This is a genomic window from Nocardiopsis potens DSM 45234 (assembly GCF_000341105.1).
Taxonomy (GTDB): domain Bacteria; phylum Actinomycetota; class Actinomycetes; order Streptosporangiales; family Streptosporangiaceae; genus Nocardiopsis_A; species Nocardiopsis_A potens.
On record NZ_ANBB01000070.1, the window covers coordinates 1 to 48,245 of the forward strand.

41 protein-coding genes and 1 pseudogene are annotated in these 48,245 nt (G+C 74.4%); 20 read left to right on the plus strand and 22 right to left on the minus strand.

The window, feature by feature from the left end; translation table 11 throughout:
* Positions 1-105: 105 nt before the first annotated feature.
* Complete coding sequence (locus D459_RS32985) at positions 106-1,281, minus strand: DUF4349 domain-containing protein (RefSeq protein WP_017596079.1); 1,176 nt, start codon at positions 1,279-1,281, stop codon at positions 106-108.
* 155 nt (positions 1,282-1,436) lie between these two features.
* On the opposite strand from D459_RS32985, the gene hemG reads away from it, so the two are divergent.
* Positions 1,437-2,897: a protoporphyrinogen oxidase gene (gene hemG / locus D459_RS32990; RefSeq protein ID WP_017596080.1), complete on the plus strand. Its 1,461-nt coding sequence runs from the start codon at positions 1,437-1,439 to the stop codon at positions 2,895-2,897.
* A 169-nt stretch (positions 2,898-3,066) separates the two neighbouring features.
* A complete protein-coding gene (hemQ, locus tag D459_RS0126805) occupies positions 3,067-3,708 on the plus strand; it encodes a hydrogen peroxide-dependent heme synthase (protein WP_152523126.1) in 642 nt (213 codons plus the stop codon).
* A gap of 75 nt (positions 3,709-3,783) precedes the next feature.
* Here the strand turns inward: hemQ and pssA are convergent, their stop codons facing one another.
* The 3 genes from pssA to msrB form a co-directional block, all read right to left on the minus strand.
* Positions 3,784-4,620: a CDP-diacylglycerol--serine O-phosphatidyltransferase gene (gene pssA / locus D459_RS0126810; RefSeq protein WP_017596082.1), complete on the minus strand. Its 837-nt coding sequence runs from the start codon at positions 4,618-4,620 to the stop codon at positions 3,784-3,786.
* Positions 4,607-5,266: a phosphatidylserine decarboxylase gene (locus D459_RS0126815; RefSeq protein WP_017596083.1), complete on the minus strand. Its 660-nt coding sequence runs from the start codon at positions 5,264-5,266 to the stop codon at positions 4,607-4,609. Before D459_RS0126815 ends, pssA begins: the two co-directional genes overlap by 14 nt.
* A gap of 138 nt (positions 5,267-5,404) precedes the next feature.
* Entirely contained in the window at positions 5,405-5,839 is a 435-nt protein-coding gene (gene msrB / locus D459_RS0126820; protein ID WP_020380349.1) for a peptide-methionine (R)-S-oxide reductase MsrB, read from the minus strand.
* A gap of 181 nt (positions 5,840-6,020) precedes the next feature.
* On the opposite strand from msrB, the gene D459_RS32995 reads away from it, so the two are divergent.
* A complete protein-coding gene (locus D459_RS32995; RefSeq protein WP_020380350.1) occupies positions 6,021-6,449 on the plus strand; it encodes a hypothetical protein in 429 nt (142 codons plus the stop codon).
* Between the two features lie 309 nt (positions 6,450-6,758).
* Here the strand turns inward: D459_RS32995 and D459_RS0126830 are convergent, their stop codons facing one another.
* From D459_RS0126830 to glgX, 3 genes are all read right to left on the minus strand, one after another.
* Positions 6,759-7,517 (minus strand): GntR family transcriptional regulator, encoded by a 759-nt coding sequence (locus D459_RS0126830; RefSeq protein ID WP_017596086.1) that lies wholly within the window; start codon positions 7,515-7,517, stop codon positions 6,759-6,761.
* 270 nt (positions 7,518-7,787) lie between these two features.
* Positions 7,788-8,537 (minus strand): pyrimidine reductase family protein, encoded by a 750-nt coding sequence (locus D459_RS0126840; RefSeq protein WP_017596088.1) that lies wholly within the window; start codon positions 8,535-8,537, stop codon positions 7,788-7,790.
* 10 nt (positions 8,538-8,547) lie between these two features.
* Complete coding sequence (gene glgX / locus D459_RS0126845; protein WP_017596089.1) at positions 8,548-10,671, minus strand: glycogen debranching protein GlgX; 2,124 nt, start codon at positions 10,669-10,671, stop codon at positions 8,548-8,550.
* 218 nt (positions 10,672-10,889) lie between these two features.
* Between glgX and D459_RS33000 the strand changes: the two genes are divergently transcribed.
* Complete coding sequence (locus D459_RS33000) at positions 10,890-11,546, plus strand: class I SAM-dependent methyltransferase (RefSeq protein ID WP_017596090.1); 657 nt, start codon at positions 10,890-10,892, stop codon at positions 11,544-11,546.
* Positions 11,547-11,711: 165 nt separating this feature from the next.
* Here D459_RS33000 and D459_RS0126855 read toward each other — a convergent pair whose 3' ends face one another.
* The 7 genes from D459_RS0126855 to D459_RS37515 form a co-directional block, all read right to left on the minus strand.
* Positions 11,712-13,343 (minus strand): acyl-CoA dehydrogenase family protein, encoded by a 1,632-nt coding sequence (locus tag D459_RS0126855; protein WP_026120788.1) that lies wholly within the window; start codon positions 13,341-13,343, stop codon positions 11,712-11,714.
* A gap of 107 nt (positions 13,344-13,450) precedes the next feature.
* Positions 13,451-14,062: a Uma2 family endonuclease gene (locus D459_RS33005; RefSeq protein WP_017596092.1), complete on the minus strand. Its 612-nt coding sequence runs from the start codon at positions 14,060-14,062 to the stop codon at positions 13,451-13,453.
* A 185-nt stretch (positions 14,063-14,247) separates the two neighbouring features.
* Positions 14,248-15,036, minus strand: coding sequence for a sirohydrochlorin chelatase (locus tag D459_RS0126865; RefSeq protein ID WP_017596093.1), 789 nt, complete (start codon positions 15,034-15,036; stop codon positions 14,248-14,250).
* Entirely contained in the window at positions 15,033-15,764 is a 732-nt protein-coding gene (locus tag D459_RS0126870; protein ID WP_017596094.1) for a phosphoadenylyl-sulfate reductase, read from the minus strand. The genes D459_RS0126865 and D459_RS0126870 overlap by 4 nt, the downstream gene beginning before the upstream one ends.
* Complete coding sequence (locus D459_RS0126875) at positions 15,761-15,967, minus strand: hypothetical protein (protein ID WP_017596095.1); 207 nt, start codon at positions 15,965-15,967, stop codon at positions 15,761-15,763. Before D459_RS0126875 ends, D459_RS0126870 begins: the two co-directional genes overlap by 4 nt.
* Positions 15,968-15,995: 28 nt before the next feature.
* A complete protein-coding gene (locus D459_RS0126880) occupies positions 15,996-17,672 on the minus strand; it encodes a nitrite/sulfite reductase (RefSeq protein WP_017596096.1) in 1,677 nt (558 codons plus the stop codon).
* 211 nt (positions 17,673-17,883) lie between these two features.
* Positions 17,884-17,973 carry a putative leader peptide gene (locus D459_RS37515; RefSeq protein ID WP_017596097.1) on the minus strand — a complete coding sequence of 30 codons (90 nt, stop codon included), beginning with the start codon at positions 17,971-17,973 and terminating at the stop codon, positions 17,884-17,886.
* Between the two features lie 204 nt (positions 17,974-18,177).
* On the opposite strand from D459_RS37515, the gene D459_RS33010 reads away from it, so the two are divergent.
* From D459_RS33010 to D459_RS0126905, 4 genes are all read left to right on the plus strand, one after another.
* Positions 18,178-19,650, plus strand: a complete 1,473-nt coding sequence (locus tag D459_RS33010; RefSeq protein WP_017596098.1) for a YhjD/YihY/BrkB family envelope integrity protein — start codon at positions 18,178-18,180, stop codon at positions 19,648-19,650.
* Positions 19,651-19,842: 192 nt separating this feature from the next.
* Positions 19,843-20,589, plus strand: a complete 747-nt coding sequence (locus D459_RS0126895; RefSeq protein WP_017596099.1) for an HNH endonuclease family protein — start codon at positions 19,843-19,845, stop codon at positions 20,587-20,589.
* A gap of 2,342 nt (positions 20,590-22,931) precedes the next feature.
* A complete protein-coding gene (locus D459_RS0126900; RefSeq protein WP_017596100.1) occupies positions 22,932-24,362 on the plus strand; it encodes a flagellar basal body-associated FliL family protein in 1,431 nt (476 codons plus the stop codon).
* A gap of 27 nt (positions 24,363-24,389) precedes the next feature.
* Positions 24,390-25,160: an LPXTG cell wall anchor domain-containing protein gene (locus D459_RS0126905; protein ID WP_017596101.1), complete on the plus strand. Its 771-nt coding sequence runs from the start codon at positions 24,390-24,392 to the stop codon at positions 25,158-25,160.
* A 197-nt stretch (positions 25,161-25,357) separates the two neighbouring features.
* Here the strand turns inward: D459_RS0126905 and D459_RS0126910 are convergent, their stop codons facing one another.
* Positions 25,358-26,605: an MFS transporter gene (locus tag D459_RS0126910; protein ID WP_017596102.1), complete on the minus strand. Its 1,248-nt coding sequence runs from the start codon at positions 26,603-26,605 to the stop codon at positions 25,358-25,360.
* A 325-nt stretch (positions 26,606-26,930) separates the two neighbouring features.
* Between D459_RS0126910 and D459_RS0126915 the strand changes: the two genes are divergently transcribed.
* Entirely contained in the window at positions 26,931-27,500 is a 570-nt protein-coding gene (locus D459_RS0126915; RefSeq protein ID WP_017596103.1) for a GNAT family N-acetyltransferase, read from the plus strand.
* A 147-nt stretch (positions 27,501-27,647) separates the two neighbouring features.
* Positions 27,648-28,952, plus strand: coding sequence for a phosphoribosyltransferase (locus D459_RS0126920; protein ID WP_017596104.1), 1,305 nt, complete (start codon positions 27,648-27,650; stop codon positions 28,950-28,952).
* A 153-nt stretch (positions 28,953-29,105) separates the two neighbouring features.
* On the opposite strand, the gene D459_RS0126925 is transcribed toward D459_RS0126920, so the two are convergent.
* Positions 29,106-29,408: a WhiB family transcriptional regulator gene (locus D459_RS0126925; RefSeq protein WP_275041868.1), complete on the minus strand. Its 303-nt coding sequence runs from the start codon at positions 29,406-29,408 to the stop codon at positions 29,106-29,108.
* A gap of 563 nt (positions 29,409-29,971) precedes the next feature.
* On the minus strand, positions 29,972-30,619 hold the full coding sequence (locus tag D459_RS0126930; protein ID WP_020380353.1) for an MBL fold metallo-hydrolase: 648 nt from the start codon (positions 30,617-30,619) through the stop codon (positions 29,972-29,974).
* A 431-nt stretch (positions 30,620-31,050) separates the two neighbouring features.
* Between D459_RS0126930 and D459_RS0126935 the strand changes: the two genes are divergently transcribed.
* The 9 genes from D459_RS0126935 to D459_RS0126975 all read left to right on the plus strand — a co-directional run bounded on the left by D459_RS0126935 (position 31,051) and on the right by D459_RS0126975 (position 41,855).
* The gene (locus tag D459_RS0126935) at positions 31,051-31,458 is read left to right on the plus strand and encodes a YccF domain-containing protein (protein WP_017596106.1); all 408 of its coding nucleotides are present in this window, start codon (positions 31,051-31,053) and stop codon (positions 31,456-31,458) included.
* A gap of 66 nt (positions 31,459-31,524) precedes the next feature.
* The gene (locus D459_RS0126940) at positions 31,525-32,838 is read left to right on the plus strand and encodes an AI-2E family transporter (RefSeq protein ID WP_017596107.1); all 1,314 of its coding nucleotides are present in this window, start codon (positions 31,525-31,527) and stop codon (positions 32,836-32,838) included.
* Between the two features lie 158 nt (positions 32,839-32,996).
* Positions 32,997-34,595 (plus strand): ABC-F family ATP-binding cassette domain-containing protein, encoded by a 1,599-nt coding sequence (locus D459_RS0126945; protein WP_026120791.1) that lies wholly within the window; start codon positions 32,997-32,999, stop codon positions 34,593-34,595.
* 264 nt (positions 34,596-34,859) lie between these two features.
* Positions 34,860-35,066, plus strand: coding sequence for a helix-turn-helix domain-containing protein (locus tag D459_RS36305; RefSeq protein ID WP_152523125.1), 207 nt, complete (start codon positions 34,860-34,862; stop codon positions 35,064-35,066).
* 117 nt (positions 35,067-35,183) lie between these two features.
* On the plus strand, positions 35,184-36,023 hold the full coding sequence (locus D459_RS0126955; RefSeq protein ID WP_017596110.1) for an enoyl-CoA hydratase/isomerase family protein: 840 nt from the start codon (positions 35,184-35,186) through the stop codon (positions 36,021-36,023).
* 434 nt (positions 36,024-36,457) lie between these two features.
* Positions 36,458-37,900 carry a DEAD/DEAH box helicase gene (locus D459_RS33015; protein ID WP_169558478.1) on the plus strand — a complete coding sequence of 481 codons (1,443 nt, stop codon included), beginning with the start codon at positions 36,458-36,460 and terminating at the stop codon, positions 37,898-37,900.
* 562 nt (positions 37,901-38,462) lie between these two features.
* Positions 38,463-39,920: an alanine/glycine:cation symporter family protein gene (locus D459_RS0126965; protein ID WP_026120792.1), complete on the plus strand. Its 1,458-nt coding sequence runs from the start codon at positions 38,463-38,465 to the stop codon at positions 39,918-39,920.
* A 130-nt stretch (positions 39,921-40,050) separates the two neighbouring features.
* Positions 40,051-41,103, plus strand: a complete 1,053-nt coding sequence (locus D459_RS0126970; RefSeq protein WP_017596112.1) for a permease — start codon at positions 40,051-40,053, stop codon at positions 41,101-41,103.
* Complete coding sequence (locus D459_RS0126975; RefSeq protein WP_017596113.1) at positions 41,100-41,855, plus strand: TIGR03943 family putative permease subunit; 756 nt, start codon at positions 41,100-41,102, stop codon at positions 41,853-41,855. Before D459_RS0126970 ends, D459_RS0126975 begins: the two co-directional genes overlap by 4 nt.
* On the opposite strand, the gene D459_RS0126980 is transcribed toward D459_RS0126975, so the two are convergent.
* A complete protein-coding gene (locus D459_RS0126980; RefSeq protein WP_017596114.1) occupies positions 41,846-42,679 on the minus strand; it encodes an IclR family transcriptional regulator in 834 nt (277 codons plus the stop codon). The genes D459_RS0126975 and D459_RS0126980 overlap by 10 nt on opposite strands.
* 158 nt (positions 42,680-42,837) lie before the next feature.
* On the opposite strand from D459_RS0126980, the pseudogene D459_RS33020 reads away from it, so the two are divergent.
* Positions 42,838-44,058, plus strand: a pseudogene (locus D459_RS33020) (RNA-guided endonuclease InsQ/TnpB family protein).
* A gap of 38 nt (positions 44,059-44,096) precedes the next feature.
* Here the strand turns inward: D459_RS33020 and D459_RS0126990 are convergent.
* The 4 genes from D459_RS0126990 to D459_RS0127005 form a co-directional block, all read right to left on the minus strand.
* Positions 44,097-44,933, minus strand: a complete 837-nt coding sequence (locus tag D459_RS0126990) for a carbohydrate ABC transporter permease (RefSeq protein ID WP_017596115.1) — start codon at positions 44,931-44,933, stop codon at positions 44,097-44,099.
* Complete coding sequence (locus tag D459_RS0126995; protein ID WP_206540808.1) at positions 44,934-45,803, minus strand: carbohydrate ABC transporter permease; 870 nt, start codon at positions 45,801-45,803, stop codon at positions 44,934-44,936.
* Positions 45,804-45,885: 82 nt separating this feature from the next.
* On the minus strand, positions 45,886-47,274 hold the full coding sequence (locus tag D459_RS0127000; RefSeq protein ID WP_017596117.1) for an extracellular solute-binding protein: 1,389 nt from the start codon (positions 47,272-47,274) through the stop codon (positions 45,886-45,888).
* A gap of 296 nt (positions 47,275-47,570) precedes the next feature.
* Positions 47,571-47,975, minus strand: coding sequence for an SSI family serine proteinase inhibitor (locus tag D459_RS0127005; RefSeq protein WP_017596118.1), 405 nt, complete (start codon positions 47,973-47,975; stop codon positions 47,571-47,573).
* Between the last annotated feature and the right edge of the window lie 270 nt (positions 47,976-48,245).

Consider the following 48,245-nt stretch of genomic DNA (forward strand, 5'->3'; position numbering starts at 1 on the left):
GAGGGAAAGAGCAACAGCCCTGGGCTCAACAAGGTGGGCGCGGGGCCGGGGACCTTGGGGAGAGAGCGGTGGCCCTGGGCTCGGCAGGGTGGGGGCGGGGCCGGGTCAGTGCCGGTCCGGGCCGGACGGAGCGTCCCCTTCGGGGCCCGCGGCCTGATCTGCGGCCTGCTCCGCCCCCCGGGCCTCTTCGGCGGGGGTCTCGGCGGGCTCGGGCGCGGCGCTCTCGCTCTCGCCGCCGTCCTCGCCCCCGCTTCCGGCCGGGCCGCGGGACGCGGCCGCCCGGCGGCGCCGGAGGAGCAGGCCGGTCAGCGGGACCGCGGGGCGGATCCCGCGGCGGTGCCGCCACCAGGCGACCGGGGCGAGCAGCACGGCGGCCACCGCGGCGAACGGCAGCAGCCAGCCCAGCGCCACCGAGAGCGCCTGGGCCAGGCCGACCAGCGCGCGCCAGCCGTAGGCCAGCCCGCCGGTGAAGCCGAGCGAGTCGCCGGGCTCCTCGGCGACCCGGCTCTCCGGGACGGACAGGGACAGCTCGATCGTGCTGTAGGAGGTCCGGTTCTCCAGCGACGCCCGCCGGGCCTGGAGCGCCTCCAGGTCGGCCTGGCGGGTGGAGATCTCCCCCTCGACGGCGAGCACCTCGTCCACGCCCTCCGCGTCCTCCAGCAGGTCGCGCAGTCGGTCCAGGGAGGCCTCCGCCGACTCCACCCGGCTCTCCACGTCGGCGACCTCCTCGGTGACGTCGAGGACCTCCTGCTCCAGGCTGAGGCGGGTGCCCAGCCCGGCCAGCTCCTCCAGTGCCTTCTCGTAGCGCTTCTCGGGGACCCGCAGCACGAGGGTGCCGGACGGCGCCCCGCCGTCCTGCATGCTCTCCCGCTCCACGTAGCCGTCCCGGTCGGCGATCAGCTCCTTGGCCTCCTCGGCGGCGTCCGCGACGTCCTCGGTCTCCACGGACAGCGCCGCGGTGTGCACCTGCTCCCGCGGGGCCGCGTCGACGTCGGTCCCGGTGCCTCCGGTGTCCCCGGAGCCCTGCTCGGCGCCGCCCTCCGCGCCCTCCTCCCGAGGGGCGTCCGCGGGGGCCTCCGCGGCCCGGCCGCCGGCCCCGCCGCCTTCGGGGGCGGTGTCCAGCGAGGCCTGATCGGCGCCCCCGCCGCATCCGGCGAGCAGCAGCAGGGCCAGCACGGCGGCCGGTGCGGCGGCGGCGCGCACCGCGTTCCGCGGGGCGGCAGGGGAGACGGCGGGGAAGACGGCGGGGTAGACGGCGGTCCGGTTGCCCTCAGCGCTCATGCCGGCTTGGACGTGGCCGGGATCACCCCCGGTTGCCGGAGCGGGGTCACATGTCGGTCACGCCGCCCGGAACCGGCCGGGACGTGCGGGAACGTGAGGAACGAGATGCCCGGGTCGGGCGCGGCCCCGCCGGAGCATCTGGAAAGCTGGCGGATATGCAGAGCACACCCCATGTCGCGGTCGTCGGCGCCGGCCTGTCCGGGCTCACCGCGGCCTACCGGCTCGCCGAGCGGGGGGCGGCCGTCACCGTGCTGGAGGCCGGCCCGGACCTCGGCGGCAAGCTGCACGTCTCCGAGGTCGCCGGGGTGCCGGTGGACGCCGGCGCCGAATCGGTGCTGGCCCGCCGCCCCGAGGCGCTCCGGCTCTTCTCCGAGCTCGGCCTGGACGACCGGGTCGTGCACCCCGCGCCGGGGCCGGCCCGGATCTACAGCCGGGGCCGGCTGCGCCCGCTGCCCGAGGGCCACGTCATGGGGGTCCCCGGCGACCCGGTCGCGCTGGCCCGCAGCGGCGTGCTGTCCTGGGCGGGCACCCTGCGCGCCGCCCTCGACCTGGTCTGGCCGCGCACCCCGGTCCGCGGCGACGTCCCGGTCGCCCGCTACATCGGGGTGCGGATGGGCGCCGAGGTGGTGGACCGGCTGGTCGAGCCGATGCTCGGCGGGGTGTACGCCGGCCGCACCGAGCGCCTCTCGCTGGACGAGGCGATGCCGCAGATCGCCCCGATCGCGCGCGGCGAGCGCTCGCTGATGCGCGGAGTGCGCGCGCTCAAGCGGCGCCAGGCCGCGGCCGCGGGGTCCGGCCCGCCCGCCCCCGTCTTCGCCACCCTCCGCGGCGGCCTGGGCGTGCTGATCGACGCGCTGGCCGAGCGGAGCGGGGCCGAGGTGCGCACGCTCAGCCCGGTCACCGCCCTGGCCCCGGAGGACGGCGGCGGGTGGGCGCTGGAGGTCACCGCGCCCGGCGCGGCCGAGCCCGAGCGGCTGCAGGCCGACGCCGTGGTGCTGGCCTGCCCGGCCCCCGCCGCCGCGCGGCTGCTGCGCCCGGTGGCCGGGCCCGCCGCCGGCGAACTGGACGGCATCGGCTACGCCGGGATGGCCATCGTCACGCTGGCCTTCCGCGCCGGGGACCTGCCGGTCCGCCCGGAGGGCAGCGGCTTCCTGGTCTCCCCCCGGGAGGGGCTGACCATCAAGGCCGCCACCTTCAGCAGCGTGAAGTGGCCCTGGCTCGCCGAGGAGCTGCGCGCCGCGCACCCCGGCGAGGAACGGGTGGTGGTGCGCTGCTCCATCGGCCGGGCCGGGGAGGAGCGGGCGCTGCGCCGCTCCGACGAGGAGCTGGCCGCCGCGGCCCTCGCCGACCTGGCGACGGTGTGCGGCGGACCGGTCGGCGCCCCGCTGGAGAGGCGGGTCACCCGCTGGGAGGCCGGCCTCCCGCAGTACGACACCGGGCACGGGGCGCGCGTCGCCCGCGCCCGGAAGGCCCTGGCGGCCCACCCGTCGCTGGCGCTGTGCGGCGCCGCCTACGACGGCGTGGGGATCCCGGCGTGCATCGCCGGGGCGACCCGGGCGGTGGAAGGGCTCGCGGTGGAGCCGGCGGCCGGCGGCCGCCCGGGCACCGCGCGATGACCCCCGCGCCGCGCGGCCGGAGGCGGCCGCGCGGGCACGGTGAGCAGGACGCGCCGCGACGAGGCGGCGCGAGGACGACAAGGAGCCGAACGTGAGCACCGGTAGCAGCACAGAGCAGGCCGCGCGGCAGAGCGACCCCGAGGACCTGAACAAGCTCATCCGCTACACCATGTGGTCGGTCTTCAAGGCCGGGGACCTGTCCGGGCTGGACCGGGCCGCCGCCGGGACCGAGCTGGCGGCGCTGATCGAGGACGCCGAGAAGAAGGGCGTCACCACCCGGGGCAGCTACGACGTGCAGGGCTTCCGGGCCGACGCGGACCTGATGTTCTGGTGGGTCGCCGAGACCTCCGAGCAGCTCCAGGAGGTCTACGCGGCGTTCCGCCGGACCGCCCTGGGCCGGCTCTGCGAGCCGGTCTGGTCGGTCATGGCCCTGCACCGCCCGGCCGAGTTCAACCGCGGCCACGTGCCGGCCTTCCTGGCCGGCGAGGAGCCGCGGGACCACGTCTGCGTCTACCCCTTCGTCCGCTCCTACGAGTGGTACCTGCTCCCGGACGAGGAGCGGCGCGCGATGCTGGCCGAGCACGGCCGGATGGCCGCCCCCTACCCCGACGTGCGGGCCAACACCGTCTCCACCTTCGCGCTCAGCGACTACGAGTGGATGCTCGCCTTCGAGGCCGACGAGCTGCACCGCATCGTCGACCTCATGCGCCACCTGCGCGCCGCCGAGGCGCGCCGGCACACCCGGCTGGAGGTGCCGTTCTACACCGGCCGCCGGAAGAGCGCGGCCGAGCTGGTCGAAGCGCTGGCCTGACCGCCCCCGACGCGAAGGGGCGCCCGCGGACCCGATCCGCGGGCGCCCCTTCGCGCATTCCGGCCCTGCCCGGGCTCAGCCCTCCCGGGGGGCGGGCAGCTGCTCCTCGGAGCCGCCGCGGCCGCCCTGCCGGCGCGTGGCGAACACGTAGAACGGGATCGCCAGGATCAGCACCAGCACCAGGCTCGACCCGGAGTACAGCAGGGTGTCGCCGGCCGGGGCGTTCATCGCCCAGGCGGCCAGGCAGCCCACGCTGCCCAGGATCCAGGCCAGCACGGCGAAGGCGATCCGGCCGCGCGGCTTGGGGTAGACGATCCGGCTCACCATCAGCCAGGCCACGAAGAACACCGCGGCGGTGCCGAGCAGCACCGGCGGGTTCAGCAGCACGATGGTGATCACCGCCATCGCGCCGAACGGGCTGGGCAGCCCGGTGAACGACGTGGTCCCGGGCGTCTCGCAGGAGAACCGGGCCAGCCGCACCACGACCGCGAGCAGCACCGCGGCGGCCGCGGCGATCGGCAGCGGGCCGCCGTCGGCGGCGAAGGTGCCCCAGGCGACCACGAAGAACGCCGGGGCGAAGCCGAAGCTGATCACGTCGGCCAGGTTGTCCAGCTCGGCGCCCATCCCGCTGCCGCCCAGCTTGCGGGCGACCCGGCCGTCGAACAGGTCGCAGGCGGCGGCCGCGAGCAGCAGCACCACCGCGGTCGCGACCGCGCCCCGGTCCAGCGGGCCCGGGGTGCCCGCGGAGACCTGCGCCGCCTGGGCCGAGGCCAGCTGCCAGACCGCCATGAACCCGCACAGGGCGTTGCCCAGCGTCAGGTAGTCGGCGACGGCCAGGCGGACGCGGGGGGCGTCCTGGTCCTCCGCCGCCGGCGCGGCCCCGGAGAGGGCGGCCGCGCTAGTCGCGGTCAAGGCGAGTTTCTCCGGCTCGGACCTTCTGCCCGACCTCCACCGCCGGGGCGATACCGGGCGGGAGGTAGACATCGACGCGGGACCCGAAGCGGATGAGGCCGATCCTCTGTCCCTTCTCCGCCTTCTGCCCCTCAGCGAGATACGGGACGATACGCCGGACCATCGCGCCGGCGATTTGGACGACCGTGATCTCACCGATCTCGGTTTCGAAGGTCCAGATGACGCGTTCATTACGCTCGCTGTCCTTGTCGAATGCGGGGCGGAAGCCTCCGGAGCGGTGCTCGCGCCGGACGACGGTCCCCGCCGTAGGGGCACGGTTGACGTGCACGTTCAGGGGGTTCATGAAGACGGCGATCCGGGTCCGGCCGTCCGCCTGGGTGTCGATGCTCTGCACCACCCCGTCGGCGGAGGAGACCACCCTGCCGTCCGCGGGGACCCGCTCGGGGTCGCGGAAGAACCAGGCCATCCCGGCCGCCAGGCCGACGGTGGGGACGGCGATCGCCTTGCCGGCCCGGGATCGGCGTGCGGCCAGGAGCGCGGCGCCGGCGGCCGCGCACGCGGGCACCAGCCAGGGCGCGGAGCCCTTGGCCATGCGCACGCCGAGGAGGGGGGCGCTCGATCGAGCGGGATGGGAGTGGTCGGTCATGTGGTGCTTTCGTCGTGGAGCCTGGCGTCCGCTCCCGGGGAGCAAGGGGGCGGGCACATGCGTGGGCCCGTCGCTGGACGGGAGGGCGGCCGGAGGCGGACCCGCACGGCCGGCCGCCGGAACCCATGAAGGAGGATGCTATTGCACTGAGTCGTCCGTCTCCAGCGTGAGAGCCACCGAGTTGATGCAGTAACGGTCATCGGTGGGGGTGTCGTAGCCCTCACCGTGGAACACGTGGCCGAGGTGGGAATCGCATCGTGCGCAGCGCACCTCCGTACGTATGATGCCAAGCGAGCCGTCCTCGTGCAGTGTCACGGCGGCGCTGTCCGAAGGATCATAGAAACTCGGCCAGCCGCAGTGCGACTCGAACTTCTCGGTGGAGCGGAACAGCTCGGCGCCGCAGGCCCGGCAGCGGTAGACGCCGGCGGTGCGGGTGGACACGTACTCGCCGGTCCAGGCGCGCTCGGTGGCGCCCTGGCGCAGTACCGCGTACGCCTCCGGGCCGAGCTCGGCCAGCCACTCCTCCTCGGTCCTGCCTGCGGCCCCGGTGACCGGCCGCGATGAATCGTCCATGGTGACGACGCTACCCGTTCGCATCCGTCCGTGCTCGCCGGGTAGGGGCGGGACTTGTCCGAGAACGGCCGCTCTTTCCCTGGTTTCAGCCGCTCCGGCCATGTTCGCACCGGATCGCCCAGGGTAGGGAGAAAAGAGGGTCTCACCGGGCACGGTTTCGACCAGGCGGGAGCGTTCGGCCATGCTCGTCTCGCGGCAAAGAGGGGTCTACCAGGAGCACGGCGGGGTCTACCGGGGAGGGGCCGCCCGGCCATGGGCGGCGGGGGCGGCCGCCGCGCGGACGCTGAGGACGCGGAGCGGCGAGGTCGCGGGCGAGCTCAGGATGGCCGGGGCGCTGGCCGCGGCGCACGCAGGGGCGGCGCTCTACCGCATCCGCCCGGTCCGGTGGAGCGACCGCGCGCTGGCGGCGGGGCTCTGCGCGACCGGGGTGCTGGGGCTGGCCGCCGCGGGGCTGATCGGGGCCGCGCTGGCGCACTGGGCCGATTCCGACCCCGGCGACCTGCTGCCCGCCGCGGCGGGCGCGGTCATCATCGGCCTGCTCCTGATGGTCCTGGTATTCCTGGTCTTCGCGGAGCGGGACCGGGACACCCGGTCCGGCCCGGAGCGCTGAGCGGGGCCGCGCCGGACGGGCGCGTCCGGCGCCCGCGGGCCGGGGCCGTCCTCCCCGGCCCGCGCGCGGCTCCCCGCCCCGCGGGGCGGCGGACCCGTGGAGCTCTCTGGAGAGGCTCCCCTCCGCCCATCACGTCACGGAAGCGCGGCGGAGTCAATCTCCCGGCCGGTGAGGACCGGGTTGCGGCGGGGGCAGGCGTCCCGGGCCGCCGAGCGCCTCCCTCCGCGATGATCTTGACGTTGCGGGGGTATCAGAGCGCTCTGATACCCCCGCAACGTCAAGATCATCGGGGGCCACCCGGTGGCGGGTTCAGGCCTCGAAGTCGTACTGCAGCACGTAGGCCGAGCCGTCCAGGGTCATCTCGTTGAGCTCGACCGGGGCGTGCTCCGAGGTCAGCGCGGTGCGCAGCACGTCCAGCACCGGGGTGCCGGCGGTCAGCCGCAGCGCCTTCGCCTCGGCCGGGGTGGGCATCCGCACCCGGATCTCCTCGGTGAAGTGCGCCGGCGCGCGGCCCAGCTCGGCCAGGCGCGCGTAGATCCCCCCGGGGCCGGTGTCCACCCGGGTGATCGCGGTCTCCCGGACCAGGTCGAGCGGGAGGTAGGAGGAGGCCAGCTGGAGCGGCCGCCCGTCCAGCCGGTACCGGCGCCGGCGGCGGAGCACCACCGTCCCCTCGGCGACCTCCAGCGCCCGCGCCACGTGCGCCTCGGCGGCGACCTCGTCGACCCGCACGTCGTCGATCTCGAACGAGCGCTCGGCGGCGTCGGCCTGCCAGATCGCCCGCCCGGAGCCCCACAGCTCTCTGGACAGTCTGCGCGGGCCGTGTCTGCGCAGCGGCCGGAAGGCGCGCACGTACACGCCCGAGCCGCGGATGGGGACCAGGATCCCCTCGTTGATCAGGACCGAGAGCGCCTGGCGGGCGGTGGCGCGGGCGACCCCGTACCGCTTCATCAGGTCGTTCTCGCCGGGGACCCGATCGCCGTCGGAGAGCCGCCCGGAGGAGATGGCGGCCCGCAGCTCCTCGGCGATCTCGCGGTATACCGGAGGGGACTCGTTATCGGACGTCGGCACGGTTGTCATCCTCTCGCCCGGACTGCGTGGCGCCGCGGATCGCGGTGGGGGTCGGCTGGGGGTCGGCCATGGTCTTCATACCCTCGCTCCCCCCGGTACTCCGCGCCCGGAGGGATTCGGCGGGGCTCATCGAGACGACCCCACACAGCCGATATCTCCACCCGTGCCGGGGTTCATGCGTGATCGGCGGACAGCCGAAACCGGCCACCCCGGCGGGAACCCCGCGGGACCCCCGCGGGGCGGCCGGTCCGTTCTGCACGAGGGGGCGCCTCAGGCCCGGGTGTAGCGGGCGAAGAGCGCCCCCTCGGACTCCAGCAGGTGCTCCAGCCGGAGCGGGGCGGTGTGCGAGGGCGCGTCGCCGGCCACGATCCGGGAGGCGGCCGGGCCCAGCAGGTGCGGGCTGGTGGTCAGGCAGAGCTCGTCCAGCAGCCCCGCCGAGGCGAACTCCGCGAGCAGGTGCGGGCCGCCCTCGGTGAGCACCCGGTTCAGCCCGCGCGCGGCCAGCGCCTGCAGCACCGCCACCGGGCTGACCGACTCCGCGCCGGCGATGATCACCTCGGCGCCGGCCCGCTTCGCCGCGCGGAGCCGGTCCGGCGGCGCGGAGTCGGTGGTGAACACGATGGTGGGGGCGTCCTCCGGGGCGGAGCCCAGCAGGTCGGGGTGGAGGTCCAGGGTGCGCGTCACCACCGCCACCGACGGGGTCGCCGGCCGCCCCTCGCGCAGCCCGGCCCAGACCTCGCGGGGCCGCACCGGGCGGTAGCCCTCGATCCGGGCGGTGGCGGCGCCGGCCAGCACCACGTCGGACAGCCCGCGCAGCACCCCCATGACGGCGCGGTCCGCGGCGGAGCTGAGCTCGGCGGTGCGCCCGGAGGGCCCCCACGCCCCGCCGTCGGCGCTGGACACCATGTTGCAGCGGAGCCAGGGCCGGTCGAGTCCGGCGGGGTAGGCGTAGCGGGCGGCGAGGTCGACCTCGGCGCCGGGGTCGGGCAGCAGGGCGCGGAAGCGCGGGACGGAATCCATGGCTGCGAGGTTAGACCCGGCCGGGCGCCCCGTGCGAGACGCGGCGCAGCAGGGTGAGCGCGCGGTCGATCACCGGGACCCTGCCCTCGGCCGGCACGAACGGCCGGTCGGAGACGTCGGGGTCGGCGGTGTCCAGCACGGTCTCCCAGGCGATGCCGAACTCCTTGCCGGGGACGCGGAAGTCGATCGGCGCCGGGCCGGCGTTGAGCAGCAGCAGGAAGGAGTCGTCGCGGACCGGGCGGCCGTGCGGGTCGGGCTCGGTGATCGCGTCGCCGTTGAGGAAGACGCCCAGCCCCTGCACTCTGGCGTGCCAGTCGCCGTCGCCCATCCGCGCCCCGTCCGGGCGGAGCCAGGCGATGTCGGGCAGCGCGCCCGCGCCGGGCCTGCCGCCCTGGAAGAACCGGCGGCGGCGGAACACCGGGTGCTCCCGGCGGAGCCGGGCCAGCCCGCGCACGTAGTCGAGCAGGTCCTCCTCCTCGGCGGCCCGCTTCCAGTCCATCCAGGAGATCTCGTTGTCCTGGCAGTAGGCGTTGTTGTTGCCGCCCTGGGTGCGGCCGATCTCGTCGCCGTGCGAGAGCATCACCACGCCCTGGGAGCAGAACAGCGTCGCCAGCAGGTTGCGCACCTGGCGGCGGCGGAGCGCCAGCACCTCGACCCGCTCGGTGGGCCCCTCCACGCCGTGGTTGGCCGACCGGTTGTCGTCGGTGCCGTCCCGGTTGTCCTCGCCGTTGTCCTCGTTGTGCTTGCGCTCGTAGGAGACCAGGTCGGCCATTGTGAAGCCGTCGTGGCAGGTGACGAAGTTGATCGAGGCGACCGGGCGGCGCCCGTCGTCCTGGTAGAGGTCGCTGGAGCCGGCCAGCCGGGAGGCGAGCTCGGGGACCACCGGCCGGCCCCGCCAGAAGTCGCGCACGGTGTCCCGGTACTTGCCGTTCCACTCGGTCCACAGCGGCGGGAAGTTGCCCACCTGGTAGCCGCCGGGGCCGACGTCCCACGGCTCGGCGATCAGCTTGGTCTGGGAGATCACCGGGTCCTGCTGGACGATGTCGAAGAAGGTGCTGAGCCGGTCCACGTCGTGGAACTCCCGGGCCAGCGCCGAGGCCAGGTCGAAGCGGAAGCCGTCGACGTGCATCTCCATCACCCAGTAGCGCAGCGAGTCCATGATGAGCTGCAGCGAGTGCGGGTGGCGCACGTTGAGGCTGTTGCCGCAGCCGGTGTAGTCGACGTAGAACCGCGGGTCCTCGTCGGCCACCCGGTAGTAGCTGAGGTTGTCGATGCCGCGCAGGGAGAGGGTGGGGCCCATGTGGTCGCCCTCGGCGGTGTGGTTGTAGACCACGTCCAGCAGCACCTCGATGCCGGCCCCGTGCAGGGCCTTGACCATGGCCTTGAACTCCTGCACCTGCTGGCCGCGCGAGCCGTTGGCCGCGTACCCGCTGTGCGGCGCCAGGTAGGCCAGGGTGTTGTAGCCCCAGTAGTTGGTCAGCCCGCGGGCGACGAGGGCGTGCTCCGGCACGAAGTGGTGCACCGGCATCAGCTCCACCGCGGTGACCCCCAGCGAGGCCAGGTACTCCACCATCACCGGGTGCGCCAGGCCGGCGTAGGTGCCCCGCTGGTGCTCGGGGACGCCGGGGTGGCGCATGGTCAGCCCGCGCAGGTGCGCCTCGTAGATGACCGTCTCGTGGTAGGGCACCCGGGGGCGGTTCTCGTTGCCCCAGTCGAAGAACGGGCTGACCACCACGCACTTGGGCACGTAGCGGGCGCTGTCCCTGGTGTTCCGCCGGCCCGGGTCGTCGAAGTGGTAGGAGAACAGCGACTCGTGCCAGGTGACCGTGCCGTCGATGGCCTTGGCGTAGGGGTCGACGAGCAGCTTGGCCGGGTTGCAGCGCAGGCCGCGCTCGGGCGCGTAGGGGCCGCGCACCCGGTAGCCGTAGCGCTGCCCCGGGCCGATCCCGGGCAGGTAGCCGTGCCACACGAAGCCGTCGGCCTCGGTGAGCGGGACCGCGGTCTCCTCCCCGGCGTCGTCGAACAGGCAGAGCACCACCGCCTCTGCGGCCTCGGAGAAGAGTGAGAAGTTGGTCCCGGTGCCGTCGTAGGTGGCGCCGAGGGGGTAGGGGGTTCCTGGCCAGACTTCCACCATGGGTCGCCGTCTCCGCTCCGGGGTCGCTGCCTCGCCGGTGGGACGGCGGTGCCGCCCGTGGCCCTGCCACCGGTATTGTGCCCGCTTCCGCACCGGATTCCGCGGAACCGGTGCGCGGCGGGGGCGGATTCCCCTCCCGCCGGGGGTACAAAACCAAACCGAGTGGATATACCGGACCGAAACGACCCTGTGGTCGGCAGAGCCGAGGGAGGACCGGTATGGCGCCGTCGGAGACCGGAGGGCCCGCCCGGCCCACACGCAGGCAGCTGGCCTCGGCCCGCTGCTACGACCGCCTGATGCGCAGGGCCGACCCGTACTGGGAGGGGCCGGTCCGCCGCCGGCTGCTCGGCGGGCTCACCGGCCGGGTGCTCGACCTCGGCGCCGGAACCGGGAAGTCCCTGCCCGACCTGGCCGGCGCCGGGCACGTCACCGCGGTCGAACCCGCCCCGGGGCGCCGCGCCCTGCTCGCCGAGCGGGCCCGGCGGGCCCCGGTCCCGGTGGAGGTGGCCGACGCCGACGCCGAGCGGCTGCCCTACCCGGACGCCTCCTTCGACGCGGTCTGCTGCGTCCTGATGCTCTGCTCGGTGGGCGACCAGGCCCGGGCGCTCGCCGAGATCCGCCGGGTCCTGGCGCCCGGCGGCACCCTCGCCTTCATCGAGCACGTCCGGGAGGAGGAACCCGGGGCGCGCGCCCTGCTGCAGCGCGCGGTGGCCCCGCCGCAGCGCGCCCTGCTCGGCTGCGACCTGCGCCGCCGCACCGAGGAGGCGATCGGCGCGGCGGGCTTCGCCTTCGAGGAGATCGAACGGCACCGCCCGTTCGGCCCGCTGGTCCCGTCCCAGCCCATCATCACCGGCCGCGCATCGGCCCCCCGCTGACACCGCCGGGGAGCCCCTGGCCGGGACCCGGGAGAGGACCCGGCCCCGCCTCGCCCGGCCCGCCGGCGCCGCTGAGAGGCCGGCCGGGCCGCCGGCGCGGCCCGGCCGGTCATCGCCGGCCGGGCGCCGGGCCTTCCCGTCGGCGCCGGCGGGGAGTCCCCGGGGTCACCCGCGCGGGCGGGCCCGGTCCAGGATCGCCTCGGTGTCGGTGCCGCGCGGCAGGGTGCCGAACACGTCGCCGCGCCCCTCGCCCAGCCGGGAGGCGGCGAACGCCTCGGCCACCGGCGCCGGGGCGGACCGCAGCAGCAGCGACGCCTGCAGACTCACCGCCAGCAGCCGGACCAGCTCCCGGGCGCGGAACTCGGCGTCGGAGAGGTCGGACAGCTCGGCGCCGATCCGCTTCAGCGCCGCGTCCAGGTGCGGGTCGGCCCCCTCGGCCAGGCGGATCTCGGCCAGGAGCGCCTCCGTGCTCTCCGGGCTCCTGGCCATCGCGCGCAGCACGTCCAGCGCGGCGACGTTGCCCGAGCCCTCCCAGATGGAGTTGAGCGGCGACTCGCGGAACAGCCGGGGCATCCCGGACTCCTCCACGTAGCCGTTGCCGCCCAGGCACTCCAGCGCCTCGGCGGCGTGCGCCGGGGCCCGCTTGGTCACCCAGAACTTGCCGACCGCCACCGCCAGCCGGCGGAACGCGGCCTCGCCGGCGTCGCCGCGCACGCTCCGGTCGGCGGCGCCGGCCAGCCGGGTCATCAGCGTGGTCGCCGCCTCCGACTCCAGCGCCAGGTCGGCCAGGACGTTGCGCATCAGCGGCTGGTCGATCAGCGCCTTGCCGAAGGCCCGGCGCTCGCTCGCGTGGTGCACCGCCTGCAGCAGCCCGGCCCGCATCCCGGCGGCCGACCCGATCACGCAGTCCAGCCGGGTGCCGTTGACCATCTCGATGATGGTGCGCACCCCCTTGCCGGGCTCGCCCACCCGCCAGGCGAACGCCTCCTCGTACTCGATCTCGGACGAGGCGTTGGACCGGTTGCCCAGCTTGTCCTTGAGCCGCTGCAGCCGCAGCCGGTTGCGCGAGCCGTCGTCCAGCACCCGCGGCACCAGGAAGCAGGTCAGCCCCTCCGACGCCTGGGCCAGGGTGAGGAACAGGTCGCCCATCGGCGCCGAGGTGAACCACTTGTGCCCGGTCAGCCGGTAGGTGCCGTCGGCGGCGGGCACCGCCCGGGTGGTGTTGGCCCGCACATCGGAGCCGCCCTGCTTCTCGGTCATCGACATCCCGGCCAGCAGCCCCTGCTTGGTGCCGGGGGCGCGCAGGCCGAAGTCGTAGCTGCGCGCGGTGAGCAGCGGCTCGAACCGGGCGGACAGCTCGGGGGAGTGCCGCAGCGCCGGGACGGCGGCGTAGGTCATCGAGACCGGGCAGCCGTGCCCGCCCTCCACCTGCGACCAGACGAAGAACTTCGCGGCCCGCGCCACGTGCGCGCCGGGCCGCTCGTCGGCCCACGGTGCGGCGTGCAGCCCGTGGCCGACGGCGGTGTCCATCAGCACGTGCCAGGCCGGGTGGAAGTCCACCTCGTCGATCCGGTTGCCGTACCGGTCGTGCGTGCGCAGCTCGGGCTCGTTGGCGTTGGCCTGCTCGCCCCAGGCCCGCGCCCGCGCCGTCCCGGCGAGCCGCCCCAGCTCGTGCAGCTCTCCGGCGGCCCAGCCGGCCCCCTCCCGCTCCAGCCCCGCGGTGAGCGCGTCGTCCGCCGCGACGTCGTAGTCCTCCAGCGGGCTCGCCTGGTTGAACACTTCATGGGTGGCGGGCATGGGGGCGCCGTCCCTTCCGAATCCCGTTCGGTACCGATCGGCGCCAGCCTATCCCGCCGCCCCCGGCCGCACCGATACGGGGAGCGCCCCGGGCCCGGCGGAACCGCTCAGCCCCCGTACCGGGGCAGCCCCTCGGTCTCGATCTCGACGTCCTTCAACGGGGCGGGCAGCACCACGGTGTCGCCGAACTTCATCCGACTGATCGCCTGGTATGCACCCTCGCGAGGGTTCGAGTGGAGAACGATCGAACCGTCCCGGGGGTCGACCAGAAGGAAAAGGGGGATCTCCATCCCCGCGTAGACCTGAGGCTTCAGCTTGATGTCCGTTTCGGCATTACTTCGGGAGACCACTTCCATCACGAAACAGAACGCCTCGGGGTGGATGAGCCAGTGGTCCTCCGCCGCCTCGACGGGCATCACCGCGAGATCAGGAGTCACGTAATCCGCGTTCTGCCCGTGTTCGCCGATGGAGACGACCTGATAGCACTCCAGATCATCTGGAAGTCGGGTGACGAGCTGACGGTGGACTCGACTGACCACAGTGCCGTGCAGCGCGGAAGGGGTAGGGGACACGACGATGCTTCCTCCGAGGATCTCCACCCGATAACCGTCGGGGAGCATCTCGGCCGTCTTCTCGGCGACCGTGCGCAGCGAAGGCTCTTCCGTGCGATTGGAAAAGGCCTCGACTGATTCGAGCCGCTCGGCTGCTGCCACGGACATGGGTTCTGCTCCTCCTTGAGACTCCGCCATCGTAGGGAACAGCCCCTCTCCATGTCCGGGAAATCACCAGGATTCCAGGACTCAGCGTAGTCACCGGAGGGGCCGGTCTCCAGCCTCGCCGCCGTGCCGCCTGGACCGGTGCGGCCGCCGCCCCGGGGTGGGGGCGGCGGCCGCGTGGTCGGTGGTCAGCGGGCGGGGAGGCGGGGGAAGGACGGTTCGGTGCGCAGGGCCTCGGTGTAGCGGTGCAGGGCCAGGGCGGCCGTCTCCGGGAGGTCGCCGAGCGGTTCGGAGACCGCGGCGGCGCCCTCGGACAGGGCCTGGTCGCGGACCCGGTCGGAGAAGAGGCCGGGGGCGAGCAGGTAGGTGGCGACGGCGACCCGCGGGGCGCCGCCGGCGCGCAGCCGGGCGACGGCCTGCGCCGGGGCGGGCGAGGCCATCGAGGCGAACGCCGGGACCACCGAGCGCCACGGGCCGCGGGCGGCCAGCCGCTCGGCGGCCCGGGCCACCACCGCGTTGGCCGCCGGGTCGCTGGAGCCGGCCGAGGCCAGCACCAGCGAGGTGTCCGGGGACGCCCGCACCCCCGTCTCGTGCAGCCGCCGCTCCACCGCGTCCAGCAGCCACGGGTGCGGGCCCAGCGTGGACGCGTAGCGGATGCGCAGCCACGGGACGGCCGCGCTCACCCGCTCCAGCAGCCGGGGCAGGTCCACCCGGCTGTGGTAGGCGGCGGTGAGCAGCGCGGGCAGTACCACCGCCTCGCCCGCCCCGTCCGCGGCCAGGCGGGTCAGTGCCGCCTCCGCGCCGGGCTCGGCGTGGTCCAGGTAGGCGGTGCGGACGTCCAGGTCCGGGCGGAGCGCCCGGACCCGCTCGAAGATCCGCTCGACCGCCTCGGAGGAGCGCGGGTCGGCGCTGCCGTGCGCCACCGCGAGCAGCGGCGCCGGCCGGTGCGCGGAGCGCGTCGGGTCGCCGGCGCTCACAGGTGGATCCCGCACTCGGTCTTGCCCAGCCCCGCCCAGCGGCCGCTGCGCGGGTCGGCGCCCGGCTCGACGCGGCTGGTGCAGGGGGCGCAGCCGATCGAGGGGTAGCCGTCGTACTGGAGCGGGTTGACGATGACGCCGTTCTCCGCCATGTAGGCGTCCACGTCCTCCTGGGTCCAGCCGGCGATCGGGTTGACCTTGACCATCCGCCGGCGCCGGTCCCACTGGACGGTGCCGATGCCGCGCCGGGTCGACGCGTCGTCCCGGCGCAGCCCGCTGAGCCAGGCGTCGTAGGGCTCCAGCGCCTCCTTCAGCGGCTCCACCTTGCGCAGGTGGCAGCAGATGGACGGGTTCCGGCCGTGCAGCCGCGGCCCCAGGTCGCGGTCCTGCTCGGCCACGGTGCGCCGGGGCTCCACGTTGATCAGGTTGATCGGGTACATCGCCGCGACCGCGTCGCGGGTGCCGATGGTCTCGGCGAAGTGGTAGCCGGTGTCCAGGAAGATCACGTCGATGCCCGGCACGGTCCTGGAGACCAGGTCGACCATGAGGGCGTCGGCCATCGAGGAGGTCATGCAGAGCCGGTCGCCGAAGGTCTCCGCGGCCCAGGCGATGACCTCCCGGGCCGGGGCCCCCTCCAGTTCGCGGGCGGCGCGCTCGGCCAGGGCGCGCCGCTCCTCGTCCTCGGCGGCGGTCCGCCCGCCGTCGGTGCGGGTGTCGGTGGCGTTCATCGGTTCCCATCCGTCCCGGTCGGGCCCGCGCCGCCGCCGGCGACGGCGGCGCTGCGCAGCCCGACGAACTTGACCCGGAAGACGCGGGCGCAGGAGTGGCAGGCCCAGGCGTAGCCCGCGCCCTTCTCCGCGTCCCCCTCGTGCGGCACGAGGTCCTCGTCGCCGCAGTACGGGCAGTAGTGGGGCGCTGCCCTCTCGCTCATCGGCGGTCCCCTTCCCGTTCCGGTGCGCTCACTTCAGGTCCGCGTCGTCGGCGCGGGCGGCCCACACCGCGAAGGGCTCGCCCTCCTCCCGCTTCTCCAGGAAGCGGCGGAGCACCCGCTCGATGTAGTCGGGGAGCTCGTCGGCGGTGGTCTTCAGGCCGCGCACCTTGCGGCCGAACGCGGCGTTGAGGCCCATGGCGCCGCCCAGGTGCACCTGGTAGCCCTCGACCTGGCGCCCGTCGCCGTCGGTGACCAGCTGGCCCTTGAGGCCGATGTCGGCGACCTGGATCCGGGCGCAGGAGTTGGGGCAGCCGTTGATGTTGACGCTGACCGGCTCGGGGAAGTCGGGCAGCCGCTTCTCCAGCTCGTCGATGAGCGAGGCGCCGCGCGCCTTGGTCTCCACGATGGCCAGCTTGCAGAACTCGATGCCGGTGCAGGCCATGGTCTGGCGGCGGAACACGCTCGGCCGGACCTGCAGGTCCTCGGCCTCCAGCGCGGCCGTGATGCCCTCGGTCCGGGACTCCTCGACGTCCAGCACGACCAGCTTCTGGTCGGCGGTGGTGCGGATCCGGTCCGAGCCGTGCGCCTCGGCGATGTCGGCGATCCGGGCCAGCTTGGTGCCGGAGACCCGGCCCACCCGGGGGGCGAAGCCGACGTAGTACCGGCCGTCGCGCTGCCGGTGCACGCCGACGTGGTCGCGGCGGACCCCGGGGTCGAGCACCGGCTCCGGGCCGTCGGGCAGCCGGTAGCCGAGGTACTCCTGCTCCAGCACCTCGCGGAACCGCTCCGCGCCCCAGTCCTTGATCAGGAACTTGATCCGGGCGCGGTGCCGCAGCCGCCGGTAGCCGTAGTCGCGGAAGATCGCGCACACCCCGGCCCACACCTCGGAGACCCGCTCCGGGGCGATGAAGGCCCCCAGCCGCTGGGCGAACATCGGGTTGGTGGAGAGGCCGCCGCCGACGTACAGGTCGTAGCCGGGGGCGCCGTCCGGGCCGACCACCCCGGCGAAGGCGACGTCGTTGATCTCGTGGTTGACGCAGTGCACCGAGCAGCCGGAGACCGAGGTCTTGAACTTGCGCGGCAGGTTGGAGAAGAGCGGGCTGCCGATGTGCTCGTCGTAGATCCGCCGGATCTGCGGGGAGGCGTCGATGACCTCGTCCTCGGCGATCCCGGCGAGCGGGCAGCCGAGGATGACCCGCGGGGTGTCGCCGCAGGCCTCGGTGGTGGACAGGCCCACCGCCTCCAGCTTCTCCCAGATGGCCGGGACGTCCTCGATCCGGACCCAGTGCAGCTGCACGTTCTGCCGGTCGGTGATGTCGGCGGTGTCGCGGCCGTAGGCGGTGGAGATCTCCGCGATGGCGCGCAGCTGGGCGACGGTGAGCTGGCCGCCGTCGATGCGGATCCGCAGCATGAAGTAGCGGTCGTCGAGCTCCTCGGGCTCCAGCACCGCGGTCTTGCCGCCGTCGATGCCCGGGGCGCGCTGGGTGTACAGCCCGAACCAGCGGAACCGGCCCCGCAGGTCGGCGGGGTCGATCGAGTCGAAGCCGGCCTTGGAGTAGATGTCGATGATGCGCTGCCGGACGTTGAGCCCGTCGTCGTTCTTCTTGTTCTCCTCGTTCTTGTTGAGCGGCTCCCGGTAGCCGAGGGCCCACTGGCCCTCGCCCCGGCGCGGGCGGGGGCGGGACGTCGTCGTGGAAGGAGGCATTGCTGGGGATCCTCCGTGCGGATCGCGGGGCCGGGAGGCGGCCGCCGCGCACCACGTTCCGGCTCCGCCGCCCGGCACGCCGTCGTGATCCGGGCAGGGGGCTGTTCGGCCGGTTCGGGGTGGGTGACGTCGGCGCCGCCCGGGCCCCAGTGAGAACTGGGCGGGATCATCGGGCGCGGGGTCTGCGGTAACCCGGCGCGCTGCGGCGGAGTCAGCCGACGTGGCGACAGATGGCGCTGCTGACCCGGAGCAGGTCCACGTGCCGGCGCACGTAGAGCATGGGGTCGATCGCAGCCATCATGCTGAAGACGATCGCACGGAGGGCGACCGGCTGTCCAGGCCCGGCCGGCGGGCGGGGGCAGTGAAGCGGGTCACGTCGGCCGCTCATCCGGTTCCGGGCAGGTCACGTTCGGCTATGCGGAGCGACACGAAAAGGCGTCACCGGTCGGGCGGGAGCGGTGCGCACGGCGGGCCGCCCGTAACGTTGGTGGACGTGAGGGGCTTCGTGGACAGATGGCGCACCGCCGCCGAGGGGTGGATCCGCCGCAATCCGGCCCCGGGCCGCCCGGTGCTGCTGGTCGCGCGGACCGCCCGGTCGGTGGCCCGGACCCGCATCGTCGGGCTGGCCGCCGAGTCCGCCTTCTTCTCGCTGCTCTCCCTGCCCGCCCTGCTGCTCGGTCTGATCGGCACGCTCGGCCACTTCAGCGGGGTGTTCGGCGAGCAGACCGTGCAGCGGATCCGCGCCCGGATCCTGGAGCTGTCCGCCGACGCGCTCACCCAGCACACGGTGGACACCCTGGTCGCCCCGCTGGTCGACGACTTCCTCCGCGGCGCCCAGGGCGGCGTGCTCTCGCTGACCTTCCTGGTCTCGCTCTGGTCGGGCTCGCGGGCGCTGAACGTGTTCATCGAGGCCGTCACCATCGCCTACGGCCTGGACGGGCTGCGCGGCTACATCCGCCAGCGCCTCCTGGCCCTCCTGTCCTACCTGGGCGCCCTGGTCTTCGCGCTGGCCGTGCTGCCGCTGATGGTGGTCGGCCCGGACATGGTGCACCGGCTCCTCCCGGCGACGGTGGGCCGGCTCGGCGCCGCCTACTGGCCTGCGGTCGCCGGGATGACGGTCCTGGCCGTGGCCGCGCTGTACCTGGTGGCCGTGCCGGCGCGGGTCGCGGTCTGGCGGCACCTGCCCGGCGCGGTGCTGGCCACCGCGATCCTGCTGCTCGGATCGGTGGTGCTGCGGATCTACTTCGGCGCCTCCTTCGGCCAGGTCACCATCTACGGGTCGCTGGCGGCGCCGATCGCGGTGGTGGCCTGGCTGTGGGTGATGGCGCTGGCGGTGCTCATCGGGTCGGCGCTCAACGCCGAGATCGACCTGATGTGGCCCACCCAGCGCACCGCGGAGGCCCGGGCCGAGCTCGCGGCGCGCCGCTTCGACCGGGCCACCCGCCAGGTCGAGCGGCACGAGCAGGCCCTCCAGGTCGCCCAGGAGCGCGGAGGCGAGGACGGCGGCTCCGAGCCGGGCGGCCCCACCGCGGTCGGCCGGCTGCTGCGCAGGTTCGGCGAGAACGGTGGCCGCGAGGACCGGGGCCCGGACGCGGCGGACGGCGGCGGCCGCGCGCCCGGCGCGGCGGAGGCGCCGGACCCGGAGCCGACCGGAGGGCCGTCCGCGGAGTCCTCCTCCCCCGGGGAGGACGGGGCGGCGGAGGGCGCCCGCACCGCAGGGGAGGCCGACGCGCCCGCGGACCGGCCGGAGAACCGGCCGGCCGGCGAGGACGCCCCGCCGGCAGGGGGCGAGGAGCCGCCCGGACCGCCCCCAGGAGGCCCCGGCGGGGAGCGGGCGGAGGAGCCGGGCCCCGCCCGGGGGCAGGGCGGCGGCCCCGCGGCCGAGGAATCGGCCCCGGAGCAGAGTGGCCGCCCCGGGGCGGAGGCGCGCGGGCGGGACCGGTCCGCGCCCGGCGGGACCGGGCCCCCGCAGAACTGACGCCGCCCCGCCTTCCGGCATCCTGGAACCGAGGGGAGCGCACGCCCTTCCGCGCCCGCCCCGGCGGGCCCGTCCGGGCACGGCGCGGACCCCGCGCACGGCCACGGGTCCTCTCCGAGCACGACACCAGTCCTTCCGGACACGATCACGAGTCCTTCGGGACACGACGAAAAGGCAGGTCGAAGCAGAGCCATGTCCCGTTCTCCCCGGCGCCCCTCCGCACGCGGCCCCCGCGACCGCCGCAGGACCGGCGCCTACATCACCATCGTCGCGGCCCTCGCGATCGTCGCCTTCGTGGTACTGGTGATCGACCACGGCCTGACCGGGGCGCTGCGGGTGCTCACCGGGCAGGACCCGGAGGGCGGCCAGGGCACCGCCGGCCCCGGCACCTCCGCCGACGCCGAGCAGGCGGAGCGGCTGCTGGCCGAGGTGCCGGTCGAGGACCCGCGCCCGCGCGGCGACTACGAGCGGGACGAGTTCGGCTCCTCCTGGGTGGACACCGACGGCAACGGCTGCTCCACCCGGAACGACATCCTCTCCCGCGACCTGGACCGGGTGCGGGCCGCCGACGACTGCAAGGTCACCGAGGGCGTGCTGGACGACCCCTACACCGGGGAGCGGCTGGAGTTCACCTCCGAGGACCCGCAGGCGGTGCAGATCGACCACGTGGTGCCGCTCTCGCTGGCCTGGCGGATGGGCGCCTCGGAGTGGGACCGCGACACCCGGGTCGAGTTCGCCAACGACCCGGACAACCTGCTGGCCTCGGACGGCCCGGCGAACATGTCCAAGGGCGACGCCGGGCCGGGGGAGTGGCAGCCCTACGAGGGCTTCCGGTGCGAGTACGCGGTGGCTTACGTCGAGGTGGTGCACCGCTACGGGCTGGCGGTCTCCGCCGAGGACCGGGAGGGCCTCGACGCCATGCTCGCCACCTGCTCCTGACCTCCCTCCGCCCCTCCCCGATGATCTTGACGCTGGGGTGAAGGTTCAAACCGGCGGCGACGGCACCGGTGGGGGCGGGGGGCGGGTGGTCGCCCGGGTGCAGCGCCTCACGGGGTCGGGGTTAAAGCCGGTGGCGAGGGCGGGAGGGGGTGCCTGCCGGTCGGTCGGGTGCGGCGTCTCGCGGAGCGAAGGTCAAGGCGGGCGGCGACGGCGGCAGTAGGCACCGGCCGACCGGTCGGGTGCGGCGTCTCGCGGAGCGAAGGTCAAGGCGGGCGGCGACGGCGGCAGTAGGCACCGGCCGACCGGTCGGGTGCGGCGTCTCGCGGGGCGAAGGTCAAGCGGGCGGCGACGGCGCCGGTGGGGGCGGGGGCGGGTGGTCGCCCGGGTGCGGCGCCCCACGGGGTCGGGCTTAAAGCCGGCGGCGAGGGCGGGAGGGCGTGCCTGCCGGTCGGTCGGGTGCGGCGTCTCGCGGAGCGAAGGTCAAGGCGGGCGGCGACGGCGGCAGTGGGCACCGGCCGGGCGGTCTGGCGCGGCGCCCCGCAGAGCGGGGGCCCAAGCAGGCGGCGAGGGCGGGAGGGCGTGCCTGCCGGTCGGTCGGGTGCGGCGTCTCGCGGAGCGAAGGTCAAGGCGGGCGGCGACGGCGGCAGTGGGCACCGGCCGGTCGGTCTGGCGCGGCGCCCCGCAGAGCGGGGGTCCAAGCAGGCGGCGAGGGCGGGAGGGGCAGAGCGGCCGCGTTCACCGGCCCGGCCCGCGCGTGCTCCCGGCGAGGGGAGGCGGCGCCCCGGCGGCGCGGGCCGACCCGCGCCGCTCGAGTCCGCCAGGGGGCCTTATCCCTGTATGCCCGGTTTGCGGCGAGGAACAGGCGAGTGTGGGAGCGCCCTGCGCACCGCGAGAGCACCCCGATTACATCTACCAGCGAGTAGTAAGCCTCGAAGCCCCCGCCACCCCCTCTCCGGTTACTCAGAGTGGCCAAGGTGGGGCCTCTCGGCAGGGCAAAAGCGGCATCTCGCCCCCGCACTGCCCCTGCCCGGGTTCCGGCCCCCTGCATCTCGGTCTTGCGGGCGGCTCGAACCCTCCATCACCGGCCCGGCCGGGGCGATTCGGGCCCTCAGAGGGCCGATCCGGACCGGGATGCGCGCCCGGGAATCACCGGGGTGCTCTCGCGGTGCACAGGGCGCCCCTCCCCGCCATCACCGTGGGTATTTACCCAGGTCAAAGAGGGGCAGTGGTTTCCGGAGCGGCTGGCCCCGGCGCCCGGGCGACGCGGGCACGGCGACCCCGCCCCCTGCCCCCGCCCCGACCGCCCCACCCGCTCTGCCGCACCCGACCGACCGGCCGGTTCCCCTGCCTGCCGTCGCTGCCCGCTTGAACCTTCGCTTCGCGGGGCGCCGCGCCGGACCGACTGGCCGGTCCCCACCGCTGCCGTCGCTGCCCGCTTGAACCCCGACCCCGTGAGGCGCCGCGCCCGGGTGAGGCGCTCGGCCCCGCCCCTACCTTCGCCGTCGCCGCCCGTCTTGGCCTTCGCTCCGTGGGGCGCCGCACCCGACCGACCGGCCGGTTCCCCTGTCTGCCGTCGCTGCCCGCTTTAACCCTGGCCCCGTGGGGTCCGACACTCGGGCGACTGCCTCCGCCCCGCCCCCGCCGCTGCCGTCGCTGCCCGCTTGAACCTTCGCCCCGTGGGGCGCCGCGCCGGACCGACCGGCCGTTCCCCTCCCTTTCCCTTTCCCTCCCCCTCGCCCCTGGTGCGGTGTTGCAGCGGACACGGAAAGAGAACCGCCCTCGCCGACAGGGCCGCCGCGCCAAGATCATCGCTTCTCCGCCAGGTCGCGGTTCGGCCGCCGAACGGTTGCGATTCGGGTGCGCCGGTGGCCGGAACCGGTCAGCCGCGCACGGTGATCCGGTGGAGCCGGAGCGGCCCCGCGAGCGTCCTTTCCGTGGCGGGAGGCGGCGCAATGCCCGGGTGATCCGCCGGTGGGCGATGCGTCGCAGCTGGTGAGCGGGGGTGGAGAGGTGGCAGGGGCATGCGGGGGAGGAGGCCGGGAACGGGGTGCCGGCGGGCCGAGGAGGCGGCCCTCCCGGGCGCCGGGCGCCCGAAACCGTCCCCGGGCCGGGTCAGTATGCTCGTCGAGGCCACCGACGCCCCCCACCGGCTTCCCCGGCCCTACCCCGCTCAGGCGGTCCCGTGCCGACGACCGCCGCATCGACGCACCCATTCCTTCGCCGGAACCGGTATCCGACGACTCGACGAACAGGTTCAGCACCACGATGAGCGCAGCGTTTCCCCCGCGGGGCGGACGGCCTGTGACCGGTCCGCGCATCCGGCCGACCCGGGTCGGTGCGGCATGAACGCCGGCACCGGCCCCGAAGCGCAGCACCACGCGGTCATCGTCGTCATCGCCCCGGACGAGCGCAGCGCCGAGGTCACCATCGAGGGCCGCACCCGGGTCGTGCACGGCGAGAGCCCCCGGCAGACCCGGAGCGGGGCCCTGGACGCCGCCGCCTCCTACGCCGCCCACCTCGGCCGGCCCGTCCTGGTCAACGCGCGCGACGCCAACGGCTCCTGGCAGCTCTCGGTCTCCCCGACCGGGGTGGTGCAGACCGTCGGCGGCAACGACGCCGAACTGGGCGCGAGCCGCGAGAAGAAGTCCGCCTCCGGCAAGGGCCGCAAGATCCTGATCGGTACCGCCTCGGCGGTCCTGGTGCTGGGCGTGCTCGGCGGCGCCGGCTACTTCGCGCTGGGCCTGCTGCCCGACGGCGGGACGAGCGGAGCCTCCAGCGACGCGGAGACGCCGATCCCCTTCGACGCCCTGCCCGTCCCGCCGGGCTTCGCCGCGGAGGCCGCCTGGTCCCACCCGATGGCCCCCGGCCTCGACCCCACGGTGGCGCCGGACGGCGGCAGCGCGGCGTTCGTCTCGGAGGGCGAGGAGCTCACCCTGATCGGCCCGGACGGCGCCGTGCGGTGGGCGGAGAAGCTCCCGGTCCCCGCGGACGAGGTGCAGAACGGCCCCTACTTCGTGGTGGACGGGGACGGCTACGGCGTCGCGCTGCTCGGCAAGGGGCGGATGTGGCGCTGGTCCGCCGAGGGCGGCGAGCCGGTCGAGACGGAGGTGCCCGAGGGCGGCCGCGTCTCCTTCGCCGGCGGCGCCCCGCTGGTGGAGGGCGGCGACGGCGACGCCTTCGTCACCGCCTCCGGCGGCGGCCTGGAGCAGATCGAGGTCCCCGACTCCGGCTACGGCGCCATGCTCTACGACGGCGAGCAGGTGCTCAGCGCGGTGCTGAGCGGCCCGTGGCAGTGGGCGCGGCCGGACGGCGGCGGAGTGAAGGAGGTCGAACCGGACGAGCCGAAGGGCGGGGACGAGATCGACCGGCTGCTCACCGCCCGCGCCGAGCACGTCGTGCTGCTGTGGACCGCGAAGCGCGGCGACGACGCGATCGTCGCCGTGCACGACTCCCGCGACGGCTCCGTCGTCGCGCATGCCTCCGTCGACCCGGACGAGCTGTCCGAAGCGCACTGGGAGCAGGGCGGTGACGTCGCCGCCTACGGCCCGGTCGTGTTCGACCTGGCCGCCGGTGAGGCCACCGTGACCGGCCTCGTGCCGGAGAGCGCCTCGGACGGCCGGGTCTTCGGTGAGATCGACGGCGGCGCGGTCGCCGTCGACGGTACGGGAGAGGCGACCGAGATCGACCCGGACACGGCCCGTCCCTGGGGTCTGCTGGACGGCAGGGCGGTCGTCGCCGCCGGAGAAACCCTCTACGGCCTCTCCCCGGAATAGATCCCCCTCACAGACGAAAGGAGCAGGATGTCGCACGCACGACGCGCGTTCGGCGTCGCGGCCGCGGGCCTGCTGGCGGCCGGCTTCTCTGCGGCGCCGGCCCTGGCCGACGCCGACGAGCAGCCGGTCGAGCCGGTCGAGGCGCCGGTCGAGCCTGCCGAGGGTTCCCCCGAGGGCACCCTCATCACGCTCGAGGTCGGCAACCCGCTGGACCCGATCCTCGACCCGATCCTCCCCGACCCGCCGGACCCGGACCCGACGGACCCCCCGCTGCCGCCGGACCCGGGCCCCACGGACCCGCCGGAGCCCCCGGACCCGGACCCCACGGATCCGCCGGACCCGCCGGACCCGGACCCGACCGACCCGCCGGACCCGGACCCGACGGACCCCCCGCTGCCGCCGGACCCGGGCCCCACGGATCCGCCGGACCCGCCGGACCCGGACCCCACGGATCCGCCGGACCCGCCGGACCCGGACCCGACCGACCCGCCGGACCCGGACCCCACGGACCCGCCGGACCCGGGCGACCCGGGCAACCCGCCGGACCCGGGTGAGCCGACCCCGCCGCCGGCCGACGAGCGTCCCGGCGACGGCTCGGACGGCGGCTCCGGCGACGAGGGCTCGGCTTCGACCGGCACCTCCGCCTCCAGCGGCTCCTCGGACGACGAGGGCCCGACGGAGCTGCCGAAGACGGGCGCGAGCGACCTGGACGGCTTCGTCCTGGGCGGCGTGCTCGCCACCGGCCTCGGCGCGCTGACGATCTACGCCAGCCGCCGCAAGGCCGCCCCGCTGGCCTGAGGTCCGTAAGGACCCCCGCGCCGAGCAGAGGCCCCGGCCGCTCCCCGCGAGCGGCCGGGGCCTCCCGCCGTTCCGGGGCGCGGCGGGGGCGGGGAGCCCTCGCACCGCTCGCGCCGCTCACCGCCGAGGCCGGGCCTCCTCGGGGCGGAGCCGGGGCGCGCGGCCCGGAGGGCGCCGGCCCCGGCGGGGGCGGGCGGTCAGCGGGGTGCCGGGCGCGGGCGCACCGCGCCGGCCAGGGCGGCCGCGAGCAGCCCGGCGGCGGCCACCGTCCACAGCGCCGCGCCCAGCGAGGCGGCGTCCGCGATCGCGCCGATCATCGGCGGGAAGGCCAGGAACCCGACCCGGCCCAGCCAGCCGACGACGGCCACACCGTCCCCGCTGCGCACCCCGGGGACGGCGCCCGCGGCGGCCAGGGTGAGCGGGAACAGCGTCGCCACCCCCAGGCCCAGCAGGCCGAACCCGGCGATCCCCGCGGCCTGGGAGGGCACCAGCACGGCCACCGCCACCCCCGCCGCGGAGACCAGCGCGCCGGCGCGCACCACCGCCGCCGCGCCGAACCGGTCGGTGAGCCGGTCGCCGGTCAGCCGCCCCACCGTCATCATCGCCTGGCAGGCCACGAACGGCATGCCCGCCAGGAACGCCGCCGCGCCCAGCTCGGTGCGCATGTACACCGCGCCCCAGGAGGCGGCGGAGTCCTCGATCGCGCCGGCCGCCATGAGCAGCAGGCTGAGCGCGAGCAGCAGCGGCGCGGCCCCGCGCAGCGCCCCGGCGGCGCTCCGCAGCCGGCCGGCCGCCCCGGCGGGCCGCCCCTCCGGGGCCTCCCCGGGTGCCTCCGGCTCCGCCCCGCCGCCCTCCTCCGGCAGCAGGTTCCGGCCGGCCCAGGCCAGGGCGGCGAGCAGTACCAGCGACGCCGCCGCCAGGTGCACCGGGAGCGGCAGGCCGGTCCCGGCCGCCGCCGACCCGGCCAGGCCGCCGCAGACCGCGGCCACGCTCCACACCGCGTGGAAGGTGTTGATGATGGTCCGCCCGTACCGCTGCTGCACCCGCAGGCCGTGGGTGTTCATCGCCGCGTCCATCCAGGCGTCGCCGCACCCGATCGCGAACAGCGCCAGGGCCAGCGCCCACCAGCCGGGGGCGAACGCGACCAGCGGCAGCACCAGGGCGACGAGCACCCCCGCCGCCACCGAGGCCCGGCCGCTGCCCCAGCGGGCGATGAGCGGCCCGGCGAGCATCCCGGTGAGCAGCGCGCCGAACGGCAGCGCCGCGATCGCGGCGCCCAGCTCCGTGTTGGACAGGCCGAGCCCGCTCTTGAGCGCGGGCAGCCACGGCACCACGTTGGTGTAGGCGAACCCGTTGACCGCGAACAGCACCGCGACCGCGGCGCGCGCCCGCACCGCCGTCCGGTCCGGGGGAGTGGTCCGCTGCAGCCGTCGCTCCGATGCCATCGGGCCTCCGTGTTCTCTCGGATCCCGGCCCTGGTCGGGCACGGGCTGTCACTCCGACGTCACTTCCCGTGCCCGACCGGGGTTGCGCCCGGAGGGGCGGGCGATCTACATATGATCTTCCGGCCCGCGCCGCCGAGCGGAGCGGCGGCCGGTGCGTCCCTGTCCGTTCCGACCCCTCCCGTCCGACCGCGCGGAGGCCCCGGCCGCCCCCGGCGGCCTTGCGCCGACGCTACCTGCCGAGCCCACCGGGCGACCCGCCGGACCCCCGCCGGGATCAACCGATCCCCGGCGGACGACGACCCCTCGACGACCGGAGCCCCGACAGATGATCGAGCTGAGCGCGCTGCGTGAGAAACCGACCCTGACGGGCGATCGGGTGCGGCTGGTACCGCTCTCCGAAGAGCACGCCGACGACTTCTACGCTTCCGCCAACGACGAGGAGATCCGCAGGCTGACCGGGACGCACCGGGTCTTCGGCTACGAGGAGGTCCGGGAGTGGTGCGCCGGCCGGGCCGCGCGGCCGGACCGGCTGGACCTGGCGATCCTGTCCCGCCCCGACGACAGGTTCGTGGGCGAGCTCGCGCTGCTCGACGTCGACCCGGAGAACGAGAGCGCGGCCTACCGGATCGCCCTGTCCGCCCTGGAGTTCACCGGGCAGGGCATCGGCAAGGAGGCCACCCGGCTGCTGCTGCGCTACGCCTTCGAAGAGGTCGGCCTGCACCGGGTCTGGCTGGAGGTCTACTCCTTCAACATGCGCGCCATCGCGGTCTACCGCTCCTGCGGCTTCGCGGTGGAGGGGCGGCTGCGCGACGCCCTGCTCTGGGAGGGGCGCAGGCACGACGCCCTGGTGATGGGCGTCCTGGCGCGGGACTTCCGCAAGGCCGACGGGGGCTGAGCGGAACCGGTCGCGCCGATTCCCCGCCCCGCCGATGTTGCGCGGAGCCGCGCAGCGGGTATCCCGTTGGCACTTTCTCAACCGCACACGCGAGGGGGAGCGGCGCCCGGCCCGCCGGTTCGGCGGCGGGGCGGACGCCGGGACGCCATGAGCCCAGTACCCGTATCGCTGCCGTTCGCCGACCGCGCCGAGGCCGGGCGCGGGCTGGCCGAGCGGGTCCGCCCGTTCGCCGTCACCGACCCGGTCGTGCTGGCCCTGCCGCGCGGCGGGGTCCCGGTCGGCGCGGAGCTCGCCCGCCGCCTCGGCGTCCCGCTCGACGTCCTCCTGGTCCGCAAGATCGGCATGCCCGGGCACCCCGAGTACGGGGTCGGCGCGATCGCCGAGGACGGCCACGCCTGCCTGGACCACGCGGCGCTGGCCCGGCACCACCTCTCCCCGGAGGCCCTGGCCCCGGTGATCGAGGACGAGCGCGAGGAGCTCCGCCGCCGGCTCCGGGTCTACCGGGGCGGCCGGTCCGGCCCGGTGCTGACCGGCCGGGACGTCATCGTGGTGGACGACGGCGCGGCCACCGGCGGCACCGCGCGGGCGGCGCTGCGGATGGTGCGCCGGCGCCGCCCGGCGCGGCTGGTGCTGGCCGTCCCGGTGGCCTCCCCGTCGGCGCTGCAGGCGCTGCGGGCCGAGGCGGACGAGACGGTGGTGCTCAGCGCCCCGGAGAACTTCCAGGCGGTCGGCGAGTGGTACCGGCACTTCGACCAGCTCACCGACGCCGAGGTGACCGCCCTGCTGGCGGAGGCGGTGACCCCGGGGGAGGCGGACACCGGGTGGACGGTGCACATCGAGTCCGGCGGGGTCCGGCTCGACGGCGACCTGGTCGCCCCGGAGGACCCGGAGAAGGTGCGCGGCGCCGCGGTGCTCGGCCTGGGGCACGAGCGGCACGCCGCCCAGCAGCGGGCGGTGGCCGCGGCGATGCGCGACGCGGGGTTCGCCACCCTGCTGCTGGACCTGGTCACCCCGCAGGAGTGGGAGGAGTCCCAGGGCGCGCCGGAGATCGGCCCCGGGGAGCTGGGGGCCCGGCTCGCCGAGGGGGTGCGCTGGCTGCGGAGCTCCACCGACCTGGCCGGCCCCCGGGTGGCGCTGTTCGGGGCGGGGGCCGCGGCCCCGGCCGCGCTGGCCGCCGCGGCCGCGATCCCGGCGGACGTCGGGGCGGTGGCGGTGCTGGGCGGCCGGATCGACATGGCCGAGGAGTACCTGCCCGGGGTGCGGGCGCCGACCCTGGTGCTGGTGCCCGGGGAGGACTCCTTCATCCGTGAGCTGACCGAGTGGGCCGTGGGCCGGATGCCGGTCCCCGCGGAGCTGCGCGTGGTCCCCGGGGCGGAGGGGCTGCTGCCCGGCGGGGAGGAGGGCCGCGCCGTGGGCGGGGCCGTCGCCGAGTGGTTCGCCCGGTACCTGTGAGGAGGCCGGCCCGCGGCCGGTACGGACAACCCGAGGCGCCCTCGACGTACAACGTCGGGGCGCCTCGGGTAACGCGGGTCATTCCGTTGTGTGCGGCCGGGACCACCAGGGAGCAGCTCGGCTTCCTCGGGGAGGGGCGGGCGGCCGGGGCGATCAGGCCGCGGCGTTGGCGCGGCGCATCCGGCGCCGGCGCTCGGACGCGCGCTCGTCCTCGTTCAGGCCGCCCCAGGTGCCGTATTTCTCGGGACGCGAGATCGCGTAGTCGAGACATTCGGTGCGCACCGGGCACTGGGCGCAGATCTCCTTGGCCTTGCGCTCGCGGATCTCCCGCTCCGGCTGGCGCTCGCCGTCCGGACCGAAGAAGAGCACGAGGTCCTCGCCCCGGCAGCCGGCGGCATCCTGCCACCCCCAGCTCGGGCGGGGGCGCAGCGCGGCCTGCCGACGTACCTGAGACATGGTTGAACCACCTCTGTCGAATCGCTAGTAAGCTGTGCTCAGCACAGCAAGGGTCAGACGAAAAACTTGCGGTCAAGGTCGTGCGGCGCGAGCGACCCCGCATGCCTGGAACGGCATGCCCTGATTCTGTGTTCCCTGTGTGGTGGAGACCACGAAAGGCGCAGATCCGCCGATTCTCGGCGAGGCGCTCACGCGAGCGGCCGGGGAGGTCTTGGCGCTCTCCCTGCGAGCCGGTACGTAATCATGCCATCCCCTTTCCCGTTCGTGCACGGGGGCCGGGGAAATTCATCGCGGAACCGTTACCGAAGGACCGGGGTGGTCGCGGCCGGGGCCGCGGCCCGCTCCGGATCGGCTCCGGAACGCGAGATCCGGCCTGGCGAGCCGGATGTGGAACATCGTATGGGGAATTTCGGTCCCTGCCTAGGGGTGACCCCTGATGTACGGGTCACATTCCGGTCTAGACCAGGTGGGGCCGGCACCGCGCCCCCGGCCGGCCCGCGCCGCCGGCCCGACCCGGACTTCCAGGTCCGGGCCGGCCCTCTCGGGGAGGCCCCGGCCGCGGGCTAGAGGCCGCGGCCCTCGCCGGGGGCGAGGCGGGTGTAGCGGACGTCCGGGACCAGCAGGCCGAACATCCGGGCCAGCACGCCCAGGCCGTCCGCGCTGAGCAGACCGTCGTGGATCGCCACCGCCTCCCGCGGCGCCGCCGCGCGCAGGTAGTCGACCACCTCGGACAGCTTGGACCAGGGGGCGTGCACCGGGACCAGCAGGGTGGCGACCGGGTCCTCCGGAACGGTGAGCGCGTCGCCCGGGTGGAAGAGCGCGCCGCCGGGCGCCTCGATCCGGAAGCCGACATTGGTGATGACCGGAATGTCGGGATGAATCACCGCATGTCGCTCGCCGTACACGTGCACGTCCAGGCCGGCCATGGCGGTGGTGTCGCCGTGCGCGACCTCGTGCACCCGCAGGCCGGGCTCGGCCTCGCGGAGCCGGGCCGCGATGCCGGCGTGGGTGAAGACCTCCAGGTCCGGCCGGGCCCGCCGGGCCGCGCGGATCCGGTCCAGGTCGAAGTGGTCGGGGTGCTCGTGGGTGATCGCGATGGCGTCCGCGCCGACCGCGGCGTCCGGTTCGCTGAACCCGCCCGGGTCGATGACCAGGGTGCCGCCGCCGTGCTCCAGCCGCACGCACGAGTGGCCCCGCTTCTCCAACCGCATGTGTCGCCTCCCCCTGCCGGCGGGGCGCGCCGTCCGGGCACCGCGCCTTTCCGCCGGACCGTTCTCCGCCCCGACCCTACCGCCCGCCCCGCCTGGGGATCCGGCACCGCTCCGTGCTTTCGGAGGGCGCTTCCCCGTGCTTTCGGAAGACGCCGCTCCGCGCTTTCGGAAGGCACCGCCCGTGCTCGCGGAGGTCGCCTTCCGCGGTTCCCCGCGCGGCCGCGGGGGAGAGTCCCTGATGAATCCGGGAGCATCGGAGGGGCGGACGGGGAGGGGGGCCGTCCGGTGGCCCCTAGGGGAAGCGGATCGGGGGCCGGCCAGGGGAGCGGCGAGGGAACGCCCCCGCCGCATCCGGCGTCGTACGGTTCGACGCGGTCGGGCGGAGGGCCGCCGCGCACTTCGGAAGACATTGAGAGAGTAGGAACGGGAACATGGCGCTGCTGAGGTTCGTCCTCAATGTGATCTGGCTGGTGGTGGCCGGCTTCTGGCTGGCCGTCGGCTATGTCGTGGCCGGCCTGATCTGCTGCGTGCTGATCGTGACCATCCCCTTCGGGGTGGCTTCCTTCCGGATGGCGAACTACGCTCTGTGGCCGTTCGGACGGACGATCGCCAAGCAGCCCGGTGCGGGAGCGCCCAGCACGATCGGGAACGTCATCTGGCTCATCGTGGCCGGCTGGTGGCTGGCGCTCGGCCACATCGCCACCGCGATCGGCCTGGCGGTGACCATCATCGGCATCCCGATGGCGTGGGCCTCGCTGAAGATGATCCCGGTCGCGCTGGCGCCGTTCGGCAATGAGATCGTGGCCAGCGACCGGGCGCGGGACCCCTGGAAGTTCTGACCCGGTGCCCGGTTCCGCCGGGCGCCCGGACCGGAGGCAGATGAGCAGCGAAGGGACGATGTGCGGATGAGATGGCCGGGCGATTGGGCGTTCTTCCGGAGGCGCCGGGCGGCGATCGGCGGTGCGGACGGGCCGACCGAGCCCGCGGTGGCCGAGCCGCCGAAGCCGGAGCCCCCCGAGGAGGACGACCTGCTCCGGCGGATCAGCGAGGCCGCCTGGCGGATGCTGATCATCGGCGTCGTCGTCGCCCTGCTGCTGTGGGGCCTGGCCTACCTCAGCGTGATCAGCGTCCCGGTCATCCTCGCGGTGTTCCTCACCGCGCTGCTCATGCCGCCGACCAACCGGCTGCGCCGCAAGGGCCTGGGGCGCGGCCTGTCCACCACCATCACCTGTGTGGGCTCGCTCATCCTGCTCGGCGGGGTGGTGACGCTGATCGTGCAGCCGGCGGTCTCCGGGTTCAGCGGCCTGGTGGACAGCGTCGACCAGGCGCTGGACAGCATCACCGACATCGCGACCGCCCTCGGCCTCCAGCCGGAGCTGGTCAACCAGATCGTGGGCGCCGCCGACCAGGAGCTCACCGAGCTGCTCGCGGACAACCGGGAGCAGCTGATGACCGGGGTGTGGACCGCGGGCACCGCGGTGCTGGAGGTCCTGCTCGGCCTGGTGCTGATCCTCGTCCTCACGGTGTACTTCGTGCACTCCGGGGACAAGCTGGTGGAGTGGCTGCGCGGGCTGGTCCCGGCCGCCTCGCGCCGCCCGCTTCAGGCCGCCGGCGACCTGGCCTACGGGGTGATGGGCCGCTACGTGCGGGGCGTGGCCACGGTCGGCTTCATCGACGCGGTGGGCATCGGCATCCCGCTGTTCTTCATCATCGACCCCGGGCTGGCCGTGCCGCTGATCGTGCTGACCTTCATCGGCGCCTTCCTGCCGATCGTCGGCGCGTTCGCCACCGGCCTGCTGGCCGCGGTGGTCGCCTTCGTCTCCGAGGGCCCGCTGGCCATGCTGCTGGTCATCGCCGCGGTGCTCATCGTGCAGCAGCTGGAGAGCCACGTCTTCGCGCCGCGCGTCTACGGCCGGGCACTGGACCTGCCCGCCGCGGTGGTGCTGGTCGCGATCAGCGCCGGCGGCATCATCGGCGGCATCGCCGGCATGTTCCTCGCCACTCCGGTGGCCGCGGTGCTCGCCGCGCTCCTGCGTGACCGCCCGTTCTCCCGGGAGGAGCCGGCCGGGGAGGAGCCCGAGGCCGCGGCGGGTGCCGGGGAAGCATCGGCGGCCCCCGCGCGTTCCAAGGGCGGCGGGAACGGGTCGGCGGCCGCCGAGCGCCCCGCCGCCGAAACCGGTCCGGGGCCGCGGGCCGCGGAGAAAACAGGGGTCGAGTGAGAGGGCCATCGGATACCCTTTCCGGGTGCACCTGATCCCCGGATGACGGCCTCGCCCGCCCCTGCCCCCGACCCCTGCCGAGGGGCCGGGCCGGTTCGCGAGCGCTGCCCGGCGCGGCCCCCCGCACACGCCTTCCACCGCAGAAAGATGCCTGCCCCATGCTGATCGCCTCTGGCCTCGAAATGAGAGTCGGATCCCGCCTGCTGCTCGAGCCCACCTCCTTCCGCGTCGGCCCGGGCGACCGGGTCGGGCTGGTCGGGCGGAACGGAGCCGGCAAGACGACCCTCACCAAGGTGCTGGCGGGCGAGGGGATCCCCGCGGCCGGCTCGGTGAGCAGCACGGGGAGCGTCGGCTACCTCCCGCAGGACCCCAGGGCGACCGACCCGGAGGAGATGGCGCGCGACCGCATCCTGTCCGCCCGCGGCATCGCCGACACGCTCCGCCGGATGCGCAGGGCCGAGGAGAAGATGAGCAGCGACGACCCCCGGCTGCGGGACCAGGGCGTGCGCGCCTACGCCCGCGCGGAGGAGGAGCTGCACGTGATGGGCGGGTACGCCGCCGAGTCGGAGGCGGCCTCCATCGCCAGCAGCCTCGGCCTGCCCGACCGGGTGCTGACCCAGCCGCTGGGCACCCTCTCCGGCGGCCAGCGGCGCCGGATCGAGCTGGCCCGGATCCTGTTCAGCGGGGCGGACACGCTCCTGCTCGACGAGCCCACCAACCACCTCGACGGCGACTCGATCGTCTGGCTGCGCGACTTCCTCAAGACGCACCAGGGCGGCCTCATCGTGATCAGCCACGACGAGGAGCTGGTCGAGGACGTGGTGAACAAGGTGTTCTACCTGGACGCCAACCGCTGCGTCATCGACATCTACAACATGGGCTGGAAGGCCTACCAGGAGCAGCGCGAGGCCGACGAGCGGCGCCGCCGCCGGGAGCAGGCCAACGCCGAGAAGCAGGCCGGGGCCCTGCTCAAGCAGGCCGACCGGTTCCGGGCCAAGGCCACCAAGGCCAGGGCCGCCCAGCAGATGGCCAACCGGGCCGAGCGGCTTCTCGACTCGGTCCAGGGCGGCCGGGCCGCCGACCGGGTGGCCAAGCTCCGCTTCCCCGACCCCGCCCCCAGCGGGCGCACCCCGCTGATGGCGGAGGGGCTCTCCAAGTCCTACGGGACGCTGGAGATCTTCACCGGGGTGGACCTGGCCATCGACCGCGGCTCGCGGGTGGTCGTGCTCGGCCTCAACGGCGCCGGCAAGACCACGCTGCTGCGGCTGCTGTCCGGCATCGAGAAGCCGGACACCGGCCGGGTCATCGAGGGGCACGGGCTCAAGCTGGGCTACTACGCCCAGGAGCACGAGACCCTGGACGCCGACCGGAGCGTGCTGGAGAACATGATGTCGGCCGCCCCGGACCTGCCCGAGGTGGAGGCCCGAAAGGTGCTCGGGTCGTTCCTGTTCACCGGGGACGACGTGGCCAAGCCCGCCGGGGTGCTCTCCGGCGGGGAGAAGACCCGGCTGGCCCTGGCCGCCCTGGTCGTCTCCAGCGCCAACGTGCTGCTGCTGGACGAGCCCACCAACAACCTCGACCCGGCCAGCCGGGAGGAGATCCTCGGCGCGCTGCGCAACTACAAGGGCGCGATCGTGCTGGTCACCCACGATGAGGGGGCGGTGGACGCGCTCCAGCCGGAGCGGGTCATCCTGCTGCCCGACGGTGTCGAGGACATGTGGAACCCCGACTTCGAGGACCTGATCACGCTCGCCTGACCCGGACGGGGCCCGGACGGGGCCCGGACGGGGCGGTGCCGGCGCGCGGCCGGTTCCCGCCCCGTCGGCGCGTCTCCGTTGACTCGGCCGGGTAAAACGGGTCAAGTTTTGTGCTGTCCGCAACAGGTGAACCGGTCCCGGTACGACCCGCTCCAGGTGCCGGAGGGTAGCCAGTGACGATCTCATGGCTGATCATGGGCTTTCGATACCGCCCCGATCCGGGCGGTCCCGTGCAGGCGGCACTGAACCCACCAGGAGGAAGTCGTGGCCGAGACGCTGAGAAAGGGCACCAGAGTGACGGGAACCGAGCGTTCCGAGCTGGCTACGGAACTCAAGAGGCGCTATGACGGCGGCGAGAGCATCCGCTCGCTGGCCGCGGCCACCGGCCGCTCCTACGGTTTCGTGCACCGGCTGCTCACCGAGGCCGGGGTGACCCTGCGCGGCCGCGGCGGAGCCACCCGCCGCACCTGAGCCGGGGCTACCCCCCGGTAACAACGGGGTTCGGCGGCGCGGCTACGGTGTCCACCATCGGATACGACGACGGGTCGCGCCCGGGTTCCCGGGGCGGCCGCGGAACCGGAGGTGGGCATGGCCGAGCAGCGGGACGAGGCCGCGGGCGGCACGGCGGTCCTCGGCGAGGCGGAGCAGGCCGCGGCGGGGCTGCGGCTCTCGATCGACGGCGAGCTGGCCGAGATCACCATCGCCAGGCCGGAGCGGCGCAACGCGATGACCGGCCGGACCTGGACGACCCTGGCCCATGTCGGCCAGAATCTTCCGGACTCCGTCCGAATCGTCGTGCTCAAGGGGGAGGGGCCCTCCTTCTCCGCCGGGATCGATCTGGCGATGTTCTCCCCCGAGGGGGTGCCCGGCGAGCGCTCCATGATGGGCATGGTCGGCGACGACCCGCGGAGCCGCGCCGAGCTGGACGCGGCGATCGCCGACTACCAGCGGGGCTTCACCTGGCTGCACCGCCCCGACATCGTCTCCATCGCCGCGGTGCGCGGACACGCGATCGGGGCCGGCTTCCAGCTGGCGCTCGCCTGCGACCTGCGGGTGCTCGCCGACGACGCCAAGCTGTGCATGAAGGAGCCCGCCCTGGGCCTGGTCCCCGACCTGGCCGGCACCAAGCCGCTGGTGGACGCCGTCGGTCTGTCCCGCGCCCTGGAGATCTGCCTGACCGCGCGCACCGTCGCCGCCGACGAGGCGGCCCGCCTCGGCCTGGCCGAGCTGGTGGTGCCCGGCGCGGAGCTGGACGCCGCCGTCGCCGACCTGGTCGCGGCCCTGCAGGCGGTGCCGCGGGACGCGGCCGCCGCCACCAAGGAGCTGCTCCAGGGCACCGCCGGGCGCACCCTCGACGAGCAGTGCGCCGCCGAGCGCGCCGCCCAGATCGACCGGCTCAACGCGATGGCCGCCCTGATGCGCGGATAGCGGGCGGGCGGCGGCGGGCGGCGGGGAGCGCCGCCCGCCGCCACCCGCGGGGCCGCCGTTCGGAAGGCCGGTGCCCTCCGGTGCCCCGGCTCCCGCGCCGCCTGGGCTCCCGCACCGCCCCGGGCACGGAGCGGCGCCGCCCCGGTGGTGCGGCCCGGCGGCACCGGACCGGGCGGGCCGCACCCGCCGCGAGGTGCGGATCACCGCTGGGAATCCGGGGCGCCGGGGGTTCCGGGGAGCAGGTCTAGTACCCTTCTGCGGGCGGCTGATCTTCGCTGCGCGCATCCGGCGCGCCGGGCCGCTCGGCGGCGGGGAGGCCGGACGGCTCCCCATGCCGCATGATCCGGCGCGTTTGTGCGATCTCTCCGCTGTGGCCCTGTGCCGCGGGGCCTTCCTCGAAACGCCGCCGATTCGACGAGGAAGGTAAACGTCACTTGACGGACAATGCCGCCTGCCCTGGCTTCGGTGATCTCGGGCTGCCCGAGAAGATCGTCGAGAAGTTGGCGCACAACGGTGTGACCCGCCCGTTCCCGATCCAGGCCGCGGCCGTTCCGGACGTCCTCGCCGGGCGCGACGTGCTCGGGTGCGGCCGCACCGGGTCGGGCAAGACCCTCGCCTTCGGCCTCCCGCTGCTGGTGCGCGCCGCCGAGCGCCGCGCCGAGCCGCGCCGGCCGCGCGGCCTGGTCCTGGTGCCCACCCGCGAGCTCGCCCACCAGGTGCGCGACGCGCTCATCCCCTACGGCCGGGTGCTCGGCGCGCGGATCGGCGACGTCGTCGGCGGCAGCTCCTACACCCGCCAGATCAACGAGCTGCGCCGCGGCGTGGACGTGCTGGTCGCCACCCCGGGCCGGCTCAGCGACCTGATCGAGCAGGGCGCCTGCGAGCTGGGCGACGTGCAGGTCTCCGTCCTCGACGAGGCCGACCAGATGTGCGACATGGGGTTCATGCCGCAGGTCAGCGACCTGCTCGACCGGGTCCGCCCGGGCGGCCAGACGCTGCTGTTCTCCGCGACGCTCGACGGCGACGTGGACACCCTGGTGCGCCGGTACATGAAGGAGCCGCGCACCCACTCGGTGGACCCGCCGGTCTCCCAGGTCGCCACCATGGAGCACCACCTGCTCAAGGTGCTGCCGCGGGACAAGAACAAGATCGTCATCGAGATCGCCGCGCGCGACGGCCGCACCATCCTGTTCGTGCGCAGCAAGTACCGGGCCGACGCGATCAGCGACCAGCTGATCGCGGCCGGCGTCCCGGCGGCCTCGCTGCACGGCGGCAAGACGCAGAGCGTCCGCACCCGGACGCTGGCCAAGTTCCGCGAGGGGCGGATCCAGGCGCTGGTCGCCACCGACGTCGCCGCCCGCGGCATCCACGTCGACGGCATCGACCTGGTGGTCAACGTCGACCTGCCCGCGAGCCACAAGGACTACCTGCACCGCGGCGGGCGCACCGCCCGGGCGGGCGAGTCCGGCCGGGTCGTCTCGCTGGTCCAGCCCAACCAGCGCCGGATGGCCCGGCGGCTGCTCGGCGACGCCGGCGTGGAGGTCCAGCAGCACCTGGTCAACCCCGGCGACGAGCTGCTGAGCGAGGTCACCGGGGCCCGGCAGCCCTCCTGGGAGCCGTGGATCGAGCCCCCGGAGCCGGAGCGCCCGCGGCGCGGGCGCGGCGGGCCGCGCCGGGGCCGCAGCGGCGGCCGGCGGTTCGACGGCGAGCGGCGCGGCGGCCACGGCGGCGGTGAGCGGCGCGGCGGGTTCTCCGGCGAGCGCCGGGACCGCGACGACCGCGGCGGTGAGCGGCGCTCCGGCCACGGCGGCGAGCGCCGCGGCGGCCGCAAGCCCTACCGCGGCGACCGCGAGGACACCCGCAGCTCCCGCGGCTGACGACCCCGGTCCGGGGACCCCTCCCGGCCCGACCGCCCGCCGCGCACCGCTCCCCAGGGGGCGGCGCGCGGCGGGCGTCGCCGTTCCCGGCGGTCCCGCCCCCGGGAACGCGAGGGTCCGCCGCCCCGGGCGCCCGGCCGCTGCGGGGCCGGTCGGGGTGCTCCCGGCCGAAGGCCCGCGTCCCGGGCACCCGGCGGGCCCTGTTCTCCGGGGCGGGTGTCCGGCGGCCGCTCCAGGGCGGGGCCGCCCGGGTGCACCGCGGCCGACGGGGCGGTGAAGACACGGCGTGCGGCATATGTCGGTCGGTGTCGTGACACGTCCGGACGGGGTGTTTAATGTTCCACGGCCCACAGGCGTGTACAGCGCCGATACGGGGCCTGCGGCGTGTCGCGGAAGCGGGACGCCGCGCGTCAGCACAAGGATGAGGCGGCGGGCGCACGGCGTTCGGTGCGGCCGGGACGGCCGCTTCCGGGATGCGCGCGCCCGGCCGCCGCACACGCCGTCCGGCCCGGCCCAAGAGGCAGAGTCCCGGCGTGCCCGCCCTGTTAAGGAGCAGCGCCGAGTGGAAGCGTTGAACGACGGCATCGTCGCAGTGAACGATGCCTTCTGGGGTTACCTGCTCATCCCGTTCCTGATCCTCCTCGCTCTGTACTTCACGGTGCGCTCGGGGGTCGTGCAGGTCAGACTCGTCCCGGAGATGTTCCGGGTGCTCGGCGGCCAGCCGCCCACCGCCGCCGACGGCAAGAAGGCGATCTCCGCGTTCCAGGCCTTCGCCATCTCGGCCGCCTCCCGGGTGGGCACCGGCAACATCGTGGGCGTCGCCACCGCCATCGCGCTCGGCGGCCCCGGCGCGGTGTTCTGGATGTGGGCGATGGCGCTGCTGGTCGGATCGGCGGCGTTCGTCGAGTCCACCCTCGCGCAGCTGTTCAAGGTGCGCGAGCGGACCGGGTTCCGCGGCGGCCCCGCCTACTACATGCAGCACGGCCTGGGCGCCCGCTGGATGGGCCTGGTCTTCGCCGTCGTCATCACGGTGACCTTCGGCTTCATCTTCAACTCCGTGCAGACCAACAGCATCGCCGACGCGATCGCCGGCTCGGTCGAGGTCGCCGGCGCCGCCCCGGCCGCCTGGCTGAGCTGGGCGATCGGCCTCGGCCTGGTGGCGCTCACCGCCGGGGTGATCTTCGGCGGGGTGCGGCGCATCGCGCACGTCGCCCAGCTGCTGGTACCGTTCATGGCCCTGCTCTACCTGCTGCTGGGCATCGCGGTGGTCGTGCTCAACGCCGGGGAGATCCCCCGGGTGCTCAGCGACATCGTGCAGAGCGCGTTCGGCGTCCAGGAGTTCGTGGCCGGCGGCATCGGCGCCGCGATCGTGCAGGGCATGCGCCGCGGCATGTTCTCCAACGAGGCCGGCATGGGCTCGGCGCCCAACGCGGCCGCCACCGCCGCCGTGAGCCACCCGGTCAAGCAGGGCCTGGTGCAGACCCTGGGCGTCTACTTCGACACCCTGCTGGTCTGCTCGATCACCGCGTTCATCGTGCTGGTCGCCGACCCCTCCTACGGCACCCGCGAGGGGGCGAGCCTCACCCAGGCCTCCCTGGAGGCCAACCTGGGCGGCTGGTCGGTGCACGCGCTGACCATCATCCTCTTCCTGCTGGCGTTCACCTCGGTGCTGGGCAACTACTACTACGGCGAGTCCAACCTCAAGTTCATGTCGGCCGCCCCGTCCGTCCTCACCGGCTACCGGGTGCTGGTGCTGGTGATGGTCTTCCTCGGCGCGGTGGCGCCGCTGGACCTGGTGTGGACCATGGCCGACGTGTTCCAGGGCGTGATGGCCACCATCAACCTGATCGCGCTGGTGCCGCTGGCCGGGATCGCGTTCCTGCTGCTCAAGGACTACACCGCGCAGCGCCGCCAGGGCCTGGACCCGGTGTTCACCCGGGACCGGCTGCCCGGCGTCGCCGGCGTGCAGGTCTGGGAGGGCGAAGGGGAGCGCCCGGCCGGGAAGACCGGCGCGGAGTAGGCCCCCGCGACGCCCGGACGCCGGGCGTCGGCACGCGCACGAAAACCGTTTTCGGTAGCATTCGCCGGGACGGCCGCAGCGGCGGCCGTCCCGGCCGTTTTCCCCGCGAACCCGATGACGGAGTGCACTCGTGTCCGACAGGCCCCCGGGCTCCTCCCTCGGCGACTCCCTGGTCCAGGACTGGGCCGGCCCCGGAGAGCTCCCACCGTCCGACTGGGGGCGGCCGAAGGGCCCCCGCCGCACCGCGACGGTGTGGCTGTTCGCCCTGTTCATCACCGCCATGGCGGCCGGCAACCTGTGGCTCTCCGACCGCTTCACCCACGAGGCCTTCCTCGCCTGGGCCACGATCTTCACCGCGATCTCGCTGCAGGCGCTGCCGTTCCTGGTGTTCGGCGTGGCGCTGTCGGCCGCGCTGACCGCGTTCGTGCCCGCCTCGTTCTACCGCAGGGTCATCCCGCGCAACCCGGTCGCCGCGGTCCCGGTGGCCGGGCTCTCCGGCATGGTGCTGCCCGGCTGCGAATGCGCCTCGGTGCCGGTGGCCGGCGGCCTGATGAAGCGCGGCATCGCCCCCGCGGCGGCGCTGACCTTCCTGCTCGCCGCACCGGCGATCAACCCGGTGGTGCTGATCGCCACCGCGGTGGCCTTCCCCGGGCAGCCAGAGGTGTGGATCGCCCGGCTGGTCGCCTCACTGGGCGCCGCCGTGGTCATCGGCTGGATCTGGGCGAGGTTCGGCAAGTCCGACTGGATCCGCCCGCCCCGCGCCCCGCACGACCCCGACGCCCCCAAGCTGCGGGTCTTCCGCGACTCGATGGTGCACGACCTTGTGCACGCGGGCGGGTTCCTGGTGGTCGGAGCCCTGGCGGCGGCCACCCTCAACGTGGCGATCCCGCGCGAGTGGATCACCGGCCTGGCCGACCTCCCGGTGGTCTCGGTGCTGGTCACCGCGGCGCTGGCGATCCTGCTGTCGATCTGCTCGGAGGCCGACGCGTTCGTCGCCGCCAGCCTCAACCCGTTCCCGCCCACCGCGCTGCTGGCGTTCATGGTGGTCGGCCCGATGGTCGACATCAAGCTCATCGCGCTGCAGGCGGGCACCTTCGGCTGGGGGTTCGTGCGCCGCTTCGTCCCGCTCACCCTGCTGGTGACCCTGCTGTCCACCTTCCTGATCGGAGCGCTGATCCTGTGAACCGCATCGCGCAAGGGCTGGTCCTGGTGCTGCTGGGCGCGGCCGCGCTGGGCTCATCGGCCTTCTCCGAGCTGTACCTGAACTACGTGCAGGGGGCGTTCCGGCCGTTCCTCATCGCCGCGGGGGCGGTACTGGTCCTCTTGGGCGCGCTGGTCGTCGCCGCGGACCTGCGCGCCGCCTCCCGGGGCGAGGAGGGCGAGGAGGGGCACGACTGCCAGGGGCACGACCACCACGGCGGGCCGCGGGTGGCCTGGCTGCTGGTGCTGCCGGCGGTCGCGGTGTTCGTGGTCGCGCCGCCGGCGCTGGGCGCCTACACCGCCGCGGCGTCCGGCGCCGCGGCCGCCCCCGACTCCTCCCGGGTCGACCTCAGCGAGTACCGCGAGGACCCGTTCGCCGAGGCCGGGGACGGCCCGGTCGAGCTGCAGCTGCAGGAGTTCGTCTCCCGGGCCTGGACCGACGAGGAGCGGAGCATGTCCGGCCGGACCATCGAGCTCACCGGGTTCGTCGTACCGCACCCCGAGGGCGAGGACGAGGGCTGGTACCTGGCCCGGCTGCAGATGGCCTGCTGCGCCGCGGACGCGGTGGTCAACCGGGTGCTGATCACCGGCGAGCCGGCCCCGGAGACCGACTCCTGGTGGACCGTCCGCGGCACCTGGGACGAGCCCGAGGGCGACCTGCAGTCCGTCCGCGATCACCGGTTCACCGTCGAGGAGATGCGCGAGGTGGAGAACCCACCGGACCCCTACGAGTGACGGCCCTGCGGGGCGGGCGGGCCCTGCTGGGGCGGCGGGGGCGGCGCCCCCAGGTCGTCGGAGATCCGCGCGGCCACCGCCGCCACCTGCGGCCCCAGCTCCCGCACCCGGGCCGCCGGCAGCCGGCTGGCCAGCGACGAGACGCTGATCGCGGCGACCGGGTCCCGGTTGTGGTCGAAGACCGGGGCGGCCACGCACCGCACCTCCGGCTCGTTCTCCCGGTCGTCGATCGCGTAGCCGCGCTCGCGCACCCGGCGCAGCTCCTCGGTGAACACCTCCGGGTCGGTGACGGTGCGCGGGGTGGCCGCCGGCAGGCCCGCCGCGACCACGTCCGCCACCAGGTCGGCCGGGCTGAACGCGAGGATCGCCTTGCCGACCGCGGTGCGGTAGGCGGGCCGCCGGGAACCGATCCGCGAGGCCATCCGGACCGTGGTGGTGTTCTCCACCTTGTCGGCGTAGACGACGTCGTGCCCGTCCAGCAGCACCAGGTGGCAGGTGTGGCCGGTGCGCCGCATCAGCCCGCGCAGGTGCTCGGAGGCGACCGACCGCAGGTCCATCTGGTCCAGGTAGGCCTGCCACAGCGAGAGCGCCGCCGGCCCCAGCCGGAACCGGCCGGTGCGCGCGTCCCGGGTGAGCAGCCCCGCCTCCACCAGCGGGGCGGACAGCCGCAGCACCGAGCTCTTGTTCACCCCCACCCCCTCGGCGAGCTGGGTGAGGCTCGCCCCGCCGCTGTCCGCCGGCCGGGACCGGACGTAGTCGAGGATGGCCAGCGCGCGCCGCAGCGACGCCGAGGAGTTGCGCCGCGGGGTCAGGTCGACGTTCATCAGGTGGTTCCTTCGTAGACGCCCCGGCCTTCAGACCGAGGAGGAAACGGAGCCCCTGCGGAGCAGGACAGGAGAATCCGGTTCGCCGCCATGATCGACCGGTGTTCATCCCCGACCATCCGCACTTCGTCACAAGCCGATGCAATAGCATGTGAACTATGAAGGCCACGCATGTGAAGCGGGCGTTCAAGTACCGCTTCTACCCGACCGATGCGTAGGCAGCCGAGCCGTCGCGCACGTTCGGGTGCGTGCGGAAGGTCTACAATCTGGCGCTGGCCGCTCGCACAGAGGCCTGGACACGGCAGGAGCGGGTGAATTACAACCAGACGTCGGCGATGCTGACGGCTTGGAAGAAGACCGAGGAACTCGCGTACCTCAACGACGTCTCCTCGGTCCCGCTCCAGCAGGCCCTGCGCCATCTTCAGGCGGCGTTCACCGACTTCTTCGCCAAGAGGGCCGAGTACCCGCGTTACGAGAGCCGGAAGAGATCTCGTGCGTCGGCGGAATACACGACCAGCGCGTTCCGGTTCCGTGACGGGGCGCCGACCCTGGCAAAGATGAGTGATCCGGTCGATGTCGTGTGGTCCCGTCCGCTCCCCGAGGGGGCGACGCCCACCACCGTGACGGTAAGCCGGGACGCAGCGGGGCGTTGGTTCGTGTCCCTGCTGTGCGGGGATCCGACGGTTCGAGTGCTCCCCACCAACGGCAACGCCGTGGGCGTGGACGTCGGTCTGGACCATCTGCTGACCTTGTCCACCGGGGAGAAGATCGCTGATCCCCGGCACGAGCGCCGCGACCGCACCCGGCTTGCATCGGCGCAGCGGCGTCTGGCGAAGAAGGCCAGGGGGGACGGGGCCAATCGGGCCGAGGCTCGGCGCAAGGCCGCCCGGGTCCATGCCCGGATCGCCGACCGGCGCCGGGACCATCTGCACAAGCTGACCACTCGACTCGTTCGTGAGAACCAAACGATCGTGATCGAGGATCTGACCGTCCGGAACATGGCCAAGAACCGAAGTCTCGCCCGCGCGATCAGTGACGCGGCATGGAGTGAGTTCCGGAGCGTACTGGAGTACAAGGCCGCTTGGTACGGGCGGGACGTCGTGGTCGTGGACCGCTTTTTCCCTTCGTCCAAGCTGTGCTCTGTCCGCGGTGCCCTCACCGAGAGGATGCCGCTGAACGTCCGCACCTGGACGTGCGACTGCGGTGCGTTCCACGATCGGGACGTGAACGTGGCGAAGAACCTTCTGGCCGTCGGGCTGGCGGCGTCGGCCTGTGGAGCCGGTGTAAGACCCCAACGGCGTAAGCCGGGCGGGCGGTCGGTGGTGAAGCAGGAAACCCCCCGGAGCGATCCGGGCCGTGCAAGCGGCGGACGGTTGTAGGCCGTTCGGGGATCCCCCTGCTTCAGCCGGGGGAGTAGTCAACCTTTCACCGCCCCTCCCAGGCCGGAGGCCAGCCGGCGCTGGACGAACAGGAAGAACACCAGCACCGGGATGGTCATCAGCACGGACCCGGCCATGATGCCACCCCAGTCGTTCTCGTCCGGCTTGAAGAACGACAGCAGCGCGATCGGCAGGGTCTGGTTCTCCTGCGCCGAGATGATGAACGTCTTGGCGAACAGGAAGTCGTTCCAGGTCATGATGAACGAGAAGATGCTGCACGCCACCACCCCGGGCGCGACCAGCGGGAACAGCACCCGGGTGACGAAGGTCAGGCTGCCCGCCCCGTCCAGCTGGGCGGCCTCCTCCAGCTCCTTGGGCACCGCCGCGACGAAGCCGCGCAGCATCCAGATCGCCAGCGGCACCGCGAAGGCGGTGTGCACCAGCATCAGCGAGCCCAGGTGGTTCAGGCCCAGCTCCGGGACGGCCTGGCCCATGCTGCGCATCAGGAAGAACAGCGGGATGGTCAGCGCCTCCACCGGCACCATCTGTGCGATGAGCACCAGCACCAGCAGGGTGGTGCGGAGCCGGAAGCGGTACCGGGTCAGCGCCACCGCCGCGCAGAACGCGCAGAACGTGGAGGCGGTCACCACCACCGCGGCCACCACCACGCTGTTCAGCAGGTACTGGCCGAAGCCGTCCACCAGCAGCACCCGGCGGAACGAGTCCAGGGTGGGGGTGAGCGTGAACGGCATGGGGTCCCCGGCCTCCAGCGCGGCCCGGGGCTTGAGCGCGGAGAGCACCATCCAGTACAGCGGGAACGCGACCACCAGGGCGATCAGCAGGCCGGCGGCGTCGGTACGGATACGGCGGAGCAACTACAGCACCTCCCCTTGGCGGCGCAGCGCGCGCAGGTAGCCGAGCGTGATCAGGAGCAGCAGCAGGGTGGTGATCACGCCGATGGCCGACCCCAGCCCGTACTGCCCGGACGCGAACGCCTTCTGGTAGGCGTACACGTTGAGCACCAGGTTCTGCCCGGCGATCCCGCCGCCGCCGGTCATGATGTAGATCTGGGTGAAGATCTTGAAGTCCCAGATGATGGACTGGATCGTCACGATGGTCATCGCCGGGCGCAGCATCGGCAGCATCACCGAGCGGGCGATCCGCGCGGTGGACGCGCCGTCCAGCCGGGCCGCCTCGATGACCTCCTCGGGGATCGCGCGGATCGCGGCGTACAGGGTGACCATCACGAACGGGAACGAGCACCACAGCACCTGCGAGGCGACCAGCACGAACGCCGAGGTCTTGGTGTAGGTCCAGGAGTGCCCGGAGAACTCGGTCAGCCCCAGCCCGGCCAGGGCCTGGTTGACCGGGCCCAGCGTCGGGTCGAACAGGAAGAGCCAGACCGCGCTGCCGGTCACCGCGGGGGTGGCCCAGGCGCCCAGCGCGGCGAGGAACAGCAGGGTGCGCACCCACGGCGACAGCCGGGTGGCCAGCACCGCCAGCCCGCCGCCGAGCAGGATCGTGCCCAGGACGCAGGCCCCGGCGAACACGACCGTGTTGAGCAGCACCTCCCAGAACTGCGGGTCGGAGAGGAGCTCCCGGTAGTTGGCCAGGCCGGTGAAGCGGAGCGGCTCGGCGCCGGTGACCTGCGGCTGCCGGTAGTCGTAGAAGGAGACCAGCACCAGCTGGTAGAGCGGGTAGACCAGCATCGTGCCCAGCACCGCGAGGGCGGGCACGAGGTACATCCAGGGTTCGAGGCGCCGGCGCCCGGAGGCGGTGCCCCCGGGGCGCCGGAGCGGAAGTGCGGGGATTCCCATGGCGCCCGGGTCACTCCCCGCCGAAGGCGTCGTCGAGCGCGGTGGCGGCCTCGTCCGCGGCCTCGTCCACCGAGGCGTCGCCGGCGGCGACCTTCTGCACCATGGTCGGCAGCACGCCCTCGGCGTCGACCGCGGCCCAGGAGCCGGTCACCGGGACGAACCGGGTGCCCGCGTTCAGCGTCTCGATGAACGGCCCGGCGTCGGGGTCGGACTCGGCCAGCTCCTCCTGCACGTCGGTGAAGGTGGGCAGGTTGCCCATCGCGTCGTACATGTCGCGCTGGTACTCCTTGCCGGCCAGCAGCTTCACGAACTCCACCGCCAGGGTGCGCCGCTCGGTCCCGGCGAGCACGCCGAGGTTGTTGCCGCCGGCGAACGCGGGGGCGATGCTGCCGGGCTCGGTGCCGGGCAGCGGGATCACCGCGGTGTCCTCGGCCACCTCGCTGTCCTGCACCGCCTTGAGGTTGAAGTTGCCGCCCAGGGTCATCGCGGCGCGGCCCGCGACGTAGTTCTGCACGCTGTCGTTGCCGGTCATCTCCGAGCAGGTCTGCGGCGGGCAGTTGTCCTCGGAGAGGATCTCGCCGTAGAGCTCCAGGCCGGCCTTGGCCTCCTCGGAGTCGATGGCGGCGGTGTAGGACCCGTCGTCGCCCTGCTCGGCCACGTCGCCGCCGTGCGCCCAGACGAACGGGAGGAAGCCGTAGGTGTAGGCGCCGCCGACGGAGACGCCGAGCATGTCCGGGTCCTCCTCGCGGACCTTCCGGCCGGCCTCGACGACCTCCTCCAGGGTCTCCGGCTCCTCCAGGTCGAGCTCTTCGAAGACGTCGGTCCGGTAGTACAGGGCGCGCGCGCCCAGGAACCACGGGACGCCGTAGGAGGCCCCGTCGACCTGCGCGGTGGCGGCGACGTCCTCGGGGATGTCGGCGTGGTCCTCCCACTCGGCCAGCTCGTCGGAGATGTCGGCGAACCCGCCGGACTCCACGTAGCCGGCCAGGTCGGTGTTGCCGTACTCGGCGACGTCGGGCGCTGAGGAGGGGTCGTTGAAGGCGCCCTGGAACCGCTCGGCCCGGGTCTCCACCGGGATGTACTGGACGTCGACGGTGACGCCGTCGTGCGCGGACTCGAACTCCGCGACGGCCTCGTCGACCACCTTCTCCTTGGGCTCCTGGTCGACCTCGGAGAAGAGCCAGACGCGGAGCGTGCCCGTCATCTCGTCGGCGCCGGAGCCGGCGCCGTCGGTCTGGGCGGGGGCGCAGGCGGCCAGCACCGCGGCGAGCCCGGCGAGGGCGCAGGCGCGCAGCGGGCGGGAGGAGGAGAGGGAGGCGGGGCGGCCGGAGAAGCGGGAGCGGCGGCCCGAAGGGTCTCCGTTGAGGGCGGTGGCGGGTGACGTGCGGGAAGGCCGCATCGGATCTCCTTCGCCGGTAGGGGGTGGGGGAGGAAGGCGCTGACCGGTACGGACGGGACGAGTGCGACGAATGGTCTATACCGGATCGAACCGCCTGATGGGGCTTGAATGTAAGGTCGCCGCCCGGAGCGGCTGAAGAGAGGGTGTGCAAAGTTGTGCATCGCACAACGCCCGGACCGCAATGCAGCACATCGGCGAACACCGATGCACACCGGGTGACATGCCGGGCCGACAGGAGGCAGCGGAAAGGGCCGCCCCGAGCGGGACGGCCCTTTCCGCGGTGCCCGGAGGGCGGTCTAGAAGGCGAACACCCCGGCCGTGCCGTTCCGGGCGGTGCACGGGTTGCCGAAGGTCTCGGCGTAGTCGACCGGTTCGGCGCCCCAGTGCCCCCGGGCGGAGAGCCGCACCGGCCGGTGCTCCATCGTGCACGCGCCGCCGGAGGACGGCAGTGAGGAGAAGTCCCCGCCGGCGGACTCCAGGGCCGCGCAGGCCTCGGCGGCGGACGGGTGCGAGCCGCCGGCCGGCCGGCAGGTCAGGGTGGCCGAGCGGGACGTGCCGCCCTCCCCCTCGCTCCAGGAGAGCACGAGCCGGGAGCCGGCCTGCGGGGCGCCGTCGGCCTGTGCGGGCGCGGCGCCGGCGAGACCGGCGGCCCCCGCCGCGACCAGGGCGGCGGCGACGGCCGGGGCGAGCCTCTTCAGCATGGGAGCTTCTCCGTTCCCGTTCGAGATCATTGCGGACGGTAATCTAGTCGCAACTCATCGTCCTCTGGGCGGGAATCGCCGAAATCCCCGAGGCGCCCGGGATGCGGCGGGCGGGGAGCACAGTGGCGGAGTGCGGCGGCGGAGTGAGACGGCGGAGTGCGGTGGCGGTGCGGGAAGAGTAAGGCGGGCGGTGCGGGCGGCGGCAGGGGGTGGGTTCTAGTTTGTGTTGCAACACGGCCGGGACGAAGGGGGATGAAGGGTGCCGGGCAA

What these genes read in the sequence shown, in the direction of transcription:
- D459_RS0126925 (WP_275041868.1), bottom strand. Translation starts at nt 29,408, where the DNA reads ATGTCTCAGGTACGTCGGCAGGCCGCGCTGCGCCCCCGCCCGAGCTGG.
- msrB (WP_020380349.1), bottom strand. Translation starts at nt 5,839, where the DNA reads ATGGACGATTCATCGCGGCCGGTCACCGGGGCCGCAGGCAGGACCGAG.
- D459_RS0126920 (WP_017596104.1), top strand. Translation starts at nt 27,648, where the DNA reads ATGAGCCCAGTACCCGTATCGCTGCCGTTCGCCGACCGCGCCGAGGCC.
- D459_RS0126955 (WP_017596110.1), top strand. Translation starts at nt 35,184, where the DNA reads ATGGCCGAGCAGCGGGACGAGGCCGCGGGCGGCACGGCGGTCCTCGGC.
- D459_RS0126905 (WP_017596101.1), top strand. Translation starts at nt 24,390, where the DNA reads ATGTCGCACGCACGACGCGCGTTCGGCGTCGCGGCCGCGGGCCTGCTG.
- D459_RS0126980 (WP_017596114.1), bottom strand. Translation starts at nt 42,679, where the DNA reads ATGAACGTCGACCTGACCCCGCGGCGCAACTCCTCGGCGTCGCTGCGG.
- hemG (WP_017596080.1), top strand. Translation starts at nt 1,437, where the DNA reads ATGCAGAGCACACCCCATGTCGCGGTCGTCGGCGCCGGCCTGTCCGGG.
- D459_RS0126895 (WP_017596099.1), top strand. Translation starts at nt 19,843, where the DNA reads ATGTCCCGTTCTCCCCGGCGCCCCTCCGCACGCGGCCCCCGCGACCGC.
- glgX (WP_017596089.1), bottom strand. Translation starts at nt 10,671, where the DNA reads ATGGTGGAAGTCTGGCCAGGAACCCCCTACCCCCTCGGCGCCACCTAC.
- D459_RS0126915 (WP_017596103.1), top strand. Translation starts at nt 26,931, where the DNA reads ATGATCGAGCTGAGCGCGCTGCGTGAGAAACCGACCCTGACGGGCGAT.
- D459_RS0126870 (WP_017596094.1), bottom strand. Translation starts at nt 15,764, where the DNA reads ATGAACGCCACCGACACCCGCACCGACGGCGGGCGGACCGCCGCCGAG.
- D459_RS0126900 (WP_017596100.1), top strand. Translation starts at nt 22,932, where the DNA reads ATGAACGCCGGCACCGGCCCCGAAGCGCAGCACCACGCGGTCATCGTC.
- D459_RS0126995 (WP_206540808.1), bottom strand. Translation starts at nt 45,803, where the DNA reads ATGTACCTCGTGCCCGCCCTCGCGGTGCTGGGCACGATGCTGGTCTAC.
- D459_RS0126875 (WP_017596095.1), bottom strand. Translation starts at nt 15,967, where the DNA reads ATGAGCGAGAGGGCAGCGCCCCACTACTGCCCGTACTGCGGCGACGAG.
- D459_RS0126910 (WP_017596102.1), bottom strand. Translation starts at nt 26,605, where the DNA reads ATGGCATCGGAGCGACGGCTGCAGCGGACCACTCCCCCGGACCGGACG.
- D459_RS0127005 (WP_017596118.1), bottom strand. Translation starts at nt 47,975, where the DNA reads ATGCTGAAGAGGCTCGCCCCGGCCGTCGCCGCCGCCCTGGTCGCGGCG.
- D459_RS37515 (WP_017596097.1), bottom strand. Translation starts at nt 17,973, where the DNA reads ATGATGGCTGCGATCGACCCCATGCTCTACGTGCGCCGGCACGTGGAC.
- D459_RS0126815 (WP_017596083.1), bottom strand. Translation starts at nt 5,266, where the DNA reads ATGACCGACCACTCCCATCCCGCTCGATCGAGCGCCCCCCTCCTCGGC.
- D459_RS33005 (WP_017596092.1), bottom strand. Translation starts at nt 14,062, where the DNA reads ATGTCCGTGGCAGCAGCCGAGCGGCTCGAATCAGTCGAGGCCTTTTCC.
- D459_RS32995 (WP_020380350.1), top strand. Translation starts at nt 6,021, where the DNA reads ATGCTCGTCTCGCGGCAAAGAGGGGTCTACCAGGAGCACGGCGGGGTC.
- D459_RS0126940 (WP_017596107.1), top strand. Translation starts at nt 31,525, where the DNA reads ATGAGATGGCCGGGCGATTGGGCGTTCTTCCGGAGGCGCCGGGCGGCG.
- D459_RS0127000 (WP_017596117.1), bottom strand. Translation starts at nt 47,274, where the DNA reads ATGCGGCCTTCCCGCACGTCACCCGCCACCGCCCTCAACGGAGACCCT.
- hemQ (WP_152523126.1), top strand. Translation starts at nt 3,067, where the DNA reads ATGTGGTCGGTCTTCAAGGCCGGGGACCTGTCCGGGCTGGACCGGGCC.
- D459_RS33000 (WP_017596090.1), top strand. Translation starts at nt 10,890, where the DNA reads ATGGCGCCGTCGGAGACCGGAGGGCCCGCCCGGCCCACACGCAGGCAG.
- D459_RS32985 (WP_017596079.1), bottom strand. Translation starts at nt 1,281, where the DNA reads ATGAGCGCTGAGGGCAACCGGACCGCCGTCTACCCCGCCGTCTTCCCC.
- D459_RS0126935 (WP_017596106.1), top strand. Translation starts at nt 31,051, where the DNA reads ATGGCGCTGCTGAGGTTCGTCCTCAATGTGATCTGGCTGGTGGTGGCC.
- D459_RS0126930 (WP_020380353.1), bottom strand. Translation starts at nt 30,619, where the DNA reads ATGCGGTTGGAGAAGCGGGGCCACTCGTGCGTGCGGCTGGAGCACGGC.
- D459_RS0126880 (WP_017596096.1), bottom strand. Translation starts at nt 17,672, where the DNA reads ATGCCTCCTTCCACGACGACGTCCCGCCCCCGCCCGCGCCGGGGCGAG.
- D459_RS0126855 (WP_026120788.1), bottom strand. Translation starts at nt 13,343, where the DNA reads ATGCCCGCCACCCATGAAGTGTTCAACCAGGCGAGCCCGCTGGAGGAC.
- D459_RS0126840 (WP_017596088.1), bottom strand. Translation starts at nt 8,537, where the DNA reads ATGGATTCCGTCCCGCGCTTCCGCGCCCTGCTGCCCGACCCCGGCGCC.
- D459_RS0126945 (WP_026120791.1), top strand. Translation starts at nt 32,997, where the DNA reads ATGCTGATCGCCTCTGGCCTCGAAATGAGAGTCGGATCCCGCCTGCTG.